Below are 57,671 nucleotides of genomic sequence, written 5' to 3' on the forward strand. Positions count from 1 at the left end.
TACCTGTCCAAGGAAGTTTCCATTGGCAATGAAAGTAACCTCGAAATCTCATTGGAGCAGGACGTTCAAAACCTCGATGAAGTCATCGTTGTGGGCTACGGTACTGCCCGAAAACGCGACCTTACCGGGGCAGTCAGCCGTGTGGGGGAAGAAGGGTTTAACAAAGGGGTGAATGTATCCCCAGACCAGTTGATCCAAGGAAAAGTGGCCGGAGTGGACATCATCAATAATAGTGGTGCCCCTGGCGGTCAGGTGACTTTTAGGATCCGGGGAACCTCTTCGGTAAGGTCTGGCAATCAGCCCCTTTTTGTAGTGGATGGTGTGCCCTTGGATGGCCGCAATACCAAGCCCGGAGCCACAGCAGGAGAGCTGGGCAGCACAGAGGGATCCAATCCGCTTAACTTTATCAATCCCAATGACATCGCATCCATCGATGTACTTAAAGACGCATCGGCCACGGCCATCTATGGTTCCAGGGGTGCCAATGGCGTGGTCATGATCACCACCAAAAAAGGAAAATCTGGGGCTCCCCAAGTGACGGTGGATATGAGTACCGCTGTGAGTACCATGGTACGCCGGCCAAATATCATGGATGGCGATACCTACCGGAGGGCATTGCAGCACAGGGAAATGGATGGGAACAACGGTGGTGATGCCGTGGATGCCTTTGATGAAATCACTCAGACGGCTTTGACCAACCGGCTAAACTTAAGCGTGAGTGGTGGTGGAGAAAAGAACAGTTATCGGCTTTCCCTGGGATACCATGACCAGGAAGGTGTCGTGAAGGAGTCTGGATTAACGAAATATACCGCCAGTTATACCACTGGTTACCGGTTTTTGCCAGATGACAGGATCAAGCTAGATGTCAGTTTGATTGCTTCCAATACCGTAGAAGAGGGGGCTCCGATCGCTGAAAACTCCAATGTCAATGGCAGCTTGATCGGAAATGCGATTGAGTGGAACCCGACCGTGCCTTTTCGGTATGCGGACGGGACGTTTGTCCAGCGGATGTTTAGCCAGAGCGGTAATGAGGTGGATGGACTGTCCACCAACCCTGCGGCGCTTTTGGCTTACTATAATGATGAGAGCAATGTGACGAATATTTTGGGGAATTTGGCCCTGACCGTAAACATTATTGATGGGCTTGATTACCGTTTTAGCATTGGTGTAAACCATGCCAAAGGCAACCGTACAGTGGATACATCAGGAGAATTGTTTTTGAGTACCATCACGGATTTGGGATTGGCACTATCCAATACCTCTACCTTGACCAGCCAGACACTTAACCATACGCTTAACTACAAAAAGGATTTGGGCAATGTCCACTTGGATGCCCTGGTGGGGTATGAGTTTCAAGATTACAAAAGCTATGTGAACAATATCTCCGCTCGGGGCTTTACGTCTTTTGATGTGCTGGGCACCGACATCCTGCAGAATCCCTCGCGGGATAATGTGAGTGTAAGTTCTTTTCGCGACCCTACCAACCAGCTACAGTCATTCTTCGGACGATTGAACCTGAACTTTTCCGATCGCTTTTTGCTGACAGGCACCATGCGGGCGGATGGTTCTACGAAGTTTGGGGAAAATAACAAGTATGGTTACTTTCCGTCATTTGCCGGTGCTTGGGTGCTTAGCGAAGAGGGGTTTATGAAGTCCAGTAATCTTGTGGATAATATGAAATTGAGAATTGGATGGGGAATTACGGGCAATCAGGAATTTCCTGCGGGCGCTTCACAAGAGCGATATGCCTTCGGGAATCAGCAAATTTCCCTAATCAATGTGGCCAATCCGGATTTGAAATGGGAAACCACCGAAACGGTAAACATTGGCCTTGATTTTTCGCTTTTCCGTTCGAAGCTGATGGGGTCACTGGAGTACTTTGATAAGGCCACTACAGACCTGTTGTTTCAATTGCCGACCATCCAGCCGGCACCCGCAGCCCAGTTTTGGACCAATGTGCCAGCAACTGTCAGAAACCGCGGGATGGAGTTGATGCTGAGTACCATTGTGGCCGATTCCGAGAAATTGCTATGGGAGGTGGGCATGAATGCCACCTATCTCACCAATGAGCTGACCGATTATGATGGAGCACCTGTCTGGACTGGCCAAATCAATGGCAATGGACTTGGAGGGGGGTCCAATTCACAGCAATTGGTCAACGACCACCCGCTGAATGTGTTTAAGATGCTCATGTTTGAAGGCTTTGATGAAGATGGTGTGGCCCTCTATTCCGATCAGGAAGAATTTGTAGGCGATCCCAATCCCAACTTCCTGTTGGGCGTAAACACACGGCTGGACTATGGGAGGTTTGGCTTTAACATGAGCTTAAATGGGGCATTTGGTCATCAGATTTATAATAACACCGCCAATGCCTACCTGACCGCTGCCAATTTTGGTTTGGGGAGAAATTCATCACCAGAAATAGGATTGGGAAATGAAAGCCTTGCCAATGCCAATGTCGTCTCCACCCGTTTCTTGGAAGATGGCGATTTCCTTAGGCTGCAGAATGCTTCTATCAGCTATAACCTAGGTGGAATCGGTGAAGTTATCAGTAACCTTCGGTTTTCCCTTACCGGTCAAAACCTGTTTTTGATCACAAACTATAGCGGTTTTGATCCGGAAGTAAATACCAACAGGGCTGTAGATGGTGTCCCATCCTATGGGATCGAGTATGCTCCTTACCCGAGAGCGAGGACATTCCTCTTGGGGGTGAGTGCTTCCTTCTGAGGAATACGTGAGATGAAGTCTAATCCACTATACCTCGTCAATTATAGACAATGCCTCATAAATGAGAAACCCAAAAACCATGAAAAAACAATCCATAATATATTCATTGGCACTGACAGCATTATTTTCTTGCACCGATTTGGATGAAGAGTTGCGTTCAGAATTACCAAAAGAAAAGGCAGAGGCCTTCTTAAAAGAAAATGTTGATTTTAGCTCCTTAATGGAAACGGTCTATCGGGACTTTGACAGCCGGTACATCCAGCATGCGGGCTGTGTATGGCTATTTCAAGAAATCAGTGCAGATGCTGCAGTGGTGCCATCCCGGCCATCCGGGTGGGACAATGGCGGTGTTTACCGCCAACTGCACACCCACACTTGGGTGCCGACCAATCCCTACATCCAATCCCTTTGGCGAGGGCTGAACAAAGGGATTTTTGATGCGACCAATGTCCTCTCTTTTGAGCCCACTGAAGCGCTGGCCGCTGAAGCGAGATTTCTGAGGGCGTTTTTTATGTACTCCGTGTTGGACCTATTTGACCAAGTGCCCTTTCGAGAGCCTGGGGACAATTTACTGGAAGCATCCACAGTCCTCCGGGGCAAGGTAGCGGCAGATTTTATCATTCAAGAGGTGGAGGAAGTACTTCCCGACCTTCCTGTTGACGGGCCGGCCTATCGTGCTTCGCAGAATGCAGCACATGGTTTGCTGGCCAAACTATACCTGAACAGAGGGGTGTATGAAAACCGGGAGACACCACAGTTTTCCTCTTCGGATATGGAAAAAGTGATGGCCCATGTAGATGCGATCCAAGGTAAAAGCCTGGATTTTTACTGGGACAGTTTTGTACCGGAAAATAATAGTGCCTCCTCGGAGTTGATCTTTACGATCGAAGGACTGGGCGGTGTGAGGTCCCACTCTATGTGGGTATGGTGGCATGCGATATTTCCCACGGAGATGACCCTTCCAAACGGCGGAGGCTGGAATGGCTTCTGTTCCACACCGGAAGTTTATGATTTATTCGAAGAAAATGATATCAGAAGGTATTACGAGCACCCCTTGACAGAAGCTCATGGCTACAATGCGGGTTTTTTGACAGGGCAGCAGACGGATGCTGATGGCAATCCATTGCCAGATGTAGTATTTACCAAGGAAGTACCCACTATCGTGGGAGCTACCCTATGGAATGGCTTTCGTCCCGTAAAGTACATTCCGGATTATCAATATCCGGGAGCGGCCAATAACGACGTGGTCCTGCTGCGCTATGCGGATCTTTTGCTGATGAAGGCAGAAGCGCAGTGGCGCAATGGTGATCAGGAAAGTGCTTTGGAAATCATCAACCAGGTTCGTGTGCGGAATGAAATTGGCCCGCTGGATGAAGTGAATGCCCAAGTGCTGCTGGACGAAAGGGGAAGGGAGTTGTTCTGGGAAGGTCATCGAAGACAAGATATGGTTCGTTTTGGGACATTTTTGGGAGAGTGGACCCTCAAGGAACCTTCTGATCCAAAATACCTGATTTTCCCCATTCCTCCTGCGGATGTGTTGTCCAATCCAAATTTGGAGCAGAATCCAGGATTTTAAATAACTCGGGCCAAAAACCGTCATGGCGAACTTGCCTCATTAAAGCGTCATTACAATAACCAGTGGGAAGAAGCTACCTTAATAGAGGTACAAGATGGCTTCGTCATGCTTCCTCGCTATGACGTCAGAGAGATGGCTACTGTCATTTGCCTTCTTTGTGTTTGTAAAAAACTACACGCTCAAAGCGTGACAAGTTGGGGTAAAAGAACCGCTTTATCCTGAAAGTGCAGGATAGTAATGAACCTGTACGGCTGTAATATTAAGTGGTATAAGTGAAGCTGAAAGAGGCTTTGATAATAAAAGGAAATCATTTCACAAGATGCATAAACTGAGCATAACCTTATTACTTCTAGTGGCCCTTCTGACAGGCCAGATGACAAATGCAATGGCCTTGGATATCTGGGTATCCAAAAATGGCGATGATGCCAATGATGGATCAAAATCAACCCCCTTGGCCACGGTCCATATGGCACTGCGCAAAGCCAGGGAACTGCGCCGCCTGCACGATCCTTCTGTGGCAGATGGGATTCAGATCATGGTGGGGGAAGGTGTTTACCGGTTCATAGAGCCATTGCTGATCCGCCCAGAGGATGCCGGCACAGCAGAAAGCCCCACGATCGTCAAAGCGGTATCGGGAGCATCCCCTGTTTTTTCGGGAGGAACAAAAGTGTTGGGATGGCAAAAGGCGACGACCTTTCCGGCAGGACTTCCCACAGCGGCAAAGGGCAATCTTTGGGTGGCTGATGTGCCGGTGGTGGGCGGCCAAGAGGTGGAATTCCGGCAGCTTTGGGTCAATGGCCAAAAGGCCAAAAGGGCCACCAACCTTTATGAAGGGGAACTGGACAGGATTCTATCCGTGGACAGTGCACGGCAGGAAATGTGGATTCCCACACCGAAATGGGATTTTGAAAACCTCCATCAATTGGAATTTGTCATTCACCAGTGGTGGGCCATTGCCAACCTACGGGTGAAATCTGTGGACGTCCAAGGGGATAAAACCAAGCTGACCTTTCACCAGCCAGAAAGCCAAATAGAGTTTCAGCATCCTTGGCCTGCACCATTTATCGATGCCAAAAAGGAATACAACGGCAATTCGGCTTTTTATTGGCAGGGAGCGGCAGAATTGCTCAGCCAGTCGGGAGAATGGTATCACGATAAAAAAGGTGGAAAAGTGTATTACTGGCCAAAAGCCAATGAAGATATGTCAGCTGCGGAGGTCATTGTTCCGTTTTTGGAAACGATCGTTCAGGTAGATGGTACAGCAGACCATCCCGTGAAGCATGTTGCTTTTGAAGGGATTGGCTTTGAGCATGCGACTTGGCTGAGGCCATCGCACCGTGGACATGTGCCTTTACAAGCGGGATGGTTTATTTTGGAAGCCTACAAATTAAAGAAGCCGGGAACGCCTGATAAGGCAAGCTTGGAGAACCAAGCTTGGACGGGACGCCAGCCAGCAGGAGTCGCGGTCAATTATGCCCATCACATCCGCTTTGAGCGTTGCCGATTCGAACGCATGGCCGCCACGGGACTGGACATGGTAGAAGGAGTCAGTGACAGTGAGGTTATTGGGAATGTGTTTAGGGATATTGGCGGCACAGGTATCCAAGCAGGGTACTTTGGTGGCCCAGACTTCGAGTCCCATTTGCCTTATAATCCCATTGATCAGCGGGAGCTGGTCCATCACCTCACTATTGCCAACAATTACATTACCAATGTAACCAACGAAGATTGGGGCTGTGTCGGGATCAGTGTAGGTTCTGCACATGATATCGATATTGTGCATAATGAAGTGAGTGATGTCAACTACTCGGGGATATGTGTGGGCTGGTTTTGGACCAAGACCATTACGGCAACCAAGAACAATCGCATTCATGCCAATCGCATCCACAACTTTGCGAAGCAAATGTATGATGTGGGAGGGATATATACCCTGTCTGCCCAGCCCAATACTGAAATTAGTAAAAATGCGATATACGACCTCCAGGATGCGCCTTATGCGCACATGCCACACCATCACCAGTACATTTACTTCGATGAAGGCTCGTCCTATATCCGTGCCATTAACAATTGGACTGAGCGGGACAAGTTCTTTTCCAATAGCCCAGGCCCTGGCAATAAGTGGGAAAACAACGGCCCCGATGTGGATATGGCCATAAAAGAAAAGGCGGGACTTGAAGAAGCCTATAGGAATATCAAGTAGCTAGTATTGAGATGTGAGACTTGAGACTTGAGGGACGGGAGAAGTGGGTATGAAGTCTTATGAATAAAGAGTAAAGAATAAAGAGTAAAGAGTAAAGAATAAAGAATATCGAATGATATCCTGCCAGTATCTCCCGACAGTTTCCGAGGTAGGCTTTGGCAGGAGTATCGATGTACGAAAGGCGAAGGCAGTCCCGTCTGCTGCGCCGGAGATAGTCTGACAACCGATAGTGTTACACTCAAACGATCCAACAACCAAACAGTTCAACAACATCACATGAAACAAACAAACTACCAACTTTTTGATTTTTTGGATTTTGATCCAGAACGACTGGGTGTCGCTACAGATCGGTTGTGGCGTGCTGGAAGGCCATTGGCGATCGAACAGTGCGACAAAGGAGTCATTGTGCATGTGCCTTTTCATTGCCAAAAACCAACGGTGGATATGCAGCCAGATCCGGAAGTGGAGGCTCAATCTTTTGAGTTGCATATACGGGCCTATGGAGAGCGCATTTTACGGGTAACATCAGCGATGGGACAAAAGGTGCATGAAGAATCTCCCATGTTGGAAATGGCCAGCGATGTGAAGGAGAGCCCCTTGTCTATAGAAAAAGCAGCTGAGAAATGGATTATCAGGGACGATAGGCAAGTGGTACGGGCGATTATTGACCTGTCCGCACCGACGATCGACTGGTGGAGCGACTTACTGCCTGCTCCTGAGCCAGCATTTCAGGCTACTTTTTTTCCAGATGGCAAGAAGGCCGTTCACATCAGTAGCCAAGACCAGTTTTTCCCCGAAAGGGTAGATGCCATGGGGCTGGCCATGATTTCCGTGGAAGGAAAGCCGGCGAAGGCAACCCTTTCATTTGCAGCCGAGCCTGATGAAAAGTTTGTGGGGACTGGTGAGCGTTTTACCAAAATGGACTTGTCGGGCCGGACGTTTCAGCTAAAAAACCAAGACGGCCAAGGCGTCAATAACAGAAGAACGTATAAGAACATCCCCTTTTACCTGTCCAGTGAAATGTATGGGGTGTTTTTGCATACCTCAGCGTACGGAAAGCTCTCTTTTGCCGATCACAGCACACGGTCTGTACAGCTGTTGGTGGAGGAGGCGCTGGCGGATGTGTTCTTGTTGGGAGGGGAAAAACCAAACGAAATACTACACCATTACCGAAGGTTAACAGGGTTTCCAGCCATGCCGCCTTTATGGAGTTTTGGGGTTTGGATGAGTCGTATGACCTATTTTTCCGCCGATGAGGTAGCGGAAATTTGTGATCGCTTGCGGGCCGAAAAATTCCCTTGTGACGTGATCCACTTGGATACCGGCTGGTTTGAGACGGACTGGTTGTGCGAATGGAAATTCAATGCTGAGCGTTTTCCAGATCCAAAAGGATTTGTCCAAAAACTGAAGCAGCAGGGGTACAGGGTGAGCCTTTGGCAAATGCCGTATATCGCCGCCAATGCCATCCAGCACGATGAGGCAAAAGCCAATAAGTATATCGGCCCATTAAAAGAAAGCAAAGTACAGGGCGGTTCCAATTTCAGTGCCTTGGACTACGCTGGGACCATTGATTTTACCTATCCAGCAGCAGTGGAATGGTACAAAGGTCTATTGAGAGAATTACTGGAGATGGGTGTGACCTGTATCAAAACGGATTTCGGAGAAGAAATCCACTTGGATGCAACGTACCATGATATGCCTGCGGAGCTCTTGAACAACATTTACGCTTTGCTGTATCAAAAGGCGGCCTTTGAAGTGACCGAAGAGGTGGCTGGTGACGGCGTAGTGTGGGCACGTGCCGGATGGGCAGGATGTCAGCGGTACCCCATCCACTGGGGAGGTGATGCCGCCGCCAGTTGGGACGGGATGGCTGGATCGCTCAAAGGTGGACTGCACTTAGGCTTATCGGGCTTCGGTTTTTGGAGCCATGATGTGCCCGGATTCCATGGAGTGCCCAATTTCATGAATTCCGTTATTCCTGATGACCTCTATGTCCGATGGACGCAGTTTGGTGTCTTTACTTCTCATATTCGCTATCATGGTACCTCCAAAAGGGAGCCGTACCATTATCCGGCCATAGCAGGTGTGGTCAGAAAATGGTGGGAACTGCGCTATGTCCTTCTGCCCTATATCCTGGAGCAAAGCCAACAGTCCATCCGCGCTGGCATGCCAATGCTGAGGGCCATGCTCCTGCATTTTCCAGAAGATCCCATGTGCTGGCACTTGGATGACCAGTATTTCTTTGGAGAGGATTTCTTGGTGGCGCCGGTCATGAACAGCGGAAACGCTCGAAAGGTCTATCTTCCAGAGGGAAGTTGGGTGGATTTCTTCACGGGGGCCTGCCAGGAAGGTCCCAAATGGGTAGCCATGGATCCTATTCCATTGGAGGAAATGCCCGTGTGGGTAAAGCAAGGTGCTTCGATTCCGATTTATCCTACGTCCGTTTCATGCACGGATGAAATGGATTTCAAGAAGACCCAACCCTTGGTGATCGATGGCGGGTTCAATGGAATCTGGCAGGCGCTAAAGGAGAAAGGGATGGAATAATTTGGGGCAGGGATAACCCCATCGACTATCGCATAAGGAGTATCAAAAACGGAAAAAACATTATAAAATAGATGACAAAAGAAGGAACATTACGGTTAGGGATTTTAGGGCTTGGGGAAGGCCGCAGCACTATTTCTGCGGCATTGAACAGTCAGAAAATCCAGCTGGTGCAGATATGTGACCGCAATGAGGCATTGTGCAAGCAGCGGGCAAAGGAATTTGATTTTACTCACTATACGACACGCTATGAAGATATGTTGGAAAACAGTGACATCGACGCCATAGGTATTTATACTCCCGATAAGCTACATGCCAGCCACATCAAAATGGCCATGGAGCATGGCAAGCATGTCGTATGCACCAAGCCGCTACTCGATGACCTCAAGGATGCCAAGGAGCTTATTGACCTTCAAAAGAAAACAGGTAAGCGTCTTTTTGTGGGGCAAAGCAGCCGATTCTTTGAGCCCATGAAGCGACAGCGAGCCGACTATAAAAAAGGGCTTATCGGGGACTTGATCACCGTGGAGGCATATTATCATGCGGATCACCGATGGTTTTTGGAGAAACCATGGGCCTTGGAGCCGGCTTTTAAGTGGCTATACGGTGGGTTGAGCCATCCGGTGGATTTTATCCGGTGGTATCTGCCCGAAATAGAGGAGGTAATGGGCTATGGCATGCTCAGTGCCAATGGGAAGCAAGGTGGATTAAAAAATCCCGATACCATGCATTTTATCTATAAAGCTACAGATGGCCGCATTGCCAGGGTTTCCGGCGCATACACAGGACCAGTGCAGCCTGCCCTGCGGGACAGTGAGATGAGTTGTATCCTTCGTGGAACGGAAGGTAGCAGCCAAGGGGATTATATGGAGTTACGCTATGCGATCACCGATAATACCGGAGAGGAGCAGGTGGTGACCTGGGAGCATAAGTCCAAGCATTATTTCCGTTTTGAGGGCAAGAGCCATCATGCGGGAGAGTACAATAACTATTTGGAGCATTTTGCCGATAGTATCAACTACGATTTTGTGGCCTATCCAGACCTTACAGAAGGGATTGGTACCATCGCCCTGCTGAAGACCATGGAAAAAAGCCTGAACACTGGCCAACCAGAAAAAGTAGCCGATGTAATTGCTGAATTTGGCCTGGAAAAATACCTAAAAAGGGAATGATCCCCGAATAACAAAAGCTAAAAGAGTCAAGTATCCAGATAAGTCTCACATCTCACTACTCAACAAAAAAATTAACAACCAATTAACCAAATAACAATCATGAGCAATATCTTATCAGACAAGCAATTAAATCAGTTTCAAGAGGATGGCTTTTGCATAGTCAAAGATGTCATTCCGAAGGAGTTACTAAAACGCCTTCAAGACGAATGTCAACGTTTTATGAAAGAGAAGGATGATGAAATGGACCGCAAAGGGGTGGAAGTGGACGAGATCAATCACAAAGGCAAGCGTTATTTTATTGCCTTGCGGTACAAGGACAGCGAAACCATGCAGGATTTGATCTTTGGCAAAGAGATGGAAGAGATTACCCGCAAAATCCTCGGCGAAGATGTTTACCTCTTTTTGGAGCAGTTTGTCGTCAAAGCAGCCGATAAAGGCATGACCTTTAGTTGGCATCAGGACTCAGGCTACCTCGATTTTGAACACAAACCCTATTTGTCGGTTTGGTGTCCGCTGGATGATGTCACCGAAGAGAATGGCACGGTTTACCTACTGCCTTACAAGGATGCGGGTACCAAAAACAGGATTGACCACGAGCTACAAGAAGGAACCAACGATAAGGTAGGTTATTTTGGTGATAACCCTGGTATCCCTGCCATTCTCAATGCAGGAGATGTGGCCTTGTTTTCGAGTACTTGTTTTCATCGCAGCGGCTCGAACAAGACAGGAAAATCCAGAAGGGTGCTCTTGATCCAATATTCTGCAGAACCGATCATGAAAGGGGACAAGCCGCTTTATTGGGCTGATCCTTTTGTGGTCAACGGCAATCGTAAAAAGGAAGTGCCTGCATAAACTAAATTTTCATTGCGAGGAGGGGGGCGTGCTGCCGGCTTCTTGCAATGATATTTAATGAAATACAACGACCCAAAAAACACCCATGGAAATACATGAAATACTTCAACCGCTGGATTTTGCAGTGGTTGGTCTCTACTTGATCACCCTGATAGGCATCGGCTACTGGGTAAGCTTTAAGAAAAAGAGAGATGCCAATGAGAACCTGTTTTTGGCAGGCAATACCTTAGGCTGGCCGAGCATAGGCTTCACCATGTGGGGAACCAATGTGGGGCCCTCCATGCTGATCGCTTCAGCGAGTATTGGCTATACCACGGGCGTGGTAGCGGGGAATTTTGCTTGGTATGCGTTCATCTTTATTTTCTTACTGGCCGTAGTCTTTGCGCCACGCTATTTGGGTGCTCGGGTGCAGACACTTCCAGAGTTTATGGGGAAGCGTTTTGGCAATTCTACCCAAAATATACTGGCTTGGTACACAATCGTTACCGTGCTGATAAGTTGGCTTTCCCTGACGCTCTTTGCAGGGGGGATTTTGATTCGGCAGATTCTGGACTTACCCCTTTGGCTTTCGGTGATCATCCTGATACTTATTGCCGCTTTTTTCACCATTGCGGGAGGACTGAAGGCCATTGCCTACACCAATGTGTTTCAGATGGTGTTGTTGATATTGGTTTCCTTGGTGCTTACGCTTACGGGGCTGTACAAAGTCGGAGGAATTGGTGAACTCATTGCCCAGACACCTGGGGAATACTGGAACTTGTTGTTGCCGGCCGATGATCCTAATTATCCTTGGATTGCGATTGCGTTGGGCTATCCGGTGATGGGGGTGTGGTTTTGGTGTACTGACCAGTCCATGGTGCAGTCTGTTTTGGGGGCTAAAAACCTAAAAGAGGGTCAATTGGGAGCCAATTTTACCGGATGGTTGAAAATCTTGGACGTGGCCTTATTCATTATTCCGGGGATCATTTGTTTTGTGTTGTTTCCAGACTTGGACAATCCCGATGAAGCCTATATGACCATGGTGACCAAGCTGTTTCCAGTAGGGATGACCGGGCTGGTCATGGCGGTGCTGATCGCCGCATTGGTGAGTACGATTGATTCGGCACTGAATGCCCTGAGCACCGTGTTTACGATGGATATTTATGTGAAAAAATATAAGCCCGAAGCCACCCAAAAGCAGATTGTTACGATCGGGAGAGTTGTGACCGTTTTGGGAGCCGTGATAGCCATTTTCCTGACCTTGGCCATTGACAGCATCAAAGGGCTAAACCTGTTTGATGTGTTTCAGTCTATTTTGGGCTTTATTGCTCCACCGATGTCCGTGGTGTTTTTGTTTGGGGTGCTTTGGAAAAAAACCACCACCAGGGCGGCAAATACCGTATTGCTCTTTGGGACGATTCTGAGCTTGGGAGTTGGAGTGCTGTACCTTTGGGTATTCCCAAACGCGGAATATGGTTTTTGGCCTCATTTCCTGCTGCTTTCATTCTATATTTTCGTTTTTCTTGCCGTATTGATCGTGGTGATTTCCTATTCCGAGCGAAACCGCAAAGACCTTTATGTGAGCACATTGGACTATGGTGCTATTCCCAAGTTGCCGAGTAAGGTCAAATGGCTATGGATTGCGCTGATCATTGTGATGGTGGGGATGTATGTGGTGTTTAATGGGAATTAGTCTTGAGTAGTGAGACTTGAGATTTTAGAATCCAAGTTCCCTCCGGGTTGTGCGGGGTCTCTGCCCCAGCACAGGCAATTTTTGAGTCTCTGACTCAATAAACTGTTCCAGATTTGTAATCCGCTTGGCACCGAGTATGACTTAGTGGATACCTGTTTTGGACCTTCTACTTAGGGTAAGACCTTCCCGAGAGTAGTCAGTAAGGTTATATCAAAGTCTTGATGATGTGTGTGGGTATAAATATTATTTTATACCTCGATGCAGGTTCAGTGAGATGAAATCACAAAACAATAAATCATTGACTCCGGAAATTACCAGTAACATCATGTTTTGAGAAACCTAATGTGCTGATGCCATATCAATGGGAATATCGGATAAATTGAGCAAATTTAAAAAGAAATGATCTTGCTCGTTTCTATACTCTACTTTCACCTTTTACTCAAAACCCTTTGTACTTACCTTCAGCGTATCTTCTAGGACTGTCACCCAATATTCATCTTCAGTGCGATGTATTACGCCGTTGGTAAAATATCCTACCGTGTCTCTGGTATCGGCATGGCCAAACACAAATGTACCTTCCCCGAGTATAGGCGTCCACTCGTAATCAAGGATCTCTCCATTATCCGACAAATGAATGGATGCAGAGTCAAACGTGCTGACATAATTCGTCGAAATTACCCATAAGTCTGTTTCTCCAATTCCACTTTTTGCATGGATCTTCAAAGACTTGGAAAAGTCGTCGTTCTCACAGGAAAAGCTCAAAAAAGCAATTAATGCAATTATTATTCTCGTCTTCATATCTTTCTTTTATTAATTGGTCATAATTTTTTTAACTCAATAAGGTAAGGTCAATTGTTTAGATAAAAGGTTCTATATGATTTACTATGGGTAACTATTACTTTGCATGTCAAATTCTAGCTTGCCTTTCATCTTGTTGCCTTGTTACTTTTTTCCTTCAGGTGAAAAACGTAACCAAAAAAACCCGCTGCGGTGAGCTATATGACTAAAATCAAAGCCAGCACTCACGCAGGCAAACTCCTCTATTTGTGCAGCATACCAATTTTTTGTACTGATTCACGTCAAACAAGCCTGCGCTTTTTCCAGCCCACTTCTTTGATTTCTTAACGTCAAATACCTCAAGGCAGAATAGAAAATTGCCTACTGAAAAGGAACATGAATCAACATTAATTTAACCGGAATAATATCTTTACCCACTATAATCCATATAGAGCCAGATAAAATCTATCTAAACGTTAGTCTGGGCTAAATCCACTCTCTATAAGCACCTTTGAAGGGTTCAGGAAGAGCCTTCCCTCTTAAGTTCTATAGGAATGGTTTAGCCGAGACTCATATTGTTTTGTATCTTAGAGCTTGCTTTTTCTAGTCCATAAAGTACACCATGGAAGGGTGTGTAGCCAAGACTGCTTCCCTAGATTTACTGACTTTGATTGCCTTGTCTGTCTTAGCCTTAATGTCATTTTTGTAGTTATCATCTGACTTGGCATAAAGTGCATTTCGCTTAAACGGCCACTTTCCTACTTTTTTATAATAAGCAGTATTGGCAAAATGCTCTCTCCCTACCCAGTTGTTACGGTAGTCCATTTCAAGGTCGTAATCGGGGGCACCATCCTCTTCTTTGTTACACTGTTCGTGTGCGTCTCCAAACTCTTTTGCCAAATTAACCCCCTTGTTTATGTCATCCTTCTTAGTCCCATAGTATTTGGCGATCAGCACACTCCATACTCCATGTCGGAAGGCATCCGCACGATTTTGATGGTGTGGCTTGGGGTATAACTCATCTGTCATTTCAAAAGCGCGATTAGTGGCATCTTTTACTGATGAGGCGGCTCTTGGCCTGTCAAATACTATCCAAAATTCTTTTTCACAAAGCTCAGTTCCTGCATATCCTGAATATCCTGAAGCATTGGAACTGGCTGAAGTTTTTTCTTTTTCCATAAGAGCTTGGATAATATCATACTTCATATTCTGTTCGTAATATGCATCGATGGTTTCGAGATTTTTGTCGATATCTTCATCCGTCAGTCCCGGAAACTGTGCTCGTATGATGTCTGCCTCTTCTGGGCTTGGCGAGTATACATTTGGATAATTCAATTCAATATTACTGACTAAGTCAGCCATTTCATCCAACGATGGATGTTGGAAGTCAGCCATTTTCATGTCTTGACCATCTTTTTTATTAAAACCGTCTCTTATTAATTTTTGAAAATCCGCTTTTTTGTAATCTAGAATTTCTGGGGGTGTCTTGGCCGTATGCCTGACATCTATTCCTTTAAAATTAAGGTTCTATATGATTTACTATGGGTAGGTGATTTAACCTTATTGATTCCATTCAACTTACTTTTCATCTTTTACTGTTGCTACTTTTTTTCTACAGGTAAAAAAAGTAGCCAAAAAACCCCGCCGCTGTGCAGCTATTGAGCTAAAATTAAACCCCGCCCACATGCAGGCAAACTCCTCCTGTTTAGCCGCCAGCAACCTTTTGTTCACCACTTCGTCAAGCAAGCCTGCCTTTTTTCCGCCCGCTTGTTTAATTTCTTTACGCCCAATAGCTGCAAGGCGGATTAATTCTGTGTGGCCATTTCATCATAAGAGAAATTACCTTTAAAACTTATGATGAAATAAATTACCCACTATGATCCATGTAGAGCCAAAATTAATAAGATCTTGGGAAATGACTGAAGTAGGTTTATTTTTTGGTGATAATTCCATTTGGTCTTCATGGGAGCATGAACCGATCGTAACCGCTACAAAAAGAAGTGCGGTACTAGTAGATTTTAAATTAAATGTAGAATGTTTTGTGATTAATTAAACAATTAAGTAATAATTCAAAACTAATAATTACAAATGGTAATTTCAATACGTTGATTATGAATAGGTTGTAACTGTTTTAAATACTTTTTTTTAACCTAAAACAGGTGTTTTATCTATGGAAGGATGATCCTTTGATCCAAGGTATTATAAAAGAACCAAGGGCTCATTCTTCATGATTTTGCAGCTCAGCTGCCGTGACAACTACAAAACATTGCTCAAGATTATCCAAAGCAGGAATGTACAGGATAAACGTCTGCCGATATCCTTGCAGTTTTAAAGAGATCGGCCATTGACGTCGCTCAAGAAGGCAGAAAATGCCTACGGGAAGCGTGCCGGCAGACTGTTGACCGTCATCAGTGGAGGATTTGAAATCCTCCGATTCAATTCGGGAAAAGTAACTATCAAGATTCAAGATATATGCGGAAAAAGTGAAGTACAAGTCCCCCCTTCAGGGGGATTTAGGGGGTAAAAAGTAACAAGAACCAAGACTTACTTCTAACATCTCACGTCTAGCATCTCCTTACTCAGTACTAACAACACGGGAATGTGCAGGATGGAGATTTGGGATTAGGATCCCATTTTGAGAATAAATAACCATTTAATACCATAAACAATAAACCTCAGATGGAAACCCGAAAATATACCATTCTCTTATTACTTTTCGCGATGTGCTTTGCTACCACAGTGACACAGGCACAAGAAAAAGCCCCTCAAGCCACTTGGATATGGTATCCCGGTGATTATGAGATTTGGCTCAGTAACAAAATGCAGGCCCGAAGGACAGAGCGTGGTGCTTTTTTGCCTCCCCTTTGGCGGTATTACAGCCCGTATGCGCTGGTAACGTTCAGGAAAGAATTTACCCTGCCTGCCGAAGATGAAATCGCGATTTACACCGAGGGGCAATTTAAGCTTCAGATAGACGGTAAGCAGCAGCATGGAACGTCACAAAAAATAACTATTCCTGCAGGCAAGCACAGTATTGTTGTCAAAGTCTATAACCAAGAGCGTGTGCCGGCGGTGTTTATCGAAGGAGATTATTTGGTGACCGATGAGAGCTGGAAGGTAACCTTTGAAGACAAGGAATGGATAGATGAGTCGGGCAAGGCTAGCGACCAATCCGGTACCAATTGGGAGGCGGTAGGCACATGGGATTTTAACAGCCCGGAGGACTTGCCCTCGGAATTCAGGTTGGCCACCACGCCCCATTATGCCAAAACCGTAAAACCTGCTGGCGATGGGGAGTTGGTTGATTTTGGCAAGGAGACCTTTGGCTATATCAAATTTCACGGCTTGAAGGGGGAAGGGAATGTCAATATCTACTACGGTGAATCCGAAGAAGAAGCCTTGGACAGTGCTTATTGCGAAACATTGGATTACCTCCAATTCGATGGCAGTCAAGAGGAGGATTATACAGTCTCTAATTCCAAAGCTTTCCGTTACATCCAAGTGCAGCATGCCCCGGGAATAAGCTATGATTCTATTTCAATGCTATACGAATACTTGCCGGTAGAATATAGAGGAGAATGGAATTCTTCTGATGAGTTGCTTAATGAAATTTGGGATGTTTCGGCCTACACCATGCACCTCAATACCCGTGAGTTTTTCTTGGATGGCATCAAGCGGGACCGATGGATTTGGTCAGGTGATGCCTACCAAAGCTATTTGATGAACTATTACTTGTTTTTTGACAATGCATCTGTGCGGAGAACGCTGCTGGCTTTGCGCGGCAAGGAACCGGTATCGAGTCATATGAATACCATCATGGATTATTCTTTTTACTGGTTTGTGGGCATATATGATTATTATCTGTACTCCGGTGATGAGGATTTTATAAAGAACTTTTATCCCCGCATGGTCAGTATGATGGAGTTTTGCTTGGGAAGGCGAAACGAGAACGGGATGATGGAAGGCCTGCCGGGAGATTGGATCTTTATTGATTGGGCCGATGGCTTGAGCAAGCAGGGTGAAGTGAGTTTTGAGCAGATGCTGCTGGCCAGGAGTTTGGAAGCCATGGCCGTGAGTGCTGAAATCGCTGGTGATCAGGAAGGGCATGAAAAGTACCAAAAGTTGGCCGACGAAATGAAAGAAAAGCTGTTTAAGGTATTTTGGTCCGAAGACCGTGAAGCCATCATGCACCAGCGTGTCGATGGTAAAGTGCTTGACAATGTTACGAGGTATGCAAACATGTTCGGGATATTCTTTGATTACTTCTCAGATGATCAAAAAGAGGCCGTCAAGCATTCCGTGCTGCTTAACGATGATGTACAAAAAATCACGACTCCCTATATGCGTTTTTATGAACTGGAAGCCCTCTGTGCGATGGGCGAGCAAGCATTTGTCCTTGATGAAATTCGGGATTACTGGGGCGGTATGCTGGACTTGGGAGCGACTTCCTTTTGGGAAAAATATGATCCCAGCGAGTCCGGAGCGGAGCATTTGTCGATGTATGGTCGGCCTTATGGCAAGAGCCTTTGCCACGCTTGGGGAGCCAGTCCTATTTACCTTTTTGGAAAGTACTATCTAGGCGTAAAGCCACTATCCGCAGGATATGGTACGTACGAAATCCGTCCTGAATTGGGCGGGTTGGAGTGGATGGAAGGAAAAGTTCCCACGCCGAAAGGAAATGTTTCGGTGTATTGCTCCACCAAGGAAATCAAGGTTTCCTCAGATGAAGGCCAGGGAGTCCTGAAGTTCAAAAGTAAGTCAAAGCCAAAGACCGACGAAGGTGAGATCAAGGCATTGGGGAATGATGAATATGAATTAGTCCTGTTGGCAGGGAAAGAATATGTGGTGAAGTATAAGGCGGTGAAGTAGGCAGATAAGGATAAAAGGGGGCATTGCAAATGCCCCGCTTGTGGAATCCTCGTTACAAACCGAATCCTCGTTACAAACGAGGATGAGCGAAAAAGAAATAAAAAGAAAAAAATAAAATGATCAGATTAAGCGGTATTAATAGGCTGTTTTTGGGGATCTTATCCCTTTTTGCCATGTCGGGATTGAAAGCCCAGGAAACGGAAATCCAGTACCTATCCGGTAAAGGCTATCAAGACACTAAGGAATGGGAATTTAAGATTTCCGGTGGACGCAACAGCGGGGAGTGGAGTACCATCAGCGTGCCGTCTGTGTGGGAACAGGAAGGCTTTGGGAAGTATCAATATGGGATAAAGTTTTATGGAAAGCCCTTTCCGGATGGGATTGCTGATGAGGTGGGGCAGTATAAATATACTTTTGAAGTGCCCAAATCATGGGAAAATAAATTGGTGAGAATCGTTTTTGACGGCTCCATGACCGACACAGAAGTGAGGGTCAATGGCCGCTCGGCAGGGGATAAGCACCAAGGCGCATTTTACCGATTTAAGTACGATATTACCGACTTGCTGAAGTATGGAAAAGAGAACCTGCTAGAGGTTACGGTAAGTAAGGAGTCCGATAATGCCAGTGTCAATTTGGCGGAGCGCAGGGCCGATTATTGGAACTTTGGCGGCATTTTCCGACCGGTGTTCTTGGAAGCATACCCCGCAAAATTCATCGATCGCACTGCAATAGATGCGCAGGCCGATGGGCAGTTTAGGGCGGAAGTGTTTTTGGGCAATGCCAGCTCAGAAGACATGAAAGTGGTGGCGACCGTCAAGGATGAGGAAGGAAAATCTTGGGGACAGCCCATAGAGCAATCCATTACCGCTGGAGGTGACAAGGTCGTGCTGGAAAGTGCTTTTGAAGGAATTGACCTGTGGACTGCCGAGACACCGAACTTGTATCATATCCAATTTTCACTGTATGATGGCGATGAGCTAGTGCATCAGACCAAGGACCGGTTTGGCTTTCGTACCATTGAGCTGAAAGCCAGTGATGGGATTTATATCAATGGCCAGCGGGTGCTGATGAAGGGGGTTAATAAGCACAGCTTTTGGCCCGAATCCGGCAGAACCTTGAACAAGGAATTGAATTATGCTGATGCCAAGCTGATCAAGGAAATGAACATGAATGCGGTGCGGCTTTCGCACTATCCTTCTGATCCGGAATTTTTGGATGCCTGTGATGAATTGGGGCTATATGTGCTCCATGAACTCGGTGGCTGGCATGGACACTATGACGAGAATATAGGGATGAAGTTGGTGGAGTCTTTGGTAACCCGTGACGTCAACCATCCAAGTGTGATCTTCTGGGACAATGGTAACGAAGGAGGATGGAACACGGAATTGGATGATGAATTTGCGAAGTGGGATCCCCAAAACCGGCCAGTGCTTCACCCGCAGCAATTGCTCAATGGAGTGGAAACCATGCACTATCGATCGTATGGGGAGACAGAAGAATACTTTAGGGGGGATTATATCTTTATGCCAACGGAATTTTTACATGGATTGTATGATGGTGGGCATGGAGCAGGCTTATACGATTACTGGGAGATGATGCGCAGCCACCCTAGAAGTGGTGGCGGCTTCTTGTGGGTATTTGCAGATGAGGGCATCGCCCGTACGGATCAGGATGGCAGAATCGATAACCAAGGAAATTATGGGGCAGATGGCATCGTCGGTCCTCACCATGAAAAAGAGGGAAGTTTCTTCACCATCAAGGAAGTCTGGTCGCCAGTGATGGTGATGCATGAGGACAAGTTGGCAAGTGATTTTGATGGGACTTTTCCAGTAGAAAACAGGTATGATTTCACCAACTTGAATGCCTGTACTTTCGAATGGGCTCTGGCGGAATTCTACGGCCCGGAGGCAGGCCAAAGTGGCCACGAGGTAACCAAGTCTGGAGAACTGAAAGGCCCTGATGTGGCACCACATGAAGCGGGGAACGTGTCCATTCCCTTGCCGTCAAATTGGCAATCGGCCGATGTACTTTACCTTACCGCAAAGGATCCGGAAGGCAAGGAGCTATGGACATGGCATTTTACATGGGAGCAGCCCCAGCAGTATTTGCAGGCAGGTGCTGGAGCAGTGGATTTGGAAGAGGATGCCGCCCATTTTAGGGTGTCATCTGGGGATTTGAAGGTGGCATTCAGCAAAGAAAATGGGCAAATAGCGGCTGTTTCAGAAGGAGGACAAAGCATTGATTTTGCAGGGGGACCGCGTTTTGTGGCGGCTAGAAGAGGTGATCGAACACTGGATGGAACGGTAAATCCTGATTTTGAAAAAGGGATGGACAGGATTTACAAGAAACTGGATTTGGAGCAGGAGCTAAGGTCGATCACTGCCGCCAAGGACGGTGACAATGTAGTGATCAGCGCCAGCTATTTTGGCCCACTGCAAGAAGTAACCTGGACCATTCAGCCCGGAGGATTGGTTCAGCTGGATTATACGTATGCATACAACGGCGTGGTGGAATTGATGGGGGTGAGTTTTGATTATCCAGAGGAGAAAGTAAAGGCAATCCGCTGGCTGGGAGAGGGGCCATACCGCTCTTGGCAAAACCGTGTTCACGGCACTACTTTGGATATCTGGGGAAATGATTACAATGACCCTATTCCCGGAGAGTCGTTTACCTACCCAGAGTTCAAAGGCTATTTCCATGATTGGCACTGGGCTGCATTGGAAACAGAAGAAGGTCACATCTACATGGCCAATGACCAGCCGGATAATTACCTGGGCGTCTTTACCCCTAGGGATGGCAGGGATGCCCTTTTGTACACCTTGCCTCAGACTGGGCTAGCTGTCTTTGATGTGATTCCCGGAGTGAGAAACAAGGTGAATGCTACCGATCTGGTCGGTCCATCATCTCAGCCACAGCATGTGAGCGGTCCGAAGCCAGGCAGGGTTTATTTTAAATTTAAGGCACGTTGATCGCAACGCTAAATTAGGAGTCAGAGACAACGGGACAACCAACAATTTTCAAATCTTTTAATTTTCCATTGATATGATCAAAAACACCAACGACGGAACGAACACAGCGCCTTATCTGAGGGTGGACATGAATTATGGCGGGTGCAATGATTTGCCGGGCTTTTCAGCGGGTCCCAAAGGGGATGATAGGGAGAAGCACCAGGCCATCAAGCAAGCAGGTTTTAAGGGGATTCAGGATGGAGATCCGACCCTTTGTAAGGAGCTGGGCTTGGAGTTGACTGCTCACGCACGGATGAATGAAGTGGGAGAGCTGGATGATTTACTGCCCACGTGGAAGAATGGGGGCTATGATTGTGCCACGCTCCATGTCGGCTGGGGAATGGAAAGTGACGATGAGGTGAATCGATTGGTAGAATATGTACTTAGCAGCTCGGTAAAATATGACTTGCCGATCTATATCGAAACCCACCGGGCTACGATCACCCAAGACATGTGGCGGACAGTGGAGCTGACCAAGCGATTTCCAGAGATCCGTTTTAACGGGGACTTTTCCCACTGGTACACGGGTCAGGAGATGGTTTATGGAGGGATCGAAAATAAATGGGAGTTTATCCAGCCGGTATTTGACAGGGTGCGGTTTATGCACGGAAGGATTGGGAATCCTGGAAGTATCCAAGTGGATGTGGGCGACGGCCAAGGCCAAAGTTACGTAGATCACTTTAAGGAAATGTGGACGCGAGCTTTTCAAGGCTTTTTGCGATCTGCTGATCCCGGTGACTACATCTGTTTTGCAGTGGAGTTGCTCCAAGCGGATATATTCTATGCTCGGACTTTTAAGAATGCCAATGGTCAGCCGCAAGAAGAAGGCGATCGATGGCAGCAGGCATTACGCTATAAGCAACTGGCGGAGGAATGCTGGAAAAAGGCATTGGAGCGGGAAGAACAAGGACAATAGCCTGAGTTTTTAGGTCTTGGATAGAGGATTTTAGACAATAGATTTTTAGAAAAGGGAAAGCCAATAATCTGACTTTCCCTTTTTACATGTGGACGAGCATTTACTCAAGGTTTAAGTTTCCATCATCGGCCAACCTTTGTAGCCTTTCAATATTTCAACTTTTAATACCCATGATACCACAGGAAGGTGTTTTCACACAGGAAAGTAACTTTATCGATGTATTTAAATAATGAATGACAGCTGTTGATCAATTGTCGTAAACCAAATAGCCTATCATGTTCATAAAAAAATATTACGAAGAATTTGAGTTGGAAGAAAGCAGGGAGACGCTTGGCCGGACCATCACCGAGACAGATATCGTGATGCACGCAGGACAAACGGGAGATTTTTTTCCACATCATATGGATGCAGAATGGTGCAAAACCCAGCCGTTCAAAGAGCGCATAGCGCACGGGACCTTGATCTTTTCGGTGGCGGTGGGCATGACCGCTCAAGTGATCAATGAAGTGGCCATGACCTATGGCTATGAAAGGCTCCGGTTTACCAAGCCTGTTTTTATTGGTGACACGATAAGGGTAAACGTATCGATCAAAGACAAAAAGGACCACAAAAGACCAAAATATGGCCTCGTCACGGAGTTGGTGGAGGTGTTTAACCAAAAGGACGAACTGGTAATGCTCTGTGAGCATATTTTATTGACCGAAAAGAAAAAATAAATAGAGATCATGGCAAAGAAAATACTAAAAGGGATGACTTGGGGGCATAGCAGAGGGATATCTCCCTTGCAGGCTTTTGCCCAGCGGTTTAACCAACTCTATCCTGATATAGAAATCCAATGGCGGCAACGGACCTTGCAGGAGTTTGCCGATTATCCAATAGAAAAACTGACAGAAACGTACGATTTGCTCATCATTGACCACCCTTGGGTGGGCTGCGCTGCGGCGACCAATTGCGTATTGGCACTTGATGAGCATTTGCCTGAACAGTTTTTGGAAAATCAGGCTGAAAATCACGTGGGAAGGTCGCATCAAAGTTACCATTATGGAGGGCACCAGTGGGCACTGGCCATCGATGCGGCTGCTCCAGTGCCCAGCTTCCGAAAGGATTTATTGGATGAGAATGGTACGAAGGTTCCCAAGAACTGGGAGGAGGTGATGGCTTTGGCCAAGCGAGGAAAAGTGGCTGCTCCTGCCATACCCATTGATCTGCTGATGAATTTTTATATGTTTTGCCAAGCGCATGGTCAGGAGCCCTTTCTGAGTACCGAGCAGGTCATCGATAAACCAACAGGACTGAAAGCTTTGGAGACGATGAAGGCCTTTTACAGCCTGCTGGACAGAAAACTGTTTGATGCCAATCCCATTCGTGTAGCTGAATACATGTCCATGGGAAATGAATATTGGTACTGTCCTTTTGCTTATGGTTATTCCAATTATGCACGGGATGGTTACAGTGACCATTTGTTGACCTATGGCAATTTAGTGGACTTTGTTCCCGGGAAGAAATTGAGGAGTACCATTGGAGGGACAGGGTTGGCGGTTTCTGCTTTTTGTGAGCATAAAAAGGAAGCATTGTCTTTTGCGCAGATGATCATGTCCGAAAAATACCAGTCCACTGAGTACGTGCTCAATGGCGGTCAACCTGGGCATCGTAAGGCTTGGCTGAGTGAGCAGGCCAATACCATTTCCCATAATTATTTTAAAAATACCCTAGACTCATTGGATGCGTCCTACATGCGTCCAAGGTACAATGGCTACCTGTATTTTCAGGACCATGCGGGGGATCCTATCCGGGAGTACATGATGGGAGAGAGCAACCCAGAGGCAGTCCTTGACCGCATCAATGAACTATATCAAGCTTCCCAGCGACCTGTTGCCCATGAGTCTTGAGAGCACGAAAAAACTCCAACGCTTGCCGCTGGAAGGGGTGATGGTGCTGGAATTTTGCCAGTATCTATCAGGTCCTTCCGCAGGGCTAAGGCTGGCAGATCTCGGGGCGAGGGTCATCAAAATAGAAAATCCCGGCAAAGGCGATCTTTGTCGGATCCTTCCGATCAAAAACCAGTGGATAGAGGAGAGTTCACTGCTTTTCCATACGATCAATAGAAACAAGGAAAGTTATACGGCCAATCTCAAATCAGCAACCGAACTGGCTGATATCAAAAAGCTGATCAAAAAAGCGGACGTAATGATGCATAATTTTCGCCCGGGTGTGATGGAAAAACTCGGGCTGGACTATGGATCAGTGAGTGCGGTTAATCCTGGACTTGTTTTTGCCGAGATCAGCGGATACGGAGCAGAAGGGCCTTGGGCACGAAAGCCCGGACAAGACCTCTTGCTCCAGGCGATGAGCGGCCTGATGTATGCCAGTGGAAACCAGCTGGATGGGCCTATGCCATTTGGACTGGCGATTGGGGATATGCTCTGCGGGGCTCAGGCGGTACAGGGGATTTTGGCCGCCTTGGTACACCGAAAGAGGACGGGCAAAGGCAGCAAGATTTCGTTGAGTTTGTTGGAGTCGTTATTGGATATGCAGTTTGAGGTGCTGACGACCTACTTTGCTAGCGGAAAGCGACCGCTCCGCTCCGCGGTAAATGGCGCCCATGCATTATTGGGAGCTCCTTACGGGATTTATTGCACCAAGGACAGTCATTTGGCCATTGCGATGATCCCTATTTTATCCCTCCGGGAGGCATTGGGTTGTGCAGGTCTGGATCCGTATGACCAGTCGATGGTGTTTTCGCATCGCGACGAGATCAAGCAGGTGTTGGCTGATTTTCTTAAGACCGAAACGACCAGTTATTGGCTTGAAAAGCTTCGGAAAAGTGGCCTTTGGGCTATGGACGTCAAGGACTGGAAGCGCTTGAAGGAATCGGATGGCTACCGACATGCAGCACTGGAGCAATCTCTGAAATTGACCAATGGTCAGTCTATCAAAACAAATCGCTGCCCGATTAGGATAGACGGAAAAGTGCTGTTCAGTGAAAAGCCTGCACCGGGATTGGGCGAGCATACCGCGTTAATCAAAGAAGAATTTAAATGATCCATTGGCATCCAAGATCCCCTGCGTCTGGCCATGTTTATTATTGACCAATAATCATCCAATAACTCATCATTCTCGAACCAACTATGTCATTATTAAAAGGAATTACGGTTATCGACTTCTCCCAATTCTTGTCCGGTCCCTCCGCAAGCTTGCGGTTGGCGGATTTTGGCGCGCGGGTGATCAAGGTCGAAAAGCCAGTGACTGGGGATATCTGCCGGCAGCTGTATGTTTCCGAGGTGAAAATAGCCGAGGAATCCACCATTTTCCACACGATTAATCGGAACAAGGAGAGTTTTGCCGCAGACCTGAAAAATAAGGAAGACCAAGAAGCCATTTGGAAACTGATCAGCTCGGCAGATGTAGTGATGCACAACTTCCGTCCAGGTGTAATGGCACGATTGGGCTTTTCATATGACGAGGTAAAGGCAGTGCATCCAGAAGTCATCTATGCTGAAATCAGCGGCTACGGCCAAGATGGTCCATGGGCAGACTTGCCCGGGCAGGACCTGTTGCTTCAGGCAATGACAGGCTTGCCCCATCTCAATGGAGAGCAGGAAAAAGCTCCCACGCCCATGGGGATTTCGGTGGTGGATTTATTGGCGGGAACCCAATTGGCACAAGGGATTTTGGCAGCTTTGTACCAAAAAGAAGAAACCGGCCAAGGGAGTTTGGTACAAGTGAGTATGCTGGAGTCAGCGATGGATTTTCAGTTTGAGGTGTTTACCACCTTTTTGAATGACGGGGAGGAGTTGCCCCAGCGAAGCTATTCCAACCATGGTCATTGCTACATCGCAGCTCCCTATGGGGTTTATGCCACTAAAGATGGCTATTTGGCCTTGGCAATGGGGGATATTGTCACGTTAGGAGGGCTATTGAAATGCGATGATTTGGCCGTTTTTGATGATCCGAAAGGATGGTTTGATCGGCGCGATGAGATCAAAGCATTGCTGGCAGCTCATCTGATCACCCAAGATACCCGGCATTGGCTGGATATATTGGAGCCAGCGGATATTTGGTGCGCGAAGGTGCTGGACATGGAAGCAATGATGGAAGAAGAAGGCTATCAGATCTTGGAAATGGAGATGGAGGTCAAGACCACTCATGGCGACCGTATAAAAACTACACGGTGCCCTGTACGGGTGAATGGTGAGCGATTAACGCCAGAGCGGGGCGCACCGTTTTTGGGAGAGCATAATGATGCCATAGTTCGGGAGTTTGGCCTGTAAGGTAATCGGAGGAGTAGCTAGTAAACAGGAAAAACCAATTAGTGTCAAGTCAAACCTGCTTTGACGCATTACTACTACTACCGCGTCCCTGACCTGCCTCGGTGGGACGTTCCTGTGCGCTGGACACCCACGCCACGGGCAGAGTGGTGAGCAAAGGAGAGTGTCATTTAACCTTTAACTTAACATTAGTAAGCATGAACATCATTGATACACATATTCACATCTGGGATTTCGGAAGGGCTGAATATGCCTGGCTGGAAGGCGATACTTCTATTTTGAAGCAAAATTATCATTTAGAAGACTTGGAAGAAGAGCGCAAGAAGGCCGGGATTACAGCGGGAATTTTGGTGCAGGCAGCCAATAATTTTGAAGATACCAATTGGATGCTCGAAAATGCCGCTGCCCATGACTGGATCAAGGGCGTGGTGGGATGGATGCCGCTGATGGATCCTGATGCCACTGCACAGGCACTGGAAGGGCATTATCTAAACAATCCCTATTTCCGGGGAGTGCGGCACCTGATCCACGAAGAGCCCGATCCAAAGTGGCTGCTACAGCCAGCTGTGCTGGAGAGCTTAAAGCTGCTGGCCGACCATAGCCTCACTTATGACCTGGTAGGGGTGTTGCCGGAACATATTGATACGGCACTGAAAGTGGCGAAAAAAGTACCCGATCTGAAAATGGTCTTTGATCACCTCAACCAACCTCCGATCAAGGAGGGGCTCCATTTTGGAGAGTGGGGCAATAAAATGCGCGAAGCTGCCGAACATCCGCAATTCCATGTAAAAATCTCCGGGATGGGCACTACATCCGGAAAACTGTTTGAATGGGGGCGATACGATATTTTACCTTATGTCGAATTTGTTTTGGACACTTTCGGTATGCATCGCTGCTTTTGTGGAGGGGATTGGCCAGTCTCGCTATTGGCAGGCAGTTATGAATATTCTTGGAAACGCTATCGAGAAGTGTTGGAAACGCTTTTGTATGAAAAAGAACAGGGCAAGGTCTTGTATGACAATGCATTGGAATTTTATGGGATCAAATGAAGAGAAAAGAAGATAGAGGATAGAATAAAGAGGAAAGAGGAAAGAAGATAGGACGCAGAAGCTGTTCAGTATTTTGACGCTGTTCGGGATTTGCAATCCCGAAATACAAATAATAGGGATTTGTAATCCCAGAATTCTTCCAATTTGCCAAACTTTTTCCTTATTCTAAGCCTAAAAACTTTAAACCAAAATAACCAGAAATGAGTGTAATCGGAGGAGTGATGTTTCATGCTGTGGGTGCTTCCTTTGCAGCGCTATGTTATACGCCGCAAAAGAAAGTGACCAACTGGTCTTGGCAGACCTATTGGTTGGCACAGGCATTTTTTTGCTGGTTTCTACTGCCCATAGTGGGAGCATGGCTGACGATTCCGGAGCTGATGAAAGTACTGGAAGAGGCTCCAACAGATGCGATGTGGAAAGCATTTGGCTTAGGGATGGCCTATGGTGTAGGAGGTACTGCCTTTGGTATTGCCATTCGCTATATTGGTTTTTCGCTTACCTATGCCATCTCGATCGGGATTTCCTGCGTCGTGGGAACCTTGCTGCCCCCTTTAGTGAAGGGGGAATTGGCCGCAGTCCTACAGCAGGAAGGCGCTGGCTGGATTGTAATCGGGATGGTCTTGGGAGTAATCGGAATAGCGCTTTGTGGGCTAGCCGGACGGTACAAGGAACTGGACCTGGCCAAACTGGAGAAAGGAGCCGAGTCAAATTTTTCAGTATCAAAAGGATTGCCACTTTGTATTTTAGCAGGGGTACTTTCTGCTTTGTACGGTTTTTCGATCGATCAGGGACAGCCCATTGCCGATGTGGCTGCGGAGCACGGTGCCGGCGGATTCCAGAGCAATGTGGTCTATATATTTTCCAATACCGGAGCATTTATTGTTACCTTAGCCTATTGCCTATCCCTTCATCGTAAGCAAGGCACATTCAAAGAATTTACCCTAAAGGCCGGATCTCCATTGACCAAGAATTATTTGCTGGCAATCATGACCGGTTTTATGTGGTATTCGCAGTTTTTCTTTTATGGATTGGGACATGTCCGCATGGGAGATTATAAATTTACCAGTTGGGCAGTCCATATGATCATGCTGGTGATGTTCAGTACGGTGGCAGGTTTGGCGATGAAAGAATGGATTCATGCCAAGGGAAAGACCGTTTGGGCATTAGTGTTGGCATTAGCGGTTTTGTTGGTTGCTGTTTTGGCACTGACGGTGGGAAATGCCATTGGGGGATAATGAGTCTCCTGGAACAGTCGTTTGGGAAACGCGTACTAAGCAAGGCTGGATGGGGACAGATTGGCTGTATTGCCTTAAAAAAAACTTTCTGAAGAGGATTTGTCTTTATATTTTGAAATGAAATCGGGCATAAAAACGTAAAGACATAATCCATTTTGCCGAAGCGAAGAGGGCTGAAGTTAAACCGTCTAGGCTGTCATTTCACTGGTCGTCTTCTCATTGACATTTATGAAAATAGGAATATGAAAATTCAACTTATCGGGGCAGGAGGCATTGTGAAGGACGCGCATTTGCCGGCGTACAAAATCGCCGGATATGAAGTAGAAGGGATCTTTGATCTTAATAAAGAGAAGGCCACCGCGCTGGCCAATGCGTTTGGAATACCGACTGTGTTTTCTTCGCTGGAGGAATTGGTGACCAAGGCTGGCCAAGACACGATTTTTGATGTGGCCGTACCGGGGAGCGCTGTGCTTCAGGTATTGGAAAAGCTTCCAAAAGGATCGGTGGTCTTGATTCAGAAACCTATGGGAGAAGACCTTAAGGTCGCCAAAGCCATTCTGGACCTATGCAGGAAGAAGCAGCTAAAGGCCGGTGTCAATTTTCAGATGCGCTATACACCTTTTATTCAGAGAGCACGGGAGATCATCCACTCTGGCTTAATAGGGGAGTTGTGCGATATCGAAATCAAAATCAATGTCTATACTCCCTGGCATTTGTGGGATTTTCTTTTTTCGGCAGATCGAGTGGAAATTTTGTATCACAGTATCCATTATGTGGATTTGATCCGGTCCTTTTATGGCAATCCTGAAAAAGTATATGCCAAGACCATCAAGCATCCCAAAATGGCACAATTGGCATCGGTCAAGACCAATATCATCATGGATTATGGAGACTTGAAAGGAGCCAATATCCTGACCAATCATGCCCATGAGTTTGGCCTGAAGCATCAACAGTCGTATGTGAAATTGGAAGGGACCAAGGGAGCCATCATGATCGAAATGGGTCTTTTGAAGAATTATCCAAAAGGTGCTGCGGACAAATTTGAATATGTGGTGCTGGAAGAAGGAAAAGCTCCAGAGTGGCAGGAAGTACCGATCGAGGGAACCTGGTTCCCACATGCTTTCATAGGGGCCATGGCAGAGATGAAAAAGACGTTGGAAAATCCGGCATATATTCCTGACAACAGCGTGGAAGATTGCATCCATACCATGGCCTGCGTGGAGGCCGCACACCAATCCAGCGAGCAGGGAGGGGTGGAACTGTCCACGGATTGACAGGAATGGTAGCATGATGGACTTCGACTCCGCTCCGGTTGTACCAAGTCCCAAGTCTCTGACTTGGTACAATGAAACATTGAGTCTCCGACGCAAAAACATATTATAGTCCCGTGTCACAGACAGCGGGAAAATTGGGGCAAGTTTTCAAACTTGAACCAATCTTTAAATCCACAAAGCAGGTAAGTTCAGGATGCTGATATAAAGTGTCTTAATTACATTTGTCATAATAGGGTTTTATTAGGTTTTTAAGTAGGATGGGAGGATTTCTCCCGTCTTACTTTTTTTATCACCAACCTAGACACCTTTTCCCTCCTTTATTTTATGGAAAGAATTTCAGCAACATACTATATCGAAACGCCCTTTACAGTGGAAGCGGCAGCGGAAGTATTGGCAGGAGAGCAGTCATCAGGGACTTTTGTGGCGGTGCCGGGTGAAACGGCTGAACTGAAGCAGCGTTTTGCTGCTCGTGTAGAGTCCATCGAGAAGTTGGAAACCGTCAGTCAGCCTGCCATTCCTGGGGCAGTATCGAAAAACAGCACGTACCAACGGGCGATGATCACCGTTTCCTGGTCCATCGAAAACTTCGGCTATAACCTGCCGACGATGGTATCGACATTGCAGGGAAATCTCTATGAAATTACCCAGTTTACGGGGCTGAAGTTGATGGACATAGAGGTTCCGGCATCTTTTTCGAAGCACTTCACTGGGCCGGCATTTGGGATAAAAGGCTGTAGGGAATTGACAGGAGTGGAAGCGGGGAGACCTTTGATCGGGACGATCATCAAGCCAAGTATCGGAATGAGTCCAGAAGAGACTGCCGGGTTGGTCGAGACTTTGGTGGAAGCTGGGATTGATTTTATCAAAGACGATGAACTGATGGGGGCAGCGGCCAATTCTCCATTTGAGGATCGGGTGACCGCCGTCATGAAGGTGATCAATAGCCATGCCGATAAAACGGGAAAAAAGGTAATGTATGCCTTTAATATATCGGATGAAATAGACCTGATGCAGCGCAATTACGACACTGTATTGCAGCATGGAGGCACTTGTGCCATGATGAGCATCAACAGCGTTGGCTTGGCGGGCGTGAAGAAAATTTGCGACCGTAGGGAGCTGGCCGTCCATGCCCACAGAAACGGTTGGGGAATGCTCAACAGGCATCCGCTGCTGGGCATAGATTTCCGGGCATACCAAAAGCTGTGGAGACTGGCAGGTGTGGATCAGCTCCATGTAAACGGCATTCAGAATAAATTTTGGGAATCGGATGATTCGGTAGTCCGGTCGATAGAAGGTTGTCTGGCACCGATGCTGGGAGGATATCAGGTGCTGCCGGTGGTTTCTTCCGGCCAGTGGGGAGGCCAGGCACCAGAGACGTACCGTCGGACGAAAACTACCGATTTGCTTTACATGGCAGGTGGCGGCATTATGGCACATCCTGCCGGCCCTGCCGGAGGAGTAAAAGCCTTGCAGCAGGCATGGAAGGCAGCGGTGGAAGGACGTTCGGTACAGGAGGCAGCAGCGATGTATGAGGAATTTGGATTGTCTGTACAGAAATTTGGGAAATAAATATGCGAGAAGGAGCATCTCCATTACTACTGGCCTATTATGGCGATGATTTTACCGGCTCATCCGATGCACTGGATTTTTTGAGCAAAGCGGGTGTGAAGACCGTGTTGTTCATAGCGCCTCCATCCCCGGGACAATTGGCAAAATATAAAGGAATTCAGGCCATTGGTATTGCCGGAATGACCCGCTCCATGGGGCCATCGGCAATGGGAAAAGAACTTCAAGAAGCATTCATAGCCTTAAAAAAATCAGGCGCTCGCCAGGTGCATTATAAAGTCTGTTCTACCTTTGATTCTTCGCCTGAAATTGGCAATATCGGCAAGGCGGTGGAAGTGGGGTTGCGCGTATTTCAAGCGCCTTACGCCTCTCTTTTGGTGGCGGCACCTGAACTAGGCCGCTATTGTGCTTTTGGTAACTTGTTTGCCCGGATGGGCATCGGGAGCAAAGGGGAAATCCATCGCCTAGACAGGCATCCTTCCATGAGCAAGCACCCGACCACGCCAGCGAATGAAAGCGACTTGCGCCTTCATTTGTCCAAGCAGACCGATTTGAATATCGGATTGGTGGATTTGCTGGAGGTGGAAAGCGGTGGGGATGTGCTGGATGATGCCTTAAAACGTGAGCTAAAGGCCGGTGCGAAGGTGGTGCTTTACGATGCGATGTATTCCCGCCAGCTGACCGAGATAGGACGAATGCTTGATCAAGCAGGTAAGGAAAAAATTCATTTTTCCGTAGGATCATCGGGTATAGAGATGGCTTTGGGGGCTTTCTGGAAGACTAACAATACGCTTCAGGGCCAGAAGACTTGGGAAAAACCTGCAAAGGCTTCGCCCATGCTGGTGCTATCAGGGAGCTGTTCCCCGGTCACTGAAGGACAGATAGCCTATGCAAGGATGCATGGATTTGATGAAATAGCCTTGGATCCAAGGAAGCTGGCAGCAGTCCCCAAGCTGACCCAAAACTACGCTGAAAGTGCTGTTCAGATGATGAAGGCCGGAAAAAGTGTCATCGTCCATACCGCTTGTGGAGCGGAAGACTCCAGGAGGAAGGCGACAAGGGAAGTACTGGTCAAACAAGGCATTTCTCCAGAAGATGTCAATGCCAAAACTGCAGATTTTTTTGGAACAGCATTAGGGGAAATTGCCCGTAAAGCAGCTGAGCAATTTCCCTTTAAAAGGCTCTTGATTGCAGGAGGAGACACTTCCAGCAAAGTGGCCAGAGTCCTTGGAATAGAGGCTGTCGAAATGCTCGCCCCTTTGGTGCCAGGAGCACCATTGTGCAAAGCCCATGCTCCCAACTCTCCCATTGACGGAAAAGAGGTCAATTTCAAAGGAGGCCAAGTAGGTGCGGAAGATTACTTTGTGAAGGTGATGGAGGGGAGGATGAATTTGGAATGATGAATAAAGTACCAAGCCTAATCCGTCATAGTGGGTAGCTGGTAGTAAGATAGAGCAAAGAGTATAGAGCAAAGAATAAAGAAGAACACACCGTGTTGTGCTGGGCCTCCGTCCCAGCACTAATAGAATTGAGTCTCCGACTCAATAATATAGAAACGCAATAACCATAAAACATGAAAACATTAGGACTTATTCACACTTCAGCCACATTGGTACCGATTTTTCAGGCACTTTGTGATGAACATTTGCCGGGGGTAAAGGTATTCAATATTGTAGATGACAGCCTGATCAAAGATGTCATCAGCAAAGGAAAGCTCACGCCCCATACCGCAAGAAGAGTGGTCGATTACGTAGGTTCGGCCGAGGCGGCTGGGGCCGATCAAATCATGGTGACCTGTTCTTCTATCGGGGCAGCCGTGGAGGCAGCGGCCGGCTTGACCCAAGTGCCCGTGCTTCGTGTGGATCAGCCCATGGCGGACTTAGCGGTCCAGACGGGGGTAAAAATCGGAGTGGTAGCCACCTTGCCCACGACATTGGAACCGACTTCCGATTTGGTGAGGAGAAGGGCTGATGTGCTGGGAAAAGATATCGTGTTGACTTCCAAACTGTGTGAGGGGGCTTTTGAAGCCTTGATGGGCGGTTCTCCTGACAAGCATGATGAAATGGTGGCCAATGCTCTGAAAGAACTGGCCTCTGAAGTGGATGTTATTCTCTTGGCGCAAGCCTCCATGGCCAGGGTCGTGGAAAAGCTCGATGAAGCAGACAAAAAGATTCCCATCGTGGCCAGTCCGCCTGAATCGGTGAGATACTTGGCGCGGAGCATGAAATAGAACCATTAAGCTGATTCCAAACCTCCAAACCTGATAACATTCCACCCTTAACCCAATAACCTAACCCATGCAGCGGATTCGGAAGTTTCTATTATTCAGTTTACCTGTCATCTTCATCATTTTTAGCATTGCCTTGACGATGGGATTCACCGATGTCTGGAAAATCAGTGCAGTAGCCTGCAGTGGGGCATTTTCGGTGGGGCTTGGTGCTTCCAAGCGGTTTGGTGGGTACCAATATACCGCATGGATCGTGACCGCCGTAGTAGCAGGGATGGTTTATCCGAATGCCTTTTTGCAGTGGGGTGAGATCGATTTACGAAACAAATGGTTGATCTTGATTGTCGTGCAGGCAGTGATGTTTGGGATGGGAATACAGATGAGCTTGCGAGATTTTTCTAATTTGGCCAGCACAGGAAAAGGTGTTTTGGTGGGGTTGCTTAGCCAGTTCAGCATCATGCCACTAGTGGGCTTTTTGCTGACCAAGTTGTTTGATTTTGATCCGGAGATTGCCGCAGGCATTATCCTGATGGGAGCCTGCAGCAGTGGCTTGGCGTCAAATGTGATGGTGTATTTGGCTCGTGCAAATTTAGTGCTTTCGGTGACGGTGACCGCGATGGCGACCATGCTGGCGCCGCTGATGACGCCTTTTTGGATGAAGACGCTGGCGGGGACATTGATCGATATTAAGTTTCTGGATATGATGTTCAATATCATCAAAATTGTACTCGTGCCCATAGGAGCTGCCTTACTGCATGATTACTTGAAGATGGCAGGAAAAGGAATGAAAAACCGTATTTATGTGCTAGCAACGCTTTTTCTTGTTTACCTGCTGGCATTACCTCTGGGGCTTTGGCAAGTCTTTGTGGACATGTTTCCAGCAGAAACCTTACAGTCCGTGGAAATTTTGAGCTTTTTTGTGGGAGCAGTAGTGTTTGGTGCAGGCTATCATTTATGCACACGCCAATTTAAAAACTTGGATAAACTGATGCCTTATATTTCGATGTTTGGCATTGTGTATTTTACTACGGTAACCACTGCTGCCGGCAGGGACAATCTACTGCAAGTTGGAGGGCTGCTGTTTATGGCATCGGTGATACATAATGGATTGGGCTATTTCTTTGGCTACTGGTTCAGTAGGTTGCTTGGCTTGGGCATTCCTTCCGCCAGGGCCATGGCTTTGGAAGTAGGCCTCCAAAATGGAGGGATGGCTTCTGGCCTCGCCGGCTCAATGGGCAAGCTGGGGACAGTGGGCTTGGCTCCGGCGGTGTTCAGTCCATGGATGAATATCACGGGGTCTATTTTGGCCAATTATTGGCGAAAGAAGTCCATGAAAGAAAATGCTGGGATTGGAAAATTTAAGGGGAATGATACGCCTTGATAAATGTGTACATAAAAGTGCAGGAAATGTTAAGCGTTAGGCATTTCTAGATTTGGAAGGAAGTGTATTCGCAGATAACTGGTTGATATGTTGCTTATTTCGTTATTTTTTACGTTTTTTTAGTGAGCGTTTTTTAATATCCTTAGCACTTACTGTCTTTAGACTTGCATCAGAGCAATTTTAAAGCTGAAAAATGAATTCTGTACAAAAATTTAGTCAAATGATCCGCGTTTTCCTGTTGTCTTTTTGTTTTTTAATCTTTTGTAATAGCACCATTGCCCAGACCGAGGGTGATTCCGTCATCCAGGTAGGATTTACAGGCTCCCAGCCTTTTGTTATTCCGGGTACGGATTCCGAAGGTATTTCAGTGGATTTATGGAGAGAGGTGGCGTTTCAAGGAGACTTGAATTATGAGCTGACCCACTTCAAGAATGTAACTGCAGGCCTTGATGCGGTCAAGAGTCAAACGGTGGATGTATTGGTAGGCCCCATAACTATAAATTCTGATCGTGCCGCTAATGTGACATTTTCACAACCGTTTTTTGAGACAGAGATGGCCATATTGGCACCGAAGATCGAGCAAGGTTTTTGGGATTATGTCAAGCCGATTTTCAGCACCACTTTTCTTTTTGGGGTGCTGGGGCTATTTTTTTTACTTTCTATTGTGGGCGTCCTGCTGTGGGTGGTGGAGCGAAAAACCCTTACCCCGGAAGGGAAAAACGGCACCGTCCGAGGAATCGGAAATGGCATCTGGCTGGCCATTGTGACGATGACCACCGTTGGGTATGGGGATTTTGCCCCTAGGACTCTTTCTGGCCGGGTCATCGTGGGGATATGGATGATCGTTTCCCTGATTACAGCGACGTCCTTTGTGGCGGGCATCGCCACGACCATTTCCCAGATCAAGGGCGAAGATGAGACCATTACCTCCCTTCTTCATTTGGAGGGCAAAGAAGTGGCTGTGCCCGATAATGAAAAGATCATTGATAACATCACCACTGTGGGAGGCAGACCTACGCCAGTAAGCAATATTGACGAAGGGTTTGATCGACTGGCAAATGGGGAAGTAGATGCGCTGGTATATGATGTGATTGCACTGGAATACACTTTTAATCAACATGGAGGGGATGAATTTGTCCTTAGCAAAAAGAATATCCTTCCCCAAAATTATGGATTTGCCTTTTTTGAGGCCACCAGTCTGAAAAAATTGGTTGATATCGAAATCCTAAAGCTCAAAGAATCCGGTGAAATCCAAAAAGTCATTGACAGGTGGGTCAATAGCGGTGAGTAGTTGTTGGTTTTTTTCCAGAATCTAAGACATCGAAAAAGAATAGCGTAAGGATTTGATAACCACATTAGGGGGGATGCATCTAATCAGCTTGCTGTACCTTCAGTGCTTTTGTTGGATCAATAGGGTGCCCCCAAGCCACCAAGACGCTAACTTTTCAGGAATATAACAGACCAAGTACACGAAAAACCCCAATCCACCCCCTTCGTTACTTCGTGTCTTCGTGGCAAAAAGGTAAGCCCCCAAGCCACTAAGACGCTAAGTTTTCAGGGATAACAGACTAAGTACACGAAAAGCTCCAATCCAAACCCCTTGTATCTGGATTCAGGATTGCAAATCCTGAATAGCTCGGAGCAACTACCTTCTAACATTCAAACCTTCCCACTTGCTAACCCAGGGTTAACTCCCAACACCATGATAGCACAGGAAGGTAAAAACAGGGTGTTTTGTAATTTTATTGAGCAAAATGAGAAGTCCGCTTTGGGCAATTTCAATAAACTCGATGATGAATAGACAAATAACCTTCCTGTTTTTCTTTGCCCTGTTGATAGGGTTAGGAAGCAGCTGCTCCTCTGAAAAATCCAATCAATCCACTTCTTCCAAAAAGGCAACCTTGCCGGCAGTGACCGATTCGGTGATGCAACAGGTTTATGAGGAGGTCAAGACTCCCCATAAATACGGTTTGGTGAAAATCCCGCCAAGCAACGATTTGAAAATGGATTGTCCCAGCATTTTCAGGGAAGGGGGCAAATGGTACATGACTTACCTGATTTATGGCGGGCGCGGCTATGAGACCTGGCTGGCCGAAAGTGATGATCTACTGCACTGGGAGGACAAGGGGAAACTCATGTCCTTTTCAGATACTACGGATTGGGATATGAACCAAAAGGCCGGATATATCGCACTCCAGGACATGGAATGGGGCGGAAGCTATGAATGGGATACTTACGAGGGAAAGCATTGGATGAGCTATTTTGGGGGCAATACTCGTGGCTATGAAGCTGGTGTGCTATCCATTGGAATGGCCTATACAGACCAAGACCCGACGACAGCCCACGAATGGCAGCGGATCGAAAAGCCGGTCTTGACCCCCCATGATGAAGATGCACGTTGGTGGGACAATAGCACCATGTACAAAAACTCCATTATTCGGGATGAGCATGAGTTTACCGGACACCCTTTTATCATGTACTATAATGCCCGCGGTGACAGTATCAATCCCGGTAAAGGTGCCGAAAGAATTGCCATGGCCGTGTCGGATGACATGGTCCATTGGGAGCGTTATGGTGATGCCCCGCTGATCAACCATCACAAGGGCATTTCCGGTGACGCCTATATCCAGCAGATGGGGGGGCTTTACGTGATGTTTTACTTTGGTGCTTTTTGGCCGGACAGGGAGAATACAACTGCCTTTAACCGATTTGCTGTTTCCAACAACTTGGTGGATTGGGTGGACTGGGAAGGAGAAGACCTGATCAGCCCTTCTGAGCCTTATGATAATTTATTTGCCCATAAATCTTTTGTGGTCAAGCACGACGGAGTGGTTTACCATTACTACTGTGCGGTCAATAAGGACGGCCAGCGGGGCATTGCAGTGGCCACTTCCAGGGATCTCGGTATAAGTGAACTGGAGTTTCTTCCTCTGGAAGGGGAAAAGAAATGAGATGCTAGATTTGAGACCTGAGTAATGAGTCTTGAGATAAAGAAGTCCGGGTTGTGCTGGGTCTCTGCCCCAGCACTGGCAAGTTTTGAGTCTCTGACTCTATTAAGCTGTTCCAGCCTTGAAATCGTAAACAGTTAGCCATCATGAAACCACTTTTAAACGCTCCAACCTCCAAACACAATAACCTTAAACCTTATAATCAAACGCATGCGTAACGTTTTTTATATTGCTTTTGTCATTTTCATAAGTGGTCATTCGCTATTCGCCCAGACTGTGACTGGAGAACCTGCGGCCATTCCGCATCCACCGGAGAAATTCCACCTCAACCCTTGGGAGGATCCTTTGATCACTAGCCTAAATCGCGAGCCGGCAAGGGCGACGGCATATTCTTATGAAAGTGAAGCTGCTGCAAAAAAAGGTGATCGAGCGGAGAGCAGGATGCAGCTGTTGAACGGGGAATGGGATTTTTGTTTTGCGATGAACATGAAGGAGGCACCCAAGGATTTTTATGCGTCAAAGGTGACTGGCTGGGACAAAATCGAGGTGCCATCTAACTGGGAGCTCCAAGGCTATGACAAGCCCATTTATAAAAGTGCCGTGTATCCCTTTCGACCGATCAATCCACCTTATGTACCAGAGGATTACAATGGCGTAGGCTCTTACCAGCGCACTTTTGAAGTTTCCGAAAACTGGGAAGACATGAACATTACCCTCCATTTTGGTGCAGTAAGTTCGGCCTTTAAGGTCTGGCTGAACGGTGAATTTGTGGGCTATGGGGAAGATAGCTTTTTGCCTTCGGAATTCAACATAACGCCCTATTTGCAGTCAGGAGAAAATGTGCTTTCCGTACAGGTACTACGTTGGAGTGATGGGGCATACCTGGAAGATCAAGACCACTGGCGACTGAGCGGTATCCAGCGGGAGGTGTTTCTGATGGCCGAGCCCAAGCTGCGGATTTATGATTTCCACTGGCAGGCAAAACTGGATGATAGCTATCAGAATGCCACGTTCAGCCTTCGGCCAAAGATCGAAAACCTCACTGGAGCACGAGTGCCAGACAGTAAGTTGAAGGCCCAGCTTTTTGATGCCGAGGGGAAGCCTGTTTTTGATGCGCCGCTGGAGATGGGGGTGGAGGAAATTTTGAATGAAAGTTATCCAAGGCTGGATAATGTGAAATTTGGTTTGCTGGAAGCAACCGTAAAAAATCCCGAGCTTTGGAGTGACGAGCACCCTTATCTGTACACCTTGGTTTTGCGGCTTGAAGGGGAGGGTGGAAAGCTGCTGGAAGCCAAAAGCTGTAAAGTAGGCTTTCGCGATATCCGATTTGATCCGGAAAGCAGTAAATTGCTCATCAATGGTAAGGTGACCTATATCTATGGTGTCAACCGCCATGACCATCACCCTGTACGCGGCAAAGCCCTCACGCGGAAGGATATCGAGGAAGATGTCAAAACGATCAAACAGTTTAATTTCAATACCATCCGCACCAGTCACTATCCTAATGATCCTTATTTCTACGAGCTATGTGATGAATCCGGTATTTTGGTGATCGATGAGGCCAATCATGAGACCCATGGAATCGGTGGAAAGCTCAGCAACGATACCCAATGGACCCATGCTTACATGGAGAGGGTGACCAGAATGGTACAGCGGGACAAAAACCATCCGTCCATCATTTTCTGGAGCTTGGGCAATGAAGCTGGGCGCGGACCAAACCATGCCGCGATGGCTGCTTGGGTACATGATGTTGATATTACCAGACCTGTTCATTATGAGCCGGCACAGGGCAATCACCGGGCAGAAGGATATATTCCCCCAAACCACCCTGATTATCCAAAGGATCACTCCCACAGGATTCAGGTGCCCACAGACCAACCATATGTGGATATGGTCAGCCGGTTTTATCCCGGGATTTTCACTCCTGACTTGTTGGTCAACCAGCATGCCGACCATCGGCCGATTGTGTTTATAGAATACTCCCACTCCATGGGCAATAGCACCGGAAATATGAAAGAATTGTGGGATAAGTTCCGGTCATTGCCCCAAGTGATCGGTGGATGTATTTGGGATTTCAAAGATCAGGGGCTGCTCCAAACCACCGAAGATGGAGAAGAATATTATGCTTATGGTGGAGATTTTGGAGAAGAACGCCATGATGGTAACTTTTGTATCAACGGCATTGTCGCTTCTGATGGCCGACCAAAGGCCGCCATGTACGAATGCAAATGGGTCTATCAGCCGGTGGAAATGACATGGGAGGACACTGCTGCGATGGAGGTTCGCATCCATAATCGCCATGCTGATCAGTCGCTGGGAAGTTATCGGTTTTCACTTGGGCTTTTGGAAAATGGAAAAGAAGTCGAACACTACAAACTGCCTATGCTCAACCTCGCGGCAGGGGAAGATACGGTCGTCAATTTGGGTAACTACATCAAGGACCTTCCAGCAGAAAATGAATACCTCGCCCATCTCACCTTTAGCCTATCACAAGATGAAGTGTGGGCCGACCAAGGCCATGTGATCGCTGAACAGCAGTTCCAGCTCCAGAAAGGTTCCAGTCCGGTTTTTGATCAAGAACCGAGTGAATTGGTGGTGGAAGAATCGAGTGATGGCTACCATGTAAACGGGAAGGGTATCGAACTGAGCTTTGGCAAAGCATCCGGAGCCTTGGAGAGTTATCAAGTGAATGGCAAGGAGCAGGTTTCCAGTCCAGTGGAACTGTCCTTTACGCGGCCACTCACGGATAATGACCGCAAAGGATGGAAGCCCCAGGAAAAGCTGAAGGTTTGGTACGAGGCAGTTCCCTCGCTGACTAAAATGGAATCCTCGCAAATAGACAATGGCGATGTGCAGATTACCAGTCACTATTCCCTTATCGATGGCAAAGCCAATGTCCAGGTGGTGTACACCGTGATGGCAGGAGGGATGGTCAAAGTGGATTATACGCTGATCCCGCTAGATGATTTGCCAAATATTCCAAAAGTAGGTATGCATTTGGGAATTCTTAGGGAATATGACCAGATTACCTGGTACGGTAAAGGCCCCGTGGAAAACTATATCGACAAAAACCATGGCTTTATGGCTGGGATTTATAGCCAGCCCATCGACCAATTTATGGAGCCTTACGTAATGCCCCAGGAAAATGGCAACCGTACAGATGTTCGCTGGATGGAGTTTACGGATCAGTCCGGTAAAAATGGGATTAAAATTACGGCCGATAGCTTACTTAGCATGAGTGCTTGGCCATACACCGAAGTAAATATCAATGAAGCAAAGCATACTTTTGAACTCGAAGATGCCGGGTTTATCACGGTGAATATTGATCTGATCCAGATGGGAGTGGGAGGAAATGACAGTTGGTCCGACGTGGCCCAGCCACTGGAGCAGTATCAAATACCGGCCAAGCCCTATCGGTACAGTTATTATATTAGAGCCAAGAAGAAAGATTAAAGAATCAAGACTGATTAGGGTTTAGGAGGGTGAAAAAGTAGCAAGTACCAAGACGTGAGTATCAAGAGCCAAGATTCCTCCCCTTAAAGGGGAGGTTAGGAGAGGTTTTAATAGAGCGAAGAAATCCACCCATTGCGCGCCAGTATGATGAAATGGAGTTCTTTTAACTCCGTTAATTGAGCTAGAAGCTCAACTATTGAAATGCCGAGGCTCAGCCTGCGGCATAACCAAGGAGAGTGTCTAAAAAGTCCCCCTTTTAGGGGGATTCAGGGGGTGAGCTGTTCGGGATTTGTAATCCCGAACAAGAAATAAAGGTGGATTACAAATCCACCCGTAACTAGTAAAATAACCGGCATGAATGCCTAAAATTTTAAATCTAATGTCTTTAACCAAGACCCTAACCAACATTTGCTTTTTGCTTTTAGGCTTGCTTACCGTGGCATGTGGTCGCTCAGAGCAGAAAGGTAAAGATGCAGCAGACGCCTTTAAACCCACCTACGAGAGTTCTCAGCCATGGGTGTATTGGTATTGGATGTATTCGACGTATTCTAAGGAAGGCATCACGGCAGATCTGGAAGCCATGAAAGAAGTGGGGATAGGCGGGGCATTTTTGATGTCCATTAAAGGCCCCGCTGAGCCGCCCTTGACCGATCGGCCTACTTTGCAGGGATCGGATGAGTGGTGGGAGATGGTGCGTCATGCGATGGAAGAGGCTGATCGGCTTGGGCTTCGATTGGCCATGCATGCTTGTGATGGATTTGCAGTGGCCGGTGGACCATGGATTACCCCAGAAAAATCCATGCAAAAGGTGGTGTGGACGGATACCTTGATTCAAGGTGGAAGCAAGGTTGATTTGCAGCTCAGGCAACCCGAAAGTTATGAAGATTATTATCGGGAGCTGGCGGTATTTGCCGTTCCTGCGAAGGAAGAGTTTGAGCAAACTTCCGAGGCACTTCGTCCAGCAGTCACCAATAGCTTGGGCGAAACAGGGCTGGAATTTTTGTTGGATGATGCAGGTGACGAGCGTTTTGGGACCAATGATGAAGCATGGGTTCAGTATGCTTTTGACAAGCCTTTTTCCTGTCGCTCTATCCGGATCAAGACCAGTGGAAATAGTTATCAGGCACACCGGCTAAAAATAGCTGTTAGCGACGATGGGGAGCATTTTGAGGAAGTGGTCCGGCTCCACCCACCTCGCCATGGCTGGCAGGATTGGGATTATGATTATACGCACAGCATTCCTGCTACGACGGCCAAATATTTCCGGTTTATTTACGATAAATCCGGTACAGAGCCAGGAGCAGAAGACCTGGATGCCGCTAAGTGGAAGCCTTCTTTAAAAGTCAAGACCATTGCCCTTTCGGCGAGCCCAGTCATCAATCAATATGAGGGCAAGTCTGCCGCAGTTTGGCGGGTGAGCGAACGCAGCACGGCTGATGTGTTGCCAAATAACTCGTGTGTGCCAATGGACAAAATCGTGAACATTTCCGACCAGGTGGATGCAGGTGGAAGGTTGACCTGGGAAGCTCCAGAAGGTCAATGGAAAATCATGCGGTTTGGCTATACATCCACGGGGCATACTAACTACACTGGAGGAGGAGCCAAAGGCCTGGAGGTAGATAAGTTCAATGCATCAGCGGTGAAGTTTCAGTTTGACCAATGGTTCGGTGAGGCTTTGCGGACGGCTGGGCCTGATTTGGCCGAGGAAGTTCTGAAGATTTTTCACATAGACAGCTGGGAAGCCGGTAGCCAAAATTGGTCGCCCGTTTTCAGGGAAGAATTCAAAAAACGTAGGGGCTATGACATTGTCGATTATTTGCCAGTATTGGCCGGAATTCCATTGGAAAGCGCAGAGACCTCAGAAAAGCTACTGTATGACTTTCGTCGGACGATTTCCGAGGTGGTGATGGACAATTTTTTTGGGACCTTGCAAAAGGAAGCTTCTAAAAATGGTGTGAAATTCAGCTCCGAAAATGTAGCTCCCACCATGGTGAGTGATGGCATGGAGCATTTTAAGTACATCGACTATCCTTCTGGAGAATTTTGGCTGAACAGCCCCACACATGACAAGCCCAACGATATGCGGGATGCGATTTCCGGAGGGCACATTTATGGAAAGCAGATCATTCAAGCAGAGGCCTATACCGAGCTGAGGATGGACTGGGACGAATATCCGGGCATGCTGAAAGCCCTTGGAGATCGAAATTTTGCCTTGGGCATCAACAGGTTTTTTTACCATGTGTTTGTTCATAATCCTTGGCTCGATCGGAAGCCCGGCATGACCTTGGATGTGATCGGTCTTTATTTTCAGCGGGACCAAACTTGGTGGAAGCCCGGCAAGGCCATGGTGGATTACCACCAGCGCGTCCAATACCAGCTTCAAAAGGGCAATCCTGTGATTGACCTGGCGGTGTTTACGGGTGAAGACCTGCCCAGTAGGTCGGTGCTGCCCGAACGCTTGGCCCCCTTTGTGCCTGGGCTGGTAGGGACGGAGAAAATGGCTGCTGAAAGACGTCGTTGGGCCAATGAAGGCCAGCCTACAAGGGTCATTCCCAAAGGCGTGAAGCATTCTGCAAATATGGCTGATGCAGAAGATTGGACGGATCCATTGAGGGGCTATCACTATGACTCTTTTAACAAAGATGCCTTGTTGAGGCTAGCAAAGGTGGAAGATGGCAAGGTGGTATTTGGCGATGGTACCCGTTATGCTTTTTTGATTTTTCCTGGCCAGCGAAAGATGAACCCCAATGCCAGCCTGATGTCCGTGGAGGTAGCCGAAAAATTGTTGCAACTGGTAAAGGAAGGAGCGACTGTTTTGGTGGATGAAAAGCCGACAGGTACTTTGGGCTATCGAGAAGAAGAACAGCGATTGGCCGCAGTGGTGGAAGCACTTTGGAGTGGAGAAAAAGATGCACCAACAGATCGTGATGGCCCCAAAGTCTGGCAGGTCGGTAAAGGAAAGGTTGTACAGTTGCCCTATGAACAAAGGACATTGGAAACGATAGGCTTGGCGCCAGATGTGGTGGCGATTGACCAAGACGGCAAGCGTAATATAGGTTTTGCCTTTGCCCATCGAAAAAGTCAGAAAGAGGATGTTTATTTTGTGTCAAACCAATTGGAAAAAGCACGGCAATTGGATGTTACTTTTCGTGTCAAGGGTAAGAAGCCGCTTTTTTACGATCCTGTTTTGGACAGGGAGTATCCCGTCTCTAGTTGGAAAATAAGTACCGGAGGAACGCAGATGACGATAAAACTGCCTGCAAACGGATCTCTATTTGTGATTTTTCGGGAAGAGACGTCTGAAAAATCGATGGACGAAAACGTCAATTGGCCAATATACAAGACGCAAAAGACATTGGATAGGCCTTGGAAGGTAGCTTTTGACCCTGAGTACCGAGGTCCTAAAGCAGTGCAGGAAATGGCTGTATTGGAAGATTGGACCCAGCATCACAATGACAGTATCAGGTACTATTCCGGTACGGCAGATTACCGTACTACTTTTGATTGGAATGGAGAGCTTGATGGGGTATTTTGGCTTCACTTGGGCAAGGTCGCCAACATCGCTTCAGTAAAAGTGAATGGCCAGGACTGCGGTGTAGCTTGGACATTTCCCTATCAAGTGGATATTTCAGATGCCCTAAGAAAGGGGCAAAACGAATTGGAAATAGCTGTGACCAACACTTGGGCAAATCGCATCATTGGCGACCTGAAGCTCCCAAAAGAGCAGCGGTTTGCCAATACCATCGCCGACTTGGAGCGGATGGAAGGCAGGGAGCCGATGGAAGCTGGCCTGCTTGGACCCGTGAGGGTTTTGAAGGAGAGGGGGATGGACCACAGATGACGCAGATTTGACGGATAGTTCCGGATTTGTGGCTGGATATAATGCTGCTCCTGAGTTATAATCAGGAACACTCGAATAAGGGGGATTTGTCATCCCAAAGAACATTACAGCCTAAATGAAGGGGGGTAATCCCCCCAAAAAGTATAAATTAGTCAAACCTTAAAACATTACCACCTTTTAACCCAATGATCTCCATGAAAAATATTATCGCCTTACTAGGGCTATGCTTGTTTGCGAATGTTTCAATAGCGGAAGTGACCATGCCTGCGATTTTTACGGACAATATGGTACTCCAACAGCAGATGGAGGCTCCTATCTGGGGCTGGGCAAGTCCCAATGCGACGGTAAATATCACCACCAGCTGGGATGGCAAGGAATATACTGCCGCAGCCAACAGTGATGGCGAATGGAAGGCCAAGATGAGCACTCCTGAGGCAGGTGGTCCCTATACCATAAGGATCAGCGATGGTGACCAATTGGAGCTCGAAAATGTACTGATTGGGGAAGTTTGGCTTTGCTCTGGGCAGTCAAATATGGAAATGCCGCTAAAGGGATTTCCCGGCCAGCCCATCCTTGGGGGCAATGAGGCCATCATCAACAGCAGGAATGATCGCATCAGGCTGATTACGGTTCCTCGAAAATCTACGGTTCAGCCACAGGACAACTTCGAGGGCAAATGGGAGCAAGCCGCCCCTGCTGTGGTGTCCAATTTTAGCGCCACGGCTTGGTTCTTCGGGACGCAGCTGTATGATGTGTTAGGTGTGCCGATCGGCTTGGTGCATGTGTCGTGGGGAGGTTCCAGTATTGAAGCTTGGATGAGTGAGCAAATGCTGGCAGACTTTAAAGATGAAATAAAGATCCCACAAAGTGAAGATGAAATTGATGTGCCAAACCGCACCGCTACAGCGCTTTATAATGGTATGATCACCCCTGTGGCGGGTTACGGGATCAAAGGAGCAATTTGGTACCAAGGAGAATCCAATAATGGGCGACCAGACCAATATGAGGAACTGATGGTGACCATGGTTCGGGAATGGAGAAGCCTTTGGGGAGAAGGCCAATTTCCCTTTTACTACGCCCAAATAGCCCCATTCAATTATGGGATGTTCAGCCCAAATGAGGTGATCGAAAAAAATAACTCGGCCTATCTCCGGGAGGCCCAGCTACAAGCCATGGAGAGGATTCCCAATAGCGGTATGGCGGTGCTGATGGATATAGGAGAGAAGGAAAATATCCACCCAGCCGATAAAGCGGCCGGTGGTCACCGACTGGCCTATTGGGCCTTGGCAGAGACCTATGGCATAGAAGGTTTTGAATATAAGGGGCCTGCTTTTGAAGCCATGGAAATCAAAGGCAGTACGGTTATCGTGGCGTTTGAAAATGTTCCGGTAGGTATTACCTCATACGGAAAGGAAGTGACCAGTTTTGAAGTGGCAGGAGAAGATAAAAAGTTCTATCCGGCCACGGCCGTTTTAAGAAGAAAGTCAGTGATGCTTTCTTCGCCGCATGTGGACAAGCCCGTGGCGGTGCGCTATGCATTTGAGGATTTTGTGGTTGGCGAGATTTTCAGCACCGGAGGCATACCGATGAGTTCTTTCAGAACGGACGATTGGTAAAATGATAGCGGTAATGGCACGTAAACAACCGTGATTGGTCCCGAAGGGCGCAGTGCATTTTAAATGAGGCCGGAGTCTTCTGATTTCGGCCTTTTGCTTATTCAAGTGTAAACAGGAGGAATCGCTATTTGCGCGACGCGACGCAGTAAGGCAATTGCGCATTTTGGGTTAAAAATACCTGATCGAAAAATAGACCTTTCCATAATAGACCGTAAATTTGCGCCGTTCTAACGTAAGACCACAGCAAAAAGCTTAAATACCAATTCATGAAAAAGATACTGCTATTGTTTGTCCTTAGCTTGCCGATAGCGGCATTTGCACAGGAACAATCCATCGGCTTGAGAATCGGAGAGCCCATCAGCATTACCTACAAGACCTTCTTGGACGATAAAATCTCCTTTGAAGGAATGATCGGCCGGGGCAGTGCCAATAGCTCGGCCTATTATCGAAAAGTTTTCGACAGCAACCGGCCTTCACCTGAAGCTTTTTACCTTAACCACAGTGCTGGAGGAGGAGTGTCCTTTAATGGCAGAGTGGCCTATCACGAAGATGTTACGGCTGAATTCGACATTACCGAAGGGAACCTGTTGGCCTTTGGAGGGGCAGGACTCCAGCTGAGAAGTATCAATGTAGAATATGCGTATCAGGAAACAGCTGATGTAACGGCCGTTTTTTATGAAAGCAAAAATAACATCGACTTTGGCCTCGAAGTCTTTGGTGGTGGAGAATACTACTTCGAAGACCAGCCGGTCAGTGTCTTCGCAGAATTGGGGCTTATGATGGAAATCGCTGACCGGCCCGGTCATGTGAAGCTACAGGGAGGCATTGGAGCCAGGTATCATTTTTGAGTAGTGAGGTTTGAGTAGTGAGATTTGAGACTTGAGTATTGAGACAAATTCCTCCCCTTGCACGGGAGGTTAGGTGAGGTAGATAGGCGCATAATGGGAATTGGGTTGTGCTGATGGTCATGTGCCAATACGATCAGCTTTGAAGTGACACCCCAAACAGGCTTTGCCTGGTGCAAAACAGGTTCAATAAGGCCATGGACAATCACGGAGTTAGTAAAATGAAAAAAACGTTAATTATCATCGGCATAGTGGCCGTTTTGGGTTTTGGTGTATTTGCTTATTTGGGTGGTTTTAAAGACTACTCCATTACGGTAATGGAGCAGAAAAGTCTCCACCTTTACGGCCTCACCTATAGGGGCACACCCCAAGATGAGGGATTAAAAAACACCTTCCAAAAAATAGAAGCGGCCTTGACGGACCAAGCTGAAGCCACCTTGCACACCATTTATTATATAGAGCCTGCCGGCAAGCTGGACACCATGAACGTCTTCGTGGGGCTGGACAAGGTAAATGATGATGTGAAAGTAAACTGGGAAGAAAAAGTCATCCAAGGAGAACAATTTCTGATGGCCGATCTAAGGTACAATAAGCTGGTCATGCCTCGGCCAGCAACCATCAAAGAAGATATGCAGGATTATGCCGAGGAGCACCGCCTCACCCTATCCGGCATCTTCATCGATCGCCTGCTCCGTGAAGACCATGTTCAAGTCTGGGCACCTATTTCCAAAAAGAAATAGGAAACTGGTGATTTTTGGTATGATTTTGGTAAAATGAATTTTATAGGCGATCTTATCGGATGATATAAATCATATTTTCGAATTGGCCGTCTAATAAGAATGTCGTGAAACTAACCCCCTCAGATATGAGAAAATTATTGTTGCTTTTGTTTGTTGCTACCACCTTTATGATCCAAGGTTGTGAAGGCCCTCCAGGCCCGCAGGGTGAACCGGGCGTTAATATCGTTGGAGATGCTTATGAAGTCGAGGTTTCCTTTAGTTCAGGAAACGATTATATAGAAGTTTTTGACTTTGATGATTTTGGAGGGGCGCTATTTGAAGGGGATGCTGTCCTGATATATATGTATGAGGCTTCACCTGTAGATTCAGAATTTTATGCATGGCGACTCTTACCCCAAACCTTTTACTTACAGGAAGGTACTCTAGTTTATAATTTTGACTATACACCAAATGATTTTTCTATATTCTTAGACAATTCTCCAATCAACTTCAATGATTTAGTGCCTCATTGGACAGATAATATCTTGTTCAGAGTGGTTGTCGTGCCTGCCGATCTATTATCCGCAAGTGGAAGAATGGATTTCTCAAATTATGATGCTACAATGGAATATCTGGATATAGAAGAAAGTGACTTTGTGAAAATTCAAAAATAGCATTGATAAAATATATGATTACAGCCACCGAGAGTGATTTCGGTGGCTTTTTTATTTTCACTACTCATCAACACCTTTGCGTTCTTCATCATTCCATATTTTATAGATTGATTATACGCTTTCATGCCAGTAGATTATATTTCTCACTGACTGAATGCACAGAATCCCCAGAATGAAACAAGGCATTGCTGAGATTTCCGTGGTTTCTGTGAGCACTTGTACAAATGCGGCCATACATAGTTTATAATGACAATACCACAAAGACCAGAAGACACCATGTTTTTTTCAGAACCAAAATCCATTTCCCCAATACAGTTCGTATAATTTAGCGCAATCAACTATCTTTGCGCCATGCAATTGAAGAACGACTTGTTATTGAGAGCGGCCCGCGGCGAGCAGGTGGAACGCACCCCTGTTTGGCTGATGCGTCAGGCCGGAAGGATTTTGCCCGAATACAGGGAAGTACGAAGCAGCGTAAGTGGCTTTATCGAACTCGCCCAGACCCCATCGCTGGCAGCAGAAGTCACCTTGCAGCCAGTAGACTTGCTGGGTGTGGATGCGGCCATTATTTTTTCGGATATATTGGTCATTCCAGAAGCCATGGGGCTGCCCTATGAGATGATCGAAAAACGGGGGCCAAGATTCCCCAACACTGTTTCTTCAGCAGCAGACCTCGACAAACTGAGGATTGCAGATGGCGTGGATGACCTTAGCTATGTCATCGAAGCCATCAAGATTACCAAAAAAGCCCTTAACGGACGAGTACCATTGATCGGCTTTGCCGGTGCACCTTGGACGATCTTCGCCTATATGGTCGAGGGATCGGGAAGCAAAACTTTCTCTAAATCCAGGGCCATGCTGTATCAGGAGCCGGTATTGGCAGAGCGACTTTTGGATATGATTACCAAATCCACCATCAACTACCTCAAGGCCCAAATAGCCGCGGGGGCGGATATTGTGCAGATTTTTGACAGCTGGGCAGGCATCTTACCGCCAGACCATTATCAAAAATACGCCCTGAAATACATTTCCGAAATCTGCGATGCCATTACGGAAGTACCTGTAACGGTATTTGCCAAAGGTGCCTTCTTTGCACGAGAGGAAATGGCCAAGCTGAACTGTGAAACCATCGGCCTCGACTGGAACATGGGCATTGCCGAATCCAGAAGGCTCATTGGCGACCAGAAGACACTTCAGGGTAACTTAGACCCAGCAGCTCTATATGGTTCGGCAGCAGAAGTGGAAGCCGCCACCAAAAGAATGCTGGACCAATTCGGTACCGGTAGGCACATTGCCAACCTCGGTCATGGTGTGTACCCGGATATTGATCCCGAAAAAGTAAGGGTGTTCATTAATACGGTCAAGGAATACAGCAGTCAGCTTAGGGAAAAAGTATAACCAAGGCCCTCCGTTTTATAGAAAAGAAAAAGGGCTGTCACGTATTGACAGCCCTATGCCCAAACCTATGCTAATTTGTGGGATCTTAGAAATAAATATACTTCTTTCTCCCTTGGGCATCCTTTATCCGCACATAAAGGCCTTCTACGTCTCTGTTGGTGAATCGGTAATTTCGCTCAAATCCTTCTTCTACATTTACCGCATCAGAAGCGATTCGTTTGTTGGTTTCGTCAAAAATGTCCACTTGAGTTCCGGGAACCTTTATTCCCAGTACCTTTAAGTTGATCGTGTTTTGATCCTTTGCACGTCCGTAGGCTACGATGGGCATGTCCATTACCACCTTTTTTTCTTCGGTCAATACCTCATATGTGATCTCTTCGTCCTTGGTTTTGATCTTGATCTTATAAGCCCCTTCTGGTAGGTCGTCCAGGTTGTAAGGTATTTTCAATGCTTTGTTTGCTCTATACCTGTTGACGGCTAGTATCTTATTGTCCTCATTTAGTATGAGGATCTTTACCTTGCCTACCGGGGCACCCAAAGTGACTGACACATGCTTGTCAGTGGCCTCAACCATGGTGTTGGCCATTAAACTTTCTTTTTTTGCCAAGGTATCGGGGTTAGCGGATGCATTGGCCAGGAAAATCATTCCTAATACAAAAACGGATGTGAATAATGCTTTCATGACGGTATTTGTTATGTTAATTGTAAGTTTTAAATTTTGATTGTGTTTGTGTTTTCCTATACACTAATCGCATACCACAACCATTTTTCTCCCTTTGGCACAGTAAAAAACGCCACTCAGAAAGAGAGCTGAACATTAAAAAATCATAAATCAAACGATATTGGCATCAGGTTTTTGGACCGAAAGTGTATCAAAATCAAAAAGGTGTTCGGGCAAATGATCGGAAACAATACAGTTTTTTTATTTTTCATGGTCCGTTGCACTACCTGTATTATTGTATCATGATGAATAAAGAAATTTAAAAAAATATTTTTTCATCCTTCCATTCGGCTGGAGTCCAAATAATTGATCGTTCAGAACTGTACTATTCCGAACACCTGAATGTACCATTCTGACACAAGCCCCACCTAATATCATTAAAAATGTGCTCCACACATTATCCAAAAGCACCACAAATTCCGGTGTTGAAATCAGTATATAAAAATCCACCGCTCTTTAACAACTCGTTTATACACGCTTTGAGGGCGTTTTATTGCTTTGGATTGCATAAAAGGACTCTTGGCACCCTGCTTGGAAGGTAATGCTGACAAACCAACTATTAATGAGATTATGAAAAAGCAATTATTGGTAATCGGACTATTCACTGCCGGTACATTGGGATTATTTTCCTGTAATAATGAAGATCAGGACGAAGCACCCAATGCTACGGTGAATGTAAAAGCCAGGGCAATAGCCGAAAACAGTGTCTTGGAGGAAGGCAATCCTGAAGAAAATGCCAGGACCATCGCAGGTGCCAATATCATCAGCACAGCACTGAGTATTGACAATGTTAGCCTGCAGGCATCAGGCGAAACCACCACTTCCGCCTCCATACCACTCGAGCAGCCGTCAATCATCGACCTTAGCTTAATAGAAAGTGCTCTGCCCATGACCAAAGCCATGGGGACGGTAAACCTGAAACAAGGAGACTATACAGGAATCACCCTACAGTTTAAAGAGGACACTGAGCTTACCGAAACCAATTCCATGTATGGAAAAACCTTAAAGATAGAAGGGAATGTCAATAGCCAGTTGATGTCCATCCATACAGATACGGAGGAAATGCTCTCTGCAGCTGCCACCTCGGGAGCCATCAGCATTTCAGGTGATCAAGAAGTTTTTCTTAATTTCGATTTAAATCGATTATTGGAAAACGTGGACTTGACCTTAGCCATGGACGGCAACGGGAATGGGACGGTTGAAATTGAACCGGACAATTTAGACGGAAACAGAGACATTTACCTGACCATTATCGGTAATCTTGAAAATGCACTTTACGTTTCTTCTGAATAAAAAATAAAAAGGGTGCTTCCAATAGATGGAAACACCCTTTTCTTCGTCTATTAAATATTTTGCTTACAGGGCAGAGATGTATTCTCCATCACCTGCTTCATTCCTTACTTCGAATACCAAATCGTCCAAAGAAGCTACTTTTTCGAATTTAAATACTTTACCGAATTTGTCGCCTTCAAAGGTTTCTTCGAAGATCACATTTCCTTGGTCAATGATTCTAACGAACTTCTTGCTGTCATCTGAAGACTTCACCAAGAAAGCTACATTGGTTTGGTCTAGAACCTTCACTTTTGTGAAATAGTTAGCTTTCACTTTTTTGGTACCTACGAAAAGGTCTTTGTTTTGGATAGTGCCTTGCTCAGGGGTAAATACTTCAAAGTGGTACTCACCATCAGCCAGTGCTGTAAGGTCATACTTTTTGGCAAATAATTTATCACTTGAGATGATGTCCTTGAAGATCACAGTGCTGTTTTCATCTTTGATTCTTAGCAGTACTTTGCTGCTAGGTACAGCCATGAACTTAAGTTCTACCTTTTTGTCTCCTACTTTCTCGATTTTAACGGTTTTCTCGTCCAGGTCAGATCCTGTCTTTGCGAATGTACTTACTGAAATACAGAACGCTACTAGTGTTGCAATAATTAATCTCATAACTAGAAAATTTTATAGAGTTTTTAGATTTCTTTTTTTCCCTTCAGCCTTCGTTGACTTTCCAGGTGGTTAGTTTTTTTTGAGCTTAATTATTTTGGGCGTGTAATTGCTTTTCTTTTTGATTACACTACAAATGTAATATGTAAGTGATATAATTACCAAATATTCAAAGAAAAATATTTATAATTAACGATTCAGTAATATTAGTGCTAAAGTGTTAATTATATCGTATTTGTTGATTTGATTCCCAGACCAAAATGACAAAATTAATTTTGAAGAATATTATTTTGTATTATAGACTAAATATAAAATTTAAATCTTGATAAATTTTTTTAAAATAAATGAAGCTACTAAAATTCGGATTTTATTTCAAACGATTGCATAAAAGCAATTTCGTTTCATGGTGATTGGTGGTCAATAATGAAAGGCAGGAAACAGCCAACTGTAAATATTGGTTTATGGATTTCTAAATTTTGTAAAGTGCATATCAATGCCCGTTTGCTTTTGGGACGATGTGGCATTTTTGTGTATTCGTGGAGGTACCATTATGAAAACTGGCTGTCCTTAACTATTACGCTTGGGCAGAAGTATGACTTGATCTGTAAGCTTCATATTGGCGTTTGTTCAAAAAGAAGACCGACTCTTTCGAGCCGGTCCTTATAAATACTTAGCTAAGAAGTGTAAATCAAAGGGCGGAGAGGTACTCTCCTGTACCCTTTTCGTCCCGTACCTCAAAAACAAGGTCATCTAAGGACGCGACTCTTTCGAAAGTAAATAATTTCCCGTATTTATCCCCCTCGAAAGTATCTTCAAAGATCACATGGCCTTCATCCAAGATACGGACGTATTTTTTATTAGCGCCCTTGGCCTTTACGAGCAGCGCCACTTTTTTGGAGTCAATTACTTTTACCTTTGTAAAATAATTGGATCCGGCAGACTTTTTCTCGCCTAATGTGATTTCAAAATTGTTGATCGTGCCATCCTGGCGGGTGAAAATTTCAAATTCATAATCACCCTCTGCCAGTGCAGATAGATCATAGTTCTTTTTAAATTCCTTTTCAGTTTTGATGATCTCTTTAAAGATCACTCCGCTGTCAGCATTCTTGATCCTCACCAAGACATTTCCTTTTGGTTCAGTCAAAAACTTTAGCTGCACTTTTTTGTCCCCGATTTTTTCAAGGATTGCTTTAGCTTCTTTTTCTTCTTTCTTGAGGTCGGTATGACCTGCAGTTACGGCCGATGCACCAAATGAAATGCTCAAAGCCAACAATGTTACAATAATTAATCTCATGGTTTTAGTGATTAAAGGGTTAACAATCTAACTCTTGTAAAAACCTCCCGATGGACTTCACCGGATTTTCTGAGGCTAATTATTTTGGGCAGGTACTATTAATTAATGAATCACGTGATTATACTTCAAACGTAAAAAAGAGAATTCGTTATTGCAAATACATTAATGAAAAATATATTAAATTAACATTTTGGCAATATATATGTTTCATGGTTAATGATTCAATATTTTCAATACGAAATCGTTTGCGTTGCTTAAATACCGCTTGCTTTAGCGGGTATTGAGGCGAATATTTACATTTTTGGTAATTTTGACCTCGAAAAAGCTTTTTTTGACACTGATCTTTTTTTTATCAATGGCTATAGCTCAAATGCAGATTGGCAAGTCAAATTAAGCTGTTCCAGTAAAATCTCCCTCTTGTGTTCCCTAAAAACAGGTTTTAGTCCTTCACCTTAAGTTTATAAAATACGTTATAATTCCTTTCCTCTTTAGGGTCTTGGTTGTCGTTGACATAGATAATCCCGTCTTCATCAGCAAAATTAATCCCTCCATGCACGGGCAATTCATCAATTACCCCCACTTGCTCCCCTCCTTGGACAAGCATATAATGGGGCTTGGCGTATTGTGCTGAAGCTTCCTTAAACTCTGGCAGCTTATAATACTCCTCGCTTTTGGCCCTGAGCTCCTTGAGGACATCGGAAGGAATCCGTGTATAAAAACCCACCAAAAAACCCTCTCCACACACCCTTAAGTCCGTGAATAAAGGATAATCCTCAAGCCATCTCTGGGCATCTAAGTTTACTTCCGGGGCTACTTCTGGTCGGTATCTGTGGGTGAGCTGTACTGTGTCCTCCAGCACGGGACGTTCTCCTGAAAAATCAAAAATGAACAGCTGATTGCCGACTGTTGGCAACAATGCCATTTTCAGTGATTTCCGATTGATAGTCACCAAAGGGAACGCCTGCCCTACAAAACGATTGGATTTTAGAGGTTCCCAGGATTTCGGGTAGGAAGTGATCAATTCGCTTTCACCGGTTTCTACCTCATATTCAAAGATCGTTTTTGCGTTGTATAAAAATCTGCCCCCAATTTCTCCGGATCAATTGCCTTATGGTCAAAAGCATTGGATTCTTCCCCCAAAATGTACGCAGCACCATTTTTCATAAAGGGATGAAAAGTAGTCCGGTTTGTGTTGATTGTAATGGAGAATATTCCTTTCTGAAGTGAAGGCAAGTGCTTCTTTCGTTTACCCTGATAATCATATAGGTAAAATCCGGTCATTAGGTTTTGTGCCACCCAGCTGGTGTCATTCAGCAAACGGTATCCTGTACCAAAGCTACCAATTCCATCAGGCCCCTCGTTTAGAATGTCAAATTCCTGGATCACTGTTCCCTGTTCATCCACCAATAAGGGTTGGCGGCTTTTGGTATTTCGAAGCAAGTAGTATCCCAAATCACTCCGATGGTCATCCATTACCAAAGGCTCCAATTCATCTACTATTAAGGAATCTACCACCTCCAGTTTCAGCTTGGCAGTCGGTCCTGTGGGGTTGCGCTTTTCGGATTTTCCACAAGAAACCAAACTTATCAAAACAGTTGCAGTACATATTAGGATAATTCTTAACGGTCTCAATTGATATGTCTATTTTTAGGTGCTGAATACTATTCAAAGGGGCAATTCGGTGCCACCGATATGGATGTTATACCATATGGCAAAGCGAGCGCCAATGGTCGTCCAAGATAAATAAAAGGTCCTATATGATTTACTGTAGGTAACTTTTATTTTGTTTGCCAAATTATAGCGTGACTATCACATTGTTACCTTGTTGTTTTTTTGCTTCAGGTCAAAAAAGTACCCCAAACCTGTCCGCCGGTGGTGGAAACCCCGCTTCGGTGAGGTGTTTGACTAAATTCAAGGCCAGCACTCTCGCAGGCAAGCTCCTCCATTCGAGCAGCAAACCAACTTTTTGTGCCGATTCACGTCAAACAATCCTGCGCCTTTTCCAGCTCATTTCTTTGATTTCCTGACGTCAAATACCTCAAGGCAGAACCGAAAATTCTTCATTAAAAAAAGATTATGAATCAACGATGCAATAGCTGATATTTTATCTTTACCCACTATAATCCATATAGAGCCTAAAAAGAGTCACAATTCAAGATCATGACTCCTTTTATTTCCAAAATTAGTACATAGCTTTCGTTACAAACGAAGGCGAGATTGAGCGATGTGTGTTTTTATTTGAATTCGCCATTTTTCAGTCGAAGTGCTTCTTCAAGGTGGGCTTCGATCATGTTGTAAACCGCTTCATTACCATCTTCGTTATGAGGGCCGACGATGATCATGCCGTCACCATCGCCATCTTGGACAAGTCCCGGATCGATGCCCATAAGGAGCTTGTCCATGTAGAGTTCAAGCACCAGTTCTTGTGTGCCGTTTACTTCCGTTCCAGGGTTGAATTTGATGTTGATGTTTTCTTCGATGTCCAGGTACATCATAGATGGGATACCTTTCCAATCTGCCTTGATCAGTACTGATTTTCCATACATTTCACTGTCTTCAGGAAGGTGGTCAGCCTTGGTGAGGTCAAAACTCATGTGTGTATAAAAACCATTTGGAGCCAGGAAACTTCCCATTCTGGATAGAAGGATATGTTCATCCGTAACCAGGGGCACTACAAACTTGGGTCCCTTATTTGGGGTAATCAGTGTAATCGGGAATGTTTTGCTGTCGGCAATTTTAAGGATCATTTTAACGTCCTTTACCGAGATGTTGACATCGGTGACTGTCACGTTCCTGAATACCAAGCTTCCATCGTCTCCTTCTGATGGAATATTAGTGCTTACTTTGGCTGAGAGGGTCACTTCGCTCTCTTGGACTTCTTGTGACTCTTCTGTTTGGTTACAGGATACTA

40 protein-coding genes (2 of these 40 running past the window's edge) are annotated in these 57,671 nt (G+C 46.3%); 31 read left to right on the forward strand and 9 right to left on the reverse strand.

Annotated features, from left to right (window positions below; all coding sequences use genetic code 11):
• The 7 genes from FDP09_RS07585 to FDP09_RS07615 form a co-directional block, all read left to right on the forward strand.
• On the forward strand, positions 1-2,727 hold the 3' portion of the coding sequence (locus FDP09_RS07585; protein ID WP_137402092.1) for a SusC/RagA family TonB-linked outer membrane protein. Its footprint begins 285 nt before the window's first position; only the last 2,727 of its 3,012 coding nucleotides appear in the window; the start codon falls outside the window, past its left edge; the stop codon is at positions 2,725-2,727.
• Positions 2,728-2,806: 79 nt separating this feature from the next.
• A complete protein-coding gene (locus FDP09_RS07590) occupies positions 2,807-4,303 on the forward strand; it encodes a RagB/SusD family nutrient uptake outer membrane protein (RefSeq protein ID WP_137402093.1) in 1,497 nt (498 codons plus the stop codon).
• 319 nt (positions 4,304-4,622) lie between these two features.
• Positions 4,623-6,503, forward strand: a complete 1,881-nt coding sequence (locus FDP09_RS07595) for a right-handed parallel beta-helix repeat-containing protein (RefSeq protein WP_137402094.1) — start codon at positions 4,623-4,625, stop codon at positions 6,501-6,503.
• A gap of 276 nt (positions 6,504-6,779) precedes the next feature.
• Positions 6,780-9,050: a glycoside hydrolase family 31 protein gene (locus FDP09_RS07600; protein ID WP_137402095.1), complete on the forward strand. Its 2,271-nt coding sequence runs from the start codon at positions 6,780-6,782 to the stop codon at positions 9,048-9,050.
• Between the two features lie 71 nt (positions 9,051-9,121).
• A complete protein-coding gene (locus FDP09_RS07605) occupies positions 9,122-10,219 on the forward strand; it encodes a Gfo/Idh/MocA family protein (protein WP_137402096.1) in 1,098 nt (365 codons plus the stop codon).
• Between the two features lie 99 nt (positions 10,220-10,318).
• Entirely contained in the window at positions 10,319-11,071 is a 753-nt protein-coding gene (locus FDP09_RS07610) for a phytanoyl-CoA dioxygenase family protein (protein ID WP_137402097.1), read from the forward strand.
• A gap of 85 nt (positions 11,072-11,156) precedes the next feature.
• Complete coding sequence (locus FDP09_RS07615) at positions 11,157-12,743, forward strand: sodium:solute symporter (protein WP_137402098.1); 1,587 nt, start codon at positions 11,157-11,159, stop codon at positions 12,741-12,743.
• Positions 12,744-13,178: 435 nt separating this feature from the next.
• On the opposite strand, the gene FDP09_RS07620 is transcribed toward FDP09_RS07615, so the two are convergent.
• The 3 genes from FDP09_RS07620 to FDP09_RS07630 all read right to left on the reverse strand — a co-directional run bounded on the left by FDP09_RS07620 (position 13,179) and on the right by FDP09_RS07630 (position 15,987).
• Complete coding sequence (locus FDP09_RS07620; protein WP_137402099.1) at positions 13,179-13,541, reverse strand: hypothetical protein; 363 nt, start codon at positions 13,539-13,541, stop codon at positions 13,179-13,181.
• A gap of 582 nt (positions 13,542-14,123) precedes the next feature.
• A complete protein-coding gene (locus FDP09_RS07625; RefSeq protein WP_137402100.1) occupies positions 14,124-14,921 on the reverse strand; it encodes a DUF6973 domain-containing protein in 798 nt (265 codons plus the stop codon).
• An 817-nt stretch (positions 14,922-15,738) separates the two neighbouring features.
• On the reverse strand, positions 15,739-15,987 hold the full coding sequence (locus FDP09_RS07630; protein WP_137402101.1) for a hypothetical protein: 249 nt from the start codon (positions 15,985-15,987) through the stop codon (positions 15,739-15,741).
• A 212-nt stretch (positions 15,988-16,199) separates the two neighbouring features.
• On the opposite strand from FDP09_RS07630, the gene FDP09_RS07635 reads away from it, so the two are divergent.
• The 23 genes from FDP09_RS07635 to hemE all read left to right on the forward strand — a co-directional run bounded on the left by FDP09_RS07635 (position 16,200) and on the right by hemE (position 50,807).
• Positions 16,200-18,389: an alpha-L-rhamnosidase-related protein gene (locus FDP09_RS07635; protein ID WP_137402102.1), complete on the forward strand. Its 2,190-nt coding sequence runs from the start codon at positions 16,200-16,202 to the stop codon at positions 18,387-18,389.
• Between the two features lie 116 nt (positions 18,390-18,505).
• Positions 18,506-21,358 carry a glycoside hydrolase family 2 TIM barrel-domain containing protein gene (locus FDP09_RS07640; protein ID WP_137402103.1) on the forward strand — a complete coding sequence of 951 codons (2,853 nt, stop codon included), beginning with the start codon at positions 18,506-18,508 and terminating at the stop codon, positions 21,356-21,358.
• A 73-nt stretch (positions 21,359-21,431) separates the two neighbouring features.
• A complete protein-coding gene (locus FDP09_RS07645) occupies positions 21,432-22,313 on the forward strand; it encodes a hypothetical protein (RefSeq protein WP_137402104.1) in 882 nt (293 codons plus the stop codon).
• Between the two features lie 275 nt (positions 22,314-22,588).
• Entirely contained in the window at positions 22,589-23,029 is a 441-nt protein-coding gene (locus FDP09_RS07650) for a MaoC/PaaZ C-terminal domain-containing protein (protein WP_137402105.1), read from the forward strand.
• A gap of 9 nt (positions 23,030-23,038) precedes the next feature.
• Positions 23,039-24,202 (forward strand): ABC transporter substrate-binding protein, encoded by a 1,164-nt coding sequence (locus FDP09_RS07655; RefSeq protein ID WP_137402106.1) that lies wholly within the window; start codon positions 23,039-23,041, stop codon positions 24,200-24,202.
• Positions 24,156-25,355, forward strand: a complete 1,200-nt coding sequence (locus FDP09_RS07660) for a CaiB/BaiF CoA transferase family protein (RefSeq protein WP_229683307.1) — start codon at positions 24,156-24,158, stop codon at positions 25,353-25,355. Before FDP09_RS07655 ends, FDP09_RS07660 begins: the two co-directional genes overlap by 47 nt.
• Before the next feature lie 86 nt (positions 25,356-25,441).
• A complete protein-coding gene (locus FDP09_RS07665; RefSeq protein WP_137402107.1) occupies positions 25,442-26,584 on the forward strand; it encodes a CaiB/BaiF CoA transferase family protein in 1,143 nt (380 codons plus the stop codon).
• 194 nt (positions 26,585-26,778) lie between these two features.
• A complete protein-coding gene (locus FDP09_RS07670) occupies positions 26,779-27,630 on the forward strand; it encodes an amidohydrolase family protein (RefSeq protein WP_137402108.1) in 852 nt (283 codons plus the stop codon).
• Positions 27,631-27,830: 200 nt separating this feature from the next.
• Positions 27,831-28,865, forward strand: coding sequence for an L-rhamnose/proton symporter RhaT (locus tag FDP09_RS07675; protein ID WP_137402109.1), 1,035 nt, complete (start codon positions 27,831-27,833; stop codon positions 28,863-28,865).
• A gap of 242 nt (positions 28,866-29,107) precedes the next feature.
• Entirely contained in the window at positions 29,108-30,139 is a 1,032-nt protein-coding gene (locus tag FDP09_RS07680; RefSeq protein WP_137402110.1) for a Gfo/Idh/MocA family protein, read from the forward strand.
• A gap of 324 nt (positions 30,140-30,463) precedes the next feature.
• Entirely contained in the window at positions 30,464-31,708 is a 1,245-nt protein-coding gene (locus FDP09_RS07685) for a ribulose-bisphosphate carboxylase large subunit family protein (protein ID WP_137402111.1), read from the forward strand.
• A gap of 2 nt (positions 31,709-31,710) precedes the next feature.
• On the forward strand, positions 31,711-33,105 hold the full coding sequence (locus FDP09_RS07690; protein WP_137402112.1) for a four-carbon acid sugar kinase family protein: 1,395 nt from the start codon (positions 31,711-31,713) through the stop codon (positions 33,103-33,105).
• Between the two features lie 173 nt (positions 33,106-33,278).
• Complete coding sequence (locus FDP09_RS07695; protein ID WP_137402113.1) at positions 33,279-33,935, forward strand: aspartate/glutamate racemase family protein; 657 nt, start codon at positions 33,279-33,281, stop codon at positions 33,933-33,935.
• A gap of 67 nt (positions 33,936-34,002) precedes the next feature.
• Positions 34,003-35,313, forward strand: coding sequence for a bile acid:sodium symporter family protein (locus FDP09_RS07700; RefSeq protein WP_137402114.1), 1,311 nt, complete (start codon positions 34,003-34,005; stop codon positions 35,311-35,313).
• A gap of 220 nt (positions 35,314-35,533) precedes the next feature.
• Positions 35,534-36,604, forward strand: coding sequence for a transporter substrate-binding domain-containing protein (locus FDP09_RS07705; protein WP_137402115.1), 1,071 nt, complete (start codon positions 35,534-35,536; stop codon positions 36,602-36,604).
• Between the two features lie 502 nt (positions 36,605-37,106).
• Positions 37,107-38,264: a glycoside hydrolase family protein gene (locus FDP09_RS07710; protein WP_137402116.1), complete on the forward strand. Its 1,158-nt coding sequence runs from the start codon at positions 37,107-37,109 to the stop codon at positions 38,262-38,264.
• A gap of 207 nt (positions 38,265-38,471) precedes the next feature.
• The gene (locus tag FDP09_RS07715; protein WP_137402117.1) at positions 38,472-41,714 is read left to right on the forward strand and encodes a glycoside hydrolase family 2 TIM barrel-domain containing protein; all 3,243 of its coding nucleotides are present in this window, start codon (positions 38,472-38,474) and stop codon (positions 41,712-41,714) included.
• A gap of 379 nt (positions 41,715-42,093) precedes the next feature.
• The gene (locus FDP09_RS07720; protein WP_137402118.1) at positions 42,094-45,555 is read left to right on the forward strand and encodes a glycosyl hydrolase; all 3,462 of its coding nucleotides are present in this window, start codon (positions 42,094-42,096) and stop codon (positions 45,553-45,555) included.
• A gap of 194 nt (positions 45,556-45,749) precedes the next feature.
• The gene (locus tag FDP09_RS07725; RefSeq protein WP_137402119.1) at positions 45,750-47,171 is read left to right on the forward strand and encodes a sialate O-acetylesterase; all 1,422 of its coding nucleotides are present in this window, start codon (positions 45,750-45,752) and stop codon (positions 47,169-47,171) included.
• A 266-nt stretch (positions 47,172-47,437) separates the two neighbouring features.
• Positions 47,438-48,019 carry a hypothetical protein gene (locus FDP09_RS07730; RefSeq protein WP_137402120.1) on the forward strand — a complete coding sequence of 194 codons (582 nt, stop codon included), beginning with the start codon at positions 47,438-47,440 and terminating at the stop codon, positions 48,017-48,019.
• 218 nt (positions 48,020-48,237) lie between these two features.
• A complete protein-coding gene (locus FDP09_RS07735; protein ID WP_137402121.1) occupies positions 48,238-48,756 on the forward strand; it encodes a hypothetical protein in 519 nt (172 codons plus the stop codon).
• Between the two features lie 125 nt (positions 48,757-48,881).
• Complete coding sequence (locus tag FDP09_RS07740; RefSeq protein ID WP_137402122.1) at positions 48,882-49,409, forward strand: hypothetical protein; 528 nt, start codon at positions 48,882-48,884, stop codon at positions 49,407-49,409.
• Positions 49,410-49,760: 351 nt separating this feature from the next.
• Positions 49,761-50,807, forward strand: coding sequence for a uroporphyrinogen decarboxylase (gene hemE, locus FDP09_RS07745; RefSeq protein ID WP_137402123.1), 1,047 nt, complete (start codon positions 49,761-49,763; stop codon positions 50,805-50,807).
• An 85-nt stretch (positions 50,808-50,892) separates the two neighbouring features.
• On the opposite strand, the gene FDP09_RS07750 is transcribed toward hemE, so the two are convergent.
• Entirely contained in the window at positions 50,893-51,489 is a 597-nt protein-coding gene (locus tag FDP09_RS07750) for a hypothetical protein (RefSeq protein WP_137402124.1), read from the reverse strand.
• 609 nt (positions 51,490-52,098) lie between these two features.
• Here FDP09_RS07750 and FDP09_RS07755 point away from each other — a divergent pair.
• On the forward strand, positions 52,099-52,821 hold the full coding sequence (locus tag FDP09_RS07755) for a hypothetical protein (RefSeq protein ID WP_137402125.1): 723 nt from the start codon (positions 52,099-52,101) through the stop codon (positions 52,819-52,821).
• A 63-nt stretch (positions 52,822-52,884) separates the two neighbouring features.
• Here FDP09_RS07755 and FDP09_RS07760 read toward each other — a convergent pair whose 3' ends face one another.
• The 5 genes from FDP09_RS07760 to FDP09_RS07775 form a co-directional block, all read right to left on the reverse strand.
• Complete coding sequence (locus FDP09_RS07760; RefSeq protein ID WP_137402126.1) at positions 52,885-53,469, reverse strand: hypothetical protein; 585 nt, start codon at positions 53,467-53,469, stop codon at positions 52,885-52,887.
• 685 nt (positions 53,470-54,154) lie between these two features.
• The gene (locus FDP09_RS07765) at positions 54,155-54,760 is read right to left on the reverse strand and encodes a hypothetical protein (RefSeq protein WP_137402127.1); all 606 of its coding nucleotides are present in this window, start codon (positions 54,758-54,760) and stop codon (positions 54,155-54,157) included.
• A 439-nt stretch (positions 54,761-55,199) separates the two neighbouring features.
• On the reverse strand, positions 55,200-55,682 hold the full coding sequence (locus FDP09_RS23995; RefSeq protein WP_229683308.1) for a hypothetical protein: 483 nt from the start codon (positions 55,680-55,682) through the stop codon (positions 55,200-55,202).
• 116 nt (positions 55,683-55,798) lie between these two features.
• On the reverse strand, positions 55,799-56,350 hold the full coding sequence (locus FDP09_RS24000; protein WP_229683309.1) for a hypothetical protein: 552 nt from the start codon (positions 56,348-56,350) through the stop codon (positions 55,799-55,801).
• 644 nt (positions 56,351-56,994) lie between these two features.
• Positions 56,995-57,671, reverse strand: partial view of a hypothetical protein gene (locus tag FDP09_RS07775; RefSeq protein ID WP_137402128.1) — the 3' portion only. The gene runs 58 nt beyond the window's last position; 677 of the gene's 735 nt are visible here — the last part of the coding sequence; its start codon lies off the right edge, out of view; it ends in the stop codon at positions 56,995-56,997.

Source organism: Echinicola rosea (assembly GCF_005281475.1).
Classification (GTDB): Bacteria; Bacteroidota; Bacteroidia; order Cytophagales; family Cyclobacteriaceae; genus Echinicola; species Echinicola rosea.

What these genes read in the sequence shown, in the direction of transcription:
- FDP09_RS07590 (WP_137402093.1), top strand. Translation starts at nt 2,807, where the DNA reads ATGAAAAAACAATCCATAATATATTCATTGGCACTGACAGCATTATTT.
- FDP09_RS07595 (WP_137402094.1), top strand. Translation starts at nt 4,623, where the DNA reads ATGCATAAACTGAGCATAACCTTATTACTTCTAGTGGCCCTTCTGACA.
- FDP09_RS07600 (WP_137402095.1), top strand. Translation starts at nt 6,780, where the DNA reads ATGAAACAAACAAACTACCAACTTTTTGATTTTTTGGATTTTGATCCA.
- FDP09_RS07605 (WP_137402096.1), top strand. Translation starts at nt 9,122, where the DNA reads ATGACAAAAGAAGGAACATTACGGTTAGGGATTTTAGGGCTTGGGGAA.
- FDP09_RS07610 (WP_137402097.1), top strand. Translation starts at nt 10,319, where the DNA reads ATGAGCAATATCTTATCAGACAAGCAATTAAATCAGTTTCAAGAGGAT.
- FDP09_RS07615 (WP_137402098.1), top strand. Translation starts at nt 11,157, where the DNA reads ATGGAAATACATGAAATACTTCAACCGCTGGATTTTGCAGTGGTTGGT.
- FDP09_RS07620 (WP_137402099.1), bottom strand. Translation starts at nt 13,541, where the DNA reads ATGAAGACGAGAATAATAATTGCATTAATTGCTTTTTTGAGCTTTTCC.
- FDP09_RS07625 (WP_137402100.1), bottom strand. Translation starts at nt 14,921, where the DNA reads ATGAAAATGGCTGACTTCCAACATCCATCGTTGGATGAAATGGCTGAC.
- FDP09_RS07635 (WP_137402102.1), top strand. Translation starts at nt 16,200, where the DNA reads ATGGAAACCCGAAAATATACCATTCTCTTATTACTTTTCGCGATGTGC.
- FDP09_RS07640 (WP_137402103.1), top strand. Translation starts at nt 18,506, where the DNA reads ATGATCAGATTAAGCGGTATTAATAGGCTGTTTTTGGGGATCTTATCC.
- FDP09_RS07645 (WP_137402104.1), top strand. Translation starts at nt 21,432, where the DNA reads ATGATCAAAAACACCAACGACGGAACGAACACAGCGCCTTATCTGAGG.
- FDP09_RS07650 (WP_137402105.1), top strand. Translation starts at nt 22,589, where the DNA reads ATGTTCATAAAAAAATATTACGAAGAATTTGAGTTGGAAGAAAGCAGG.
- FDP09_RS07655 (WP_137402106.1), top strand. Translation starts at nt 23,039, where the DNA reads ATGGCAAAGAAAATACTAAAAGGGATGACTTGGGGGCATAGCAGAGGG.
- FDP09_RS07660 (WP_229683307.1), top strand. Translation starts at nt 24,156, where the DNA reads ATGAACTATATCAAGCTTCCCAGCGACCTGTTGCCCATGAGTCTTGAG.
- FDP09_RS07665 (WP_137402107.1), top strand. Translation starts at nt 25,442, where the DNA reads ATGTCATTATTAAAAGGAATTACGGTTATCGACTTCTCCCAATTCTTG.
- FDP09_RS07670 (WP_137402108.1), top strand. Translation starts at nt 26,779, where the DNA reads ATGAACATCATTGATACACATATTCACATCTGGGATTTCGGAAGGGCT.
- FDP09_RS07675 (WP_137402109.1), top strand. Translation starts at nt 27,831, where the DNA reads ATGAGTGTAATCGGAGGAGTGATGTTTCATGCTGTGGGTGCTTCCTTT.
- FDP09_RS07680 (WP_137402110.1), top strand. Translation starts at nt 29,108, where the DNA reads ATGAAAATTCAACTTATCGGGGCAGGAGGCATTGTGAAGGACGCGCAT.
- FDP09_RS07685 (WP_137402111.1), top strand. Translation starts at nt 30,464, where the DNA reads ATGGAAAGAATTTCAGCAACATACTATATCGAAACGCCCTTTACAGTG.
- FDP09_RS07690 (WP_137402112.1), top strand. Translation starts at nt 31,711, where the DNA reads ATGCGAGAAGGAGCATCTCCATTACTACTGGCCTATTATGGCGATGAT.
- FDP09_RS07695 (WP_137402113.1), top strand. Translation starts at nt 33,279, where the DNA reads ATGAAAACATTAGGACTTATTCACACTTCAGCCACATTGGTACCGATT.
- FDP09_RS07700 (WP_137402114.1), top strand. Translation starts at nt 34,003, where the DNA reads ATGCAGCGGATTCGGAAGTTTCTATTATTCAGTTTACCTGTCATCTTC.
- FDP09_RS07705 (WP_137402115.1), top strand. Translation starts at nt 35,534, where the DNA reads ATGATCCGCGTTTTCCTGTTGTCTTTTTGTTTTTTAATCTTTTGTAAT.
- FDP09_RS07710 (WP_137402116.1), top strand. Translation starts at nt 37,107, where the DNA reads ATGAATAGACAAATAACCTTCCTGTTTTTCTTTGCCCTGTTGATAGGG.
- FDP09_RS07715 (WP_137402117.1), top strand. Translation starts at nt 38,472, where the DNA reads ATGCGTAACGTTTTTTATATTGCTTTTGTCATTTTCATAAGTGGTCAT.
- FDP09_RS07720 (WP_137402118.1), top strand. Translation starts at nt 42,094, where the DNA reads ATGTCTTTAACCAAGACCCTAACCAACATTTGCTTTTTGCTTTTAGGC.
- FDP09_RS07725 (WP_137402119.1), top strand. Translation starts at nt 45,750, where the DNA reads ATGAAAAATATTATCGCCTTACTAGGGCTATGCTTGTTTGCGAATGTT.
- FDP09_RS07730 (WP_137402120.1), top strand. Translation starts at nt 47,438, where the DNA reads ATGAAAAAGATACTGCTATTGTTTGTCCTTAGCTTGCCGATAGCGGCA.
- FDP09_RS07735 (WP_137402121.1), top strand. Translation starts at nt 48,238, where the DNA reads ATGAAAAAAACGTTAATTATCATCGGCATAGTGGCCGTTTTGGGTTTT.
- FDP09_RS07740 (WP_137402122.1), top strand. Translation starts at nt 48,882, where the DNA reads ATGAGAAAATTATTGTTGCTTTTGTTTGTTGCTACCACCTTTATGATC.
- hemE (WP_137402123.1), top strand. Translation starts at nt 49,761, where the DNA reads ATGCAATTGAAGAACGACTTGTTATTGAGAGCGGCCCGCGGCGAGCAG.
- FDP09_RS07750 (WP_137402124.1), bottom strand. Translation starts at nt 51,489, where the DNA reads ATGAAAGCATTATTCACATCCGTTTTTGTATTAGGAATGATTTTCCTG.
- FDP09_RS07755 (WP_137402125.1), top strand. Translation starts at nt 52,099, where the DNA reads ATGAAAAAGCAATTATTGGTAATCGGACTATTCACTGCCGGTACATTG.
- FDP09_RS07760 (WP_137402126.1), bottom strand. Translation starts at nt 53,469, where the DNA reads ATGAGATTAATTATTGCAACACTAGTAGCGTTCTGTATTTCAGTAAGT.
- FDP09_RS07765 (WP_137402127.1), bottom strand. Translation starts at nt 54,760, where the DNA reads ATGAGATTAATTATTGTAACATTGTTGGCTTTGAGCATTTCATTTGGT.
- FDP09_RS23995 (WP_229683308.1), bottom strand. Translation starts at nt 55,682, where the DNA reads ATGGCATTGTTGCCAACAGTCGGCAATCAGCTGTTCATTTTTGATTTT.